The sequence below is a fragment of the Castellaniella denitrificans genome (assembly GCF_042653765.1).
GTDB lineage: Bacteria > Pseudomonadota > Gammaproteobacteria > Burkholderiales > Burkholderiaceae_B > Castellaniella > Castellaniella denitrificans.
Genome location: NZ_JBHSEZ010000004.1, coordinates 200,975 through 256,552 on the forward strand (window position 1 = coordinate 200,975; position 55,578 = coordinate 256,552).

The 55,578-nt window shown below is 65.0% G+C and carries 56 protein-coding genes and 1 tRNA gene (1 of these 57 running past the window's edge); 21 read left to right on the top strand and 36 right to left on the bottom strand.

What is annotated here, in order from left to right:
* The 3 genes from ACFO27_RS07060 to ACFO27_RS07070 all read right to left on the bottom strand — a co-directional run.
* A partial coding sequence (locus ACFO27_RS07060; protein WP_376816704.1) for an AAA family ATPase occupies positions 1 to 659 on the bottom strand: 659 nt, incomplete at its 3' end.
* The gene (locus ACFO27_RS07065) at positions 656 to 1,786 is read right to left on the bottom strand and encodes a metallophosphoesterase family protein (protein WP_376816705.1); all 1,131 of its coding nucleotides are present in this window, start codon (positions 1,784 to 1,786) and stop codon (positions 656 to 658) included. The genes ACFO27_RS07060 and ACFO27_RS07065, both read right to left, overlap by 4 nt.
* A gap of 107 nt (positions 1,787 to 1,893) precedes the next feature.
* The gene (locus ACFO27_RS07070; RefSeq protein WP_376816706.1) at positions 1,894 to 2,319 is read right to left on the bottom strand and encodes a VOC family protein; all 426 of its coding nucleotides are present in this window, start codon (positions 2,317 to 2,319) and stop codon (positions 1,894 to 1,896) included.
* Positions 2,320 to 2,570: 251 nt separating this feature from the next.
* On the opposite strand from ACFO27_RS07070, the gene ACFO27_RS07075 reads away from it, so the two are divergent.
* Positions 2,571 to 3,641, top strand: coding sequence for a permease (locus ACFO27_RS07075; RefSeq protein WP_376816707.1), 1,071 nt, complete (start codon positions 2,571 to 2,573; stop codon positions 3,639 to 3,641).
* Between the two features lie 63 nt (positions 3,642 to 3,704).
* Here the strand turns inward: ACFO27_RS07075 and ACFO27_RS07080 are convergent, their stop codons facing one another.
* Positions 3,705 to 4,352, bottom strand: a complete 648-nt coding sequence (locus ACFO27_RS07080) for an MAPEG family protein (RefSeq protein ID WP_376816708.1) — start codon at positions 4,350 to 4,352, stop codon at positions 3,705 to 3,707.
* Between the two features lie 330 nt (positions 4,353 to 4,682).
* Here ACFO27_RS07080 and ACFO27_RS07085 point away from each other — a divergent pair, with 330 nt between their 5' ends.
* The 3 genes from ACFO27_RS07085 to ACFO27_RS07095 are packed head-to-tail and all read left to right on the top strand — an operon-like array spanning position 4,683 to position 7,097.
* Positions 4,683 to 6,377 carry an FAD-dependent monooxygenase gene (locus ACFO27_RS07085; RefSeq protein WP_376816709.1) on the top strand — a complete coding sequence of 565 codons (1,695 nt, stop codon included), beginning with the start codon at positions 4,683 to 4,685 and terminating at the stop codon, positions 6,375 to 6,377.
* Between the two features lie 16 nt (positions 6,378 to 6,393).
* Positions 6,394 to 6,585, top strand: a complete 192-nt coding sequence (locus ACFO27_RS07090; RefSeq protein ID WP_376816710.1) for a DUF2783 domain-containing protein — start codon at positions 6,394 to 6,396, stop codon at positions 6,583 to 6,585.
* A gap of 11 nt (positions 6,586 to 6,596) precedes the next feature.
* Positions 6,597 to 7,097, top strand: a complete 501-nt coding sequence (locus ACFO27_RS07095) for a MarR family winged helix-turn-helix transcriptional regulator (protein ID WP_376816711.1) — start codon at positions 6,597 to 6,599, stop codon at positions 7,095 to 7,097.
* A gap of 103 nt (positions 7,098 to 7,200) precedes the next feature.
* Here the strand turns inward: ACFO27_RS07095 and ACFO27_RS07100 are convergent, their stop codons facing one another.
* The 4 genes from ACFO27_RS07100 to ACFO27_RS07115 form a co-directional block, all read right to left on the bottom strand.
* Positions 7,201 to 8,376: an ABC transporter substrate-binding protein gene (locus ACFO27_RS07100; protein WP_376816712.1), complete on the bottom strand. Its 1,176-nt coding sequence runs from the start codon at positions 8,374 to 8,376 to the stop codon at positions 7,201 to 7,203.
* A 119-nt stretch (positions 8,377 to 8,495) separates the two neighbouring features.
* The gene (locus ACFO27_RS07105; protein WP_376816713.1) at positions 8,496 to 9,566 is read right to left on the bottom strand and encodes an amidohydrolase family protein; all 1,071 of its coding nucleotides are present in this window, start codon (positions 9,564 to 9,566) and stop codon (positions 8,496 to 8,498) included.
* Positions 9,567 to 9,613: 47 nt separating this feature from the next.
* Positions 9,614 to 10,768 carry an NADH:flavin oxidoreductase/NADH oxidase gene (locus ACFO27_RS07110; protein ID WP_376816714.1) on the bottom strand — a complete coding sequence of 385 codons (1,155 nt, stop codon included), beginning with the start codon at positions 10,766 to 10,768 and terminating at the stop codon, positions 9,614 to 9,616.
* A 25-nt stretch (positions 10,769 to 10,793) separates the two neighbouring features.
* Positions 10,794 to 11,927 carry a zinc-binding dehydrogenase gene (locus ACFO27_RS07115; RefSeq protein WP_376816715.1) on the bottom strand — a complete coding sequence of 378 codons (1,134 nt, stop codon included), beginning with the start codon at positions 11,925 to 11,927 and terminating at the stop codon, positions 10,794 to 10,796.
* 307 nt (positions 11,928 to 12,234) lie between these two features.
* Here ACFO27_RS07115 and ACFO27_RS07120 point away from each other — a divergent pair, with 307 nt between their 5' ends.
* From ACFO27_RS07120 to ACFO27_RS07130, 3 genes are all read left to right on the top strand, one after another.
* On the top strand, positions 12,235 to 13,320 hold the full coding sequence (locus tag ACFO27_RS07120; protein ID WP_376816716.1) for an SDR family oxidoreductase: 1,086 nt from the start codon (positions 12,235 to 12,237) through the stop codon (positions 13,318 to 13,320).
* A 45-nt stretch (positions 13,321 to 13,365) separates the two neighbouring features.
* The gene (locus ACFO27_RS07125) at positions 13,366 to 14,787 is read left to right on the top strand and encodes an MmgE/PrpD family protein (RefSeq protein ID WP_376816717.1); all 1,422 of its coding nucleotides are present in this window, start codon (positions 13,366 to 13,368) and stop codon (positions 14,785 to 14,787) included.
* Positions 14,788 to 14,901: 114 nt separating this feature from the next.
* Positions 14,902 to 15,345: a nuclear transport factor 2 family protein gene (locus ACFO27_RS07130; protein WP_376816718.1), complete on the top strand. Its 444-nt coding sequence runs from the start codon at positions 14,902 to 14,904 to the stop codon at positions 15,343 to 15,345.
* A gap of 24 nt (positions 15,346 to 15,369) precedes the next feature.
* On the opposite strand, the gene gcvA is transcribed toward ACFO27_RS07130, so the two are convergent.
* From gcvA to ACFO27_RS07200, 14 genes are all read right to left on the bottom strand, one after another.
* Entirely contained in the window at positions 15,370 to 16,317 is a 948-nt protein-coding gene (gene gcvA, locus ACFO27_RS07135) for a transcriptional regulator GcvA (RefSeq protein WP_376816719.1), read from the bottom strand.
* Positions 16,318 to 16,331: 14 nt separating this feature from the next.
* Positions 16,332 to 17,036 (bottom strand): ABC transporter ATP-binding protein, encoded by a 705-nt coding sequence (locus tag ACFO27_RS07140; protein ID WP_376816720.1) that lies wholly within the window; start codon positions 17,034 to 17,036, stop codon positions 16,332 to 16,334.
* A complete protein-coding gene (locus ACFO27_RS07145) occupies positions 17,029 to 17,790 on the bottom strand; it encodes an ABC transporter ATP-binding protein (RefSeq protein ID WP_376816721.1) in 762 nt (253 codons plus the stop codon). The genes ACFO27_RS07140 and ACFO27_RS07145 overlap by 8 nt, the downstream gene beginning before the upstream one ends.
* Positions 17,783 to 18,703, bottom strand: a complete 921-nt coding sequence (locus tag ACFO27_RS07150) for a branched-chain amino acid ABC transporter permease (RefSeq protein WP_376816722.1) — start codon at positions 18,701 to 18,703, stop codon at positions 17,783 to 17,785. Before ACFO27_RS07150 ends, ACFO27_RS07145 begins: the two co-directional genes overlap by 8 nt.
* Positions 18,700 to 19,554, bottom strand: a complete 855-nt coding sequence (locus tag ACFO27_RS07155; RefSeq protein WP_376816723.1) for a branched-chain amino acid ABC transporter permease — start codon at positions 19,552 to 19,554, stop codon at positions 18,700 to 18,702. Before ACFO27_RS07155 ends, ACFO27_RS07150 begins: the two co-directional genes overlap by 4 nt.
* Before the next feature lie 262 nt (positions 19,555 to 19,816).
* Positions 19,817 to 21,022, bottom strand: a complete 1,206-nt coding sequence (locus tag ACFO27_RS07160) for a CaiB/BaiF CoA transferase family protein (RefSeq protein ID WP_376816724.1) — start codon at positions 21,020 to 21,022, stop codon at positions 19,817 to 19,819.
* A 26-nt stretch (positions 21,023 to 21,048) separates the two neighbouring features.
* A complete protein-coding gene (locus ACFO27_RS07165; RefSeq protein WP_376816725.1) occupies positions 21,049 to 21,909 on the bottom strand; it encodes an HpcH/HpaI aldolase/citrate lyase family protein in 861 nt (286 codons plus the stop codon).
* Between the two features lies 1 nt (position 21,910).
* A complete protein-coding gene (locus ACFO27_RS07170; protein ID WP_376816726.1) occupies positions 21,911 to 23,086 on the bottom strand; it encodes an acyl-CoA dehydrogenase family protein in 1,176 nt (391 codons plus the stop codon).
* A gap of 71 nt (positions 23,087 to 23,157) precedes the next feature.
* The gene (locus ACFO27_RS07175) at positions 23,158 to 23,940 is read right to left on the bottom strand and encodes an enoyl-CoA hydratase/isomerase family protein (RefSeq protein ID WP_376816727.1); all 783 of its coding nucleotides are present in this window, start codon (positions 23,938 to 23,940) and stop codon (positions 23,158 to 23,160) included.
* Positions 23,937 to 25,268 (bottom strand): acetyl-CoA hydrolase/transferase family protein, encoded by a 1,332-nt coding sequence (locus tag ACFO27_RS07180; protein WP_376816728.1) that lies wholly within the window; start codon positions 25,266 to 25,268, stop codon positions 23,937 to 23,939. Before ACFO27_RS07180 ends, ACFO27_RS07175 begins: the two co-directional genes overlap by 4 nt.
* A 207-nt stretch (positions 25,269 to 25,475) precedes the next feature.
* Positions 25,476 to 26,507 (bottom strand): TRAP transporter substrate-binding protein, encoded by a 1,032-nt coding sequence (locus tag ACFO27_RS07185; RefSeq protein ID WP_376816729.1) that lies wholly within the window; start codon positions 26,505 to 26,507, stop codon positions 25,476 to 25,478.
* Positions 26,504 to 26,995 (bottom strand): PaaI family thioesterase, encoded by a 492-nt coding sequence (locus ACFO27_RS07190; protein ID WP_376816730.1) that lies wholly within the window; start codon positions 26,993 to 26,995, stop codon positions 26,504 to 26,506. Before ACFO27_RS07190 ends, ACFO27_RS07185 begins: the two co-directional genes overlap by 4 nt.
* 31 nt (positions 26,996 to 27,026) lie before the next feature.
* Positions 27,027 to 28,304, bottom strand: coding sequence for a TRAP transporter large permease (locus ACFO27_RS07195; protein ID WP_376816731.1), 1,278 nt, complete (start codon positions 28,302 to 28,304; stop codon positions 27,027 to 27,029).
* Entirely contained in the window at positions 28,301 to 28,846 is a 546-nt protein-coding gene (locus ACFO27_RS07200; RefSeq protein ID WP_376816732.1) for a TRAP transporter small permease, read from the bottom strand. Before ACFO27_RS07200 ends, ACFO27_RS07195 begins: the two co-directional genes overlap by 4 nt.
* 209 nt (positions 28,847 to 29,055) lie before the next feature.
* Here ACFO27_RS07200 and ACFO27_RS07205 point away from each other — a divergent pair, with 209 nt between their 5' ends.
* Positions 29,056 to 29,967 (top strand): LysR family transcriptional regulator, encoded by a 912-nt coding sequence (locus ACFO27_RS07205; protein WP_376816882.1) that lies wholly within the window; start codon positions 29,056 to 29,058, stop codon positions 29,965 to 29,967.
* Between the two features lie 15 nt (positions 29,968 to 29,982).
* Here the strand turns inward: ACFO27_RS07205 and ACFO27_RS07210 are convergent, their stop codons facing one another.
* Positions 29,983 to 31,440 carry an MmgE/PrpD family protein gene (locus ACFO27_RS07210; RefSeq protein WP_376816733.1) on the bottom strand — a complete coding sequence of 486 codons (1,458 nt, stop codon included), beginning with the start codon at positions 31,438 to 31,440 and terminating at the stop codon, positions 29,983 to 29,985.
* Between the two features lie 330 nt (positions 31,441 to 31,770).
* On the opposite strand from ACFO27_RS07210, the gene ACFO27_RS07215 reads away from it, so the two are divergent.
* Positions 31,771 to 33,231: an aldehyde dehydrogenase family protein gene (locus tag ACFO27_RS07215; protein ID WP_376816734.1), complete on the top strand. Its 1,461-nt coding sequence runs from the start codon at positions 31,771 to 31,773 to the stop codon at positions 33,229 to 33,231.
* On the opposite strand, the gene ACFO27_RS07220 is transcribed toward ACFO27_RS07215, so the two are convergent.
* From ACFO27_RS07220 to ACFO27_RS07230, 3 genes are all read right to left on the bottom strand, one after another.
* The gene (locus ACFO27_RS07220; RefSeq protein WP_376816883.1) at positions 33,194 to 34,327 is read right to left on the bottom strand and encodes a DUF72 domain-containing protein; all 1,134 of its coding nucleotides are present in this window, start codon (positions 34,325 to 34,327) and stop codon (positions 33,194 to 33,196) included. The genes ACFO27_RS07215 and ACFO27_RS07220 overlap by 38 nt on opposite strands.
* A 71-nt stretch (positions 34,328 to 34,398) precedes the next feature.
* On the bottom strand, positions 34,399 to 35,610 hold the full coding sequence (locus tag ACFO27_RS07225) for an MFS transporter (protein ID WP_376816735.1): 1,212 nt from the start codon (positions 35,608 to 35,610) through the stop codon (positions 34,399 to 34,401).
* Positions 35,611 to 35,648: 38 nt separating this feature from the next.
* Positions 35,649 to 36,101, bottom strand: a complete 453-nt coding sequence (locus tag ACFO27_RS07230) for a VOC family protein (RefSeq protein WP_376816736.1) — start codon at positions 36,099 to 36,101, stop codon at positions 35,649 to 35,651.
* A gap of 156 nt (positions 36,102 to 36,257) precedes the next feature.
* Here ACFO27_RS07230 and ACFO27_RS07235 point away from each other — a divergent pair, with 156 nt between their 5' ends.
* On the top strand, positions 36,258 to 36,890 hold the full coding sequence (locus tag ACFO27_RS07235) for a TetR/AcrR family transcriptional regulator (protein ID WP_376816737.1): 633 nt from the start codon (positions 36,258 to 36,260) through the stop codon (positions 36,888 to 36,890).
* Between the two features lie 131 nt (positions 36,891 to 37,021).
* Here ACFO27_RS07235 and ACFO27_RS07240 read toward each other — a convergent pair.
* Positions 37,022 to 37,095, bottom strand: a tRNA-Gly gene (locus tag ACFO27_RS07240).
* A 115-nt stretch (positions 37,096 to 37,210) separates the two neighbouring features.
* Here ACFO27_RS07240 and trmB point away from each other — a divergent pair.
* From trmB to bfr, 4 genes are all read left to right on the top strand, one after another.
* The gene (gene trmB, locus ACFO27_RS07245) at positions 37,211 to 37,933 is read left to right on the top strand and encodes a tRNA (guanosine(46)-N7)-methyltransferase TrmB (RefSeq protein ID WP_376816738.1); all 723 of its coding nucleotides are present in this window, start codon (positions 37,211 to 37,213) and stop codon (positions 37,931 to 37,933) included.
* A complete protein-coding gene (gene pip / locus ACFO27_RS07250) occupies positions 37,930 to 38,871 on the top strand; it encodes a prolyl aminopeptidase (protein WP_376816884.1) in 942 nt (313 codons plus the stop codon). The genes trmB and pip overlap by 4 nt, the downstream gene beginning before the upstream one ends.
* Before the next feature lie 19 nt (positions 38,872 to 38,890).
* Positions 38,891 to 39,091, top strand: a complete 201-nt coding sequence (gene thiS / locus ACFO27_RS07255; protein WP_376816885.1) for a sulfur carrier protein ThiS — start codon at positions 38,891 to 38,893, stop codon at positions 39,089 to 39,091.
* A 150-nt stretch (positions 39,092 to 39,241) separates the two neighbouring features.
* Positions 39,242 to 39,706: a bacterioferritin gene (gene bfr, locus ACFO27_RS07260; protein WP_376816739.1), complete on the top strand. Its 465-nt coding sequence runs from the start codon at positions 39,242 to 39,244 to the stop codon at positions 39,704 to 39,706.
* A gap of 86 nt (positions 39,707 to 39,792) precedes the next feature.
* On the opposite strand, the gene ffh is transcribed toward bfr, so the two are convergent.
* Positions 39,793 to 41,208 carry a signal recognition particle protein gene (ffh, locus tag ACFO27_RS07265; RefSeq protein WP_323023301.1) on the bottom strand — a complete coding sequence of 472 codons (1,416 nt, stop codon included), beginning with the start codon at positions 41,206 to 41,208 and terminating at the stop codon, positions 39,793 to 39,795.
* Between the two features lie 94 nt (positions 41,209 to 41,302).
* On the opposite strand from ffh, the gene ACFO27_RS07270 reads away from it, so the two are divergent.
* The 5 genes from ACFO27_RS07270 (at position 41,303) to ACFO27_RS07290 (ending at position 45,762) form a co-directional block, all read left to right on the top strand.
* Complete coding sequence (locus tag ACFO27_RS07270) at positions 41,303 to 42,154, top strand: cytochrome C assembly family protein (RefSeq protein ID WP_376816740.1); 852 nt, start codon at positions 41,303 to 41,305, stop codon at positions 42,152 to 42,154.
* On the top strand, positions 42,147 to 42,395 hold the full coding sequence (locus tag ACFO27_RS07275; protein WP_323023303.1) for a PP0621 family protein: 249 nt from the start codon (positions 42,147 to 42,149) through the stop codon (positions 42,393 to 42,395). The genes ACFO27_RS07270 and ACFO27_RS07275 overlap by 8 nt, the downstream gene beginning before the upstream one ends.
* Positions 42,396 to 42,431: 36 nt before the next feature.
* The gene (gene ampD, locus ACFO27_RS07280; protein ID WP_376816886.1) at positions 42,432 to 42,983 is read left to right on the top strand and encodes a 1,6-anhydro-N-acetylmuramyl-L-alanine amidase AmpD; all 552 of its coding nucleotides are present in this window, start codon (positions 42,432 to 42,434) and stop codon (positions 42,981 to 42,983) included.
* A gap of 154 nt (positions 42,984 to 43,137) precedes the next feature.
* Positions 43,138 to 44,856 carry a GmrSD restriction endonuclease domain-containing protein gene (locus tag ACFO27_RS07285; protein ID WP_376816741.1) on the top strand — a complete coding sequence of 573 codons (1,719 nt, stop codon included), beginning with the start codon at positions 43,138 to 43,140 and terminating at the stop codon, positions 44,854 to 44,856.
* A gap of 72 nt (positions 44,857 to 44,928) precedes the next feature.
* Entirely contained in the window at positions 44,929 to 45,762 is an 834-nt protein-coding gene (locus tag ACFO27_RS07290) for an isocitrate lyase/PEP mutase family protein (protein WP_376816742.1), read from the top strand.
* A gap of 42 nt (positions 45,763 to 45,804) precedes the next feature.
* Here the strand turns inward: ACFO27_RS07290 and ACFO27_RS07295 are convergent, their stop codons facing one another.
* The 7 genes from ACFO27_RS07295 to ACFO27_RS07325 all read right to left on the bottom strand — a co-directional run bounded on the left by ACFO27_RS07295 (position 45,805) and on the right by ACFO27_RS07325 (position 52,835).
* Positions 45,805 to 45,984: a hypothetical protein gene (locus ACFO27_RS07295; protein ID WP_323023307.1), complete on the bottom strand. Its 180-nt coding sequence runs from the start codon at positions 45,982 to 45,984 to the stop codon at positions 45,805 to 45,807.
* Positions 45,985 to 46,009: 25 nt separating this feature from the next.
* The gene (locus ACFO27_RS07300; RefSeq protein ID WP_376816743.1) at positions 46,010 to 46,639 is read right to left on the bottom strand and encodes a Fic/DOC family protein; all 630 of its coding nucleotides are present in this window, start codon (positions 46,637 to 46,639) and stop codon (positions 46,010 to 46,012) included.
* A 4-nt stretch (positions 46,640 to 46,643) separates the two neighbouring features.
* Positions 46,644 to 47,519, bottom strand: coding sequence for a PhzF family phenazine biosynthesis protein (locus ACFO27_RS07305; protein WP_376816744.1), 876 nt, complete (start codon positions 47,517 to 47,519; stop codon positions 46,644 to 46,646).
* Between the two features lie 209 nt (positions 47,520 to 47,728).
* Positions 47,729 to 48,568, bottom strand: coding sequence for an S-formylglutathione hydrolase (gene fghA, locus ACFO27_RS07310; RefSeq protein WP_376816745.1), 840 nt, complete (start codon positions 48,566 to 48,568; stop codon positions 47,729 to 47,731).
* Positions 48,555 to 49,673 (bottom strand): S-(hydroxymethyl)glutathione dehydrogenase/class III alcohol dehydrogenase, encoded by a 1,119-nt coding sequence (locus tag ACFO27_RS07315; protein ID WP_376816746.1) that lies wholly within the window; start codon positions 49,671 to 49,673, stop codon positions 48,555 to 48,557. Before ACFO27_RS07315 ends, fghA begins: the two co-directional genes overlap by 14 nt.
* Positions 49,674 to 49,894: 221 nt before the next feature.
* The gene (gene htpG / locus ACFO27_RS07320) at positions 49,895 to 51,796 is read right to left on the bottom strand and encodes a molecular chaperone HtpG (protein WP_376816747.1); all 1,902 of its coding nucleotides are present in this window, start codon (positions 51,794 to 51,796) and stop codon (positions 49,895 to 49,897) included.
* A 124-nt stretch (positions 51,797 to 51,920) separates the two neighbouring features.
* A complete protein-coding gene (locus ACFO27_RS07325; RefSeq protein WP_323023317.1) occupies positions 51,921 to 52,835 on the bottom strand; it encodes a LysR family transcriptional regulator in 915 nt (304 codons plus the stop codon).
* A gap of 102 nt (positions 52,836 to 52,937) precedes the next feature.
* Between ACFO27_RS07325 and ACFO27_RS07330 the strand changes: the two genes are divergently transcribed.
* Together ACFO27_RS07330 and ACFO27_RS07335 are read left to right on the top strand one after the other, a co-directional pair.
* Complete coding sequence (locus ACFO27_RS07330) at positions 52,938 to 54,299, top strand: nucleobase:cation symporter-2 family protein (protein WP_376816748.1); 1,362 nt, start codon at positions 52,938 to 52,940, stop codon at positions 54,297 to 54,299.
* A gap of 65 nt (positions 54,300 to 54,364) precedes the next feature.
* Positions 54,365 to 54,892: a nucleoside deaminase gene (locus tag ACFO27_RS07335; RefSeq protein ID WP_376816749.1), complete on the top strand. Its 528-nt coding sequence runs from the start codon at positions 54,365 to 54,367 to the stop codon at positions 54,890 to 54,892.
* 39 nt (positions 54,893 to 54,931) lie between these two features.
* On the opposite strand, the gene ACFO27_RS07340 is transcribed toward ACFO27_RS07335, so the two are convergent.
* Positions 54,932 to 55,578: the 3' portion of a mechanosensitive ion channel family protein gene (locus tag ACFO27_RS07340; RefSeq protein ID WP_376816750.1), read on the bottom strand. 526 nt of this gene lie beyond the right edge of the window; 647 of the gene's 1,173 nt are visible here — the last part of the coding sequence; the start codon falls outside the window, past its right edge — the gene reads right to left on this strand; the stop codon is at positions 54,932 to 54,934.

Consider the following 55,578-nt stretch of genomic DNA (forward strand, 5'->3'; position numbering starts at 1 on the left):
CGGTCGAGCACCTCCAGGCGCGTCCGGGCGTCCTCGTGCTGCCTCAGGATCTCGGCGTATTCTCCGGTGGGGCGCCCCGTGGACGTCAGCAGCTTCGCCCGCTCGGCCTCGACCCGGGCGATCAGCGCGTCCCCCGCGCTGCTGGCGATGTCCCCCAGGCCCTCGCCCAGGGCGGATTTCAGGTAGTTGCCCGCATGGGCCACCGGACCGCGCAGTTCCTGTCCCTCGCCCTGCTCGATCCACAGCAGGCCGGGCACGCCCCAGTGCTGGGCCTTGCTGGCGCCCTTGCCGGGGAACTGGTAGCCCAGCAGCTCCGCCAGTTTCTCCTCGGCCTCGTCGCCATTGAAACGCCGGGCACCGACCTCCAGGTCGCAGCGTTTCTGCTTCAGGAAGCGCTTGCTGAGTTTCCAGCGTTCGCCCTGCCACTCGAATTCCAGCTCCACGCTGGGCGCGGCGGAGGTATCTCCCCAGGGCTGCAGGTCTTCCGCGCCGCTGGACTTGAAGCGCTCGAAGAACGCCGCCCGGATCGCCCGCACCAGCGTGCTCTTGCCGGATTCGTTGGGTCCGGAGAACAGATTCAGTCCGGGCTCCAGACCGCCGACTTCCACCGGATCTCGGAATTGCCGCAATTGCTCGACACGCAGGCGCAGCAGCTTCATGCGCCCGCTCCCGTCGGATGCTCTCCCAGGAGCCCGGCCAGGATCGCCAGCGCCTCGCGCGCCGTATCCGCCGGCTCGCCCGCGGCCGCGTCCTGCCGCTGGCGCAGCTGCGCGATCGCGTCGCCCACGTAGCCGTCGGCCCGCAGGGCGGCCATGTCCTCGTCGGTGGGCTCCAGCCGCAGAGCCGACCGATGGACCTGCAGGCTGCGGCAGCGCCCCTGGGCCACGGACAGCGCCTGGTCCAGGCGCCGCGCGTCCGCCAGGTCGATGGCCCCGGCCAGCGTCAGGTCCAGCACGGTTTCGGGCGGCAGGCCGTCCAGGCGCTCGATGAGCAGGTCCAGGTCGGACGCGACCGACAGGGTCTCGTCCCAGGCCAGCCAGCGGTACTGGCCGACCTCCAGGGGCTCCACCACCGGCGCCCGGCCGGGCCCCGGCACGTCCACCCGCGCGACCCGGCCCGAGCCATTGTCGCGGAAGCGTTCCGGCTCCGGCGTGCCGCTGTACACAGTGCGCTCGTCGACCTGCTTGAAGCCGTGCCAGTCGCCCAGCGCCAGATAGTCCAGCCGCGCGCGCCGCGCCCGGTCGGCGGCGATCGGATTGGGAGAATCGATGTCCTCGGCCAGGATGCCCTGGACGCTGCCGTGCGCCAGGCCGATGCGCGCCAGACCTTCGGCCGTCTCCGCCGCGTCGAACCATTCCGTCAGATCGCCGTGCGTCTGCCGCTGGGTCAGGGGCGCCGCCAGCACCGCGAACCCCAGTTCGGGGAACGCGCGCACGCCCGGCTCCAGCAGCAGGTGCGCGCCAGGCGGCACCGCGCCCAGCCGCTGCGCGCGGGTCCAGACGCTTTCCGCCAGGGCGGCGTCGTGATTGCCCGGGATCAGGATCCAGGGGCCCTCGTAGCCCCGCAGCGCATTGAACAGGCGCCGGATGGTGCGGTCCGACACCGCCTGGGCGTCGAACACGTCGCCCGCCACCAGGACGGCGTCGACGCGCTCCCGCGCCGCCAGCGCGGCGATGCGTTCGATCGCGGCGTAGCGGGCCTCGGCCAGGACGGCGGCGTCCTCGGGGGCGAAGCGGCCGTACTGGCGGCCGATCTGCCAATCAGCGGTGTGCAGGAATCTGGGCATGGCCGGGATATTGACACCGACCCCGGCCCCGAGTCAAAGCGCGGGCGCCCCGCGCGTGGCCGGATTGTCCGGGTCGCGCGCGCCCATGCGGCCACCCGGCCCGGTGCCTACTTGGCGAACAGCTGGCCGAGATCCTTGAACGCCTTGAATTCCAGCGCATTGCCACAGGGATCGAGCAGGAACATGGTGGCCTGCTCGCCCACCTGGCCCTTGAAGCGGACGTAGGGCTCGATGACGAACTTCGTGCCGAAGGACTTCAGGCGCTCCGCCAGGGCTTCCCACTGGTCCCATTCCAGGACGACGCCAAAGTGCGGCACCGGCACGTCGTGCCCGTCCACCGGATTGGTGTGGGCGCTTTCCTGGGACGCCGTCCGGGGATGCTCGTGGATCACCAACTGGTGGCCGTAGAAGTTGAAGTCCACCCACTGCGCGCTGGAGCGGCCTTCCTCCAGGCCGAAGACCTCGCCGTAGAAGCAGCGGGCGGCGGACAGGTCGTACACGGGGATGGCCAGGTGGAAAGGGGACAGGCTCATGGAGGGCTCCAGGGAACGAAGAGGTTGCTTGGTCTGAATGATTGCGGTTTCAACGATTGTAGAAGCGGATCCGGGAATGCACCATCCAGGCGCCATCGAGAAACGCCATCCAGGCCGGATGCCGTGGCGCATCCGCGATGGCCGGCGGCGACGGCCGATGGTTTATGATTCCAGCTTCGCACCGCCCCGACCCTCCCCATGATCCGCCTTTCCGCATCGCCCGTCCGCCCTCTTCCCACGCGGAGGCCGCGTTGAGCCCGTCCCGTCCCGCCCGCCACCCCGCCTGGGGCATCGCCCTGGTGGCGCTGATCGCCCTGGCCGGCCTGTTCTACGTGAAATGGTCGCCGTACTACGACCGCGCCTTCACGGCCGCCCAGACGCACTCCATCGGCGCATCCATCCTGACGGGCGGCCAGGACGCCCCGCCCGCGCCTTCCCTGCACGCCGCGCTCGACTACGCGAAGGCCTACGGCCTGGCCATCTGGAAGGCCCTGCTGCTGGGACTGCTGCTGGGGTCCGCCATCCAGACCCTGCTGCCGCCGCGTTGGATCGAGCGCTGGCTGGGCCGTCCGGACGCCGGCGGCGTGGTGACGGGCGGCCTGCTGTCCATCCCCAGCATGATGTGCACCTGCTGCGCCGCCCCCGTGATCGCCGGACTGCGCCACTGCCGCGCCGCGCCGGGCAACACGGCCGCCTACTGGCTGGGCAACACCATGCTCAACCCGGCCACCCTGGTCTTCATGGGCTTCGTCCTGGGCTGGCACTGGGCCGGCCTGCGCCTCGCGCTGGGGCTGGCGATGGTGCTGGGCCTGGGCTGGGCGCTGAACCGCATGAGCCGGGCGGACTGCGCGCCAGTCGACGATTCCGCGCCGGCCGCTTTCGACACCGACCCCGCGTATTTCCAGCCAGGCCAGGTGCTGCGGCGCTGGGCCCGGGCTTTCGCCGGCATGGCGCTGCGGCTGCTGCCCGAATACCTGGTCCTGGTGCTGCTGCTGGGCGCCGCCCGCGCCTGGCTGTTCCCCGTGCTGGACTTCAGCATCGACAACGGCCTGCTGTGGATCGTGGGCGCCGCGCTGGTCGGCACTCTGTTCGTCATCCCGACCGCGGGCGAAGTCCCCATCGTCCAGGCCCTGCTGGCGCTGGGCGTTGGGGTGGGGCCGGCGGCCGCGCTGCTGGTGACCCTGCCGCCGGTCAGCCTGCCGTCCCTGGCCATGGTCAGCCGCTCGTTCCGGCGGTCCGAGCTGGCCGTCCTGGCGCTGGGCGTGGTCGCCCTGGGCGTGATCGGCGGCGGACTGGCGATCGCGCTGGGATTCGGCGGATAAGGCCTGCCGGGTGCATGCCCGCGGACGCCGCGGGCACGGCAACGGCAGCAGTGCTCCCCGCCGTCAGCGGCCGGAAGGCTCTTGCGGCCGCGTCCCCCAGAACAGGACCGCCTCGGCCAGCAGGAATGCGGCGACCGGCGCCACAGCCCCCGCGACGCCCGCGATCTCGTGCCCGAACCGGGCCGCCACGTAGAGCAGCACGATCATGCTGAGCATCATGCCCGGCGCCCCGAGCCCGCGCAGCGCCACGCTGCGGTGGTAGCCCAGCCAGAACGCGACCCGGGCGACGATCCATACCACGGTCGTCGCCACCACCGCCCGCATCTCCGCGCCGTCGGCGCAATAGGCCGCCAACCCGAACAGCGACACGCCGAACACGAGGATCTGCTCGACGGTGTTCTGCAGGTACCTTTGATTGACACGGAGCCGCCTCGTCTCGAAACGCGCCAAGGGATCGAACGCGGGCGAGGTCAGCCGTTCGTGCGCCACGGCCTCGACGCCCGTCACCAGGCAGAACAACACGGCCACGCAGCAGCATTTGAGGGTGAACAGCATCCGGTCGGCAAGGCTGTCCATCCCCGGCAGCGGCGACATCAGGCGATCGACGCCGAGCCAGAGCCCCGCGGCGAGCAGCGAGGCGACCGCGATGGCGGCGATGCCGCCGGCGCGCTGCCTGCGGAAATCGGACGGGTCCGCAATGGATTCGCTCATGGTTTCTCCTGTTTCCCGGACGGCCGCGCCGGGCGCATGCCGTCTCCTTCCAGCCGGCCACCCTGATCCGGAGCCGGAGCCCGGCCGGAAAACCGACCAGCCGCGCGATATGGATTTATACAGCGCCATGCCCGTCCGGACAGCGAAAATGCACTGCATTTTGCGTCCATTCCTCTCATGCCTCTGATGGAAAACAAGTTGCGCACGCAACGATCTTCCCATATAGTTGCCAACGCAACCATACAGAACCGATATGTCCGGCATCGGCCGTCCGGCGGCGGAGCACCGCGCCCGCACCGCGTCCGATCCCCCACCGGAGGAGAACGCTCGATGCACCGTCCGACCACCGAACCGCGCCCGTCGATCTACTACGACTACCGGGTGTTCAAGCCCTGGCTGCCCTCCGCGCATCCACCCCAGCCGCACCAGAAAGTCGTCATCGTCGGCGCCGGACCGGCCGGCATGGTCGCCGCGCTCGAACTCGCCCGCCATGGCGTGCCCAGCGTGATCGCGACCGCGGAACTGCAGGTCTCGCAAGGCAGCCGCGCCATCGTCTTCACCCGCCGCTCGATGGAGATCCTGCAACAGGTCGGCGTGGCCGACCGCATGGCCGAGAACGGCCTGCCGTGGCGCTTCGGCAATTCCTACTACCGCGGCCGGCACGTCTTCCGCATGGAGGCGCCCCACGATCCGGACGACCGCTACTTCCCGATGCTCAACGTGCAGCAGCAGTACATGGAGGAATACCTGATCGACGCCTGCGCCGCCCATCCGCTGATCGACCTGCGCTGGGGCAACAAGGCGACGCGCGTCGAGCAGAAGGACGACGGCGCCACGGTCCACCTCGACACGCCGGAAGGGCCCTACACGCTCGACACCGACTGGGTGATCGCCGCCGACGGCGGCCGTTCCGACATCCGCACCGCTCTGGGACTGCAGATGGAGGGCGCCTCCTACGAGGGCTTCTTCGTCATCGCCGACATCCGCGTCGATCTGCCGCTGCCGACCGAGCGCCTGGCCTTCTTCGACCCCGACTGGAACCCGGGCAACACCATCCTCATGCACCGCGAGCCGCACGGCATCTGGCGCATCGACTACCAGTTGCCGGCCGGCGAGACGCCCGAGGAAGCACTGCGGCCCGAATCGCTGAAGCGGCGCATCGACGCCCAGCTCGCGATGATCGGCCACGCCGGCATCCCATGGGAAATGGACTGGAACTCGGTCTATTCGGCCCGCACGCTGACCCTGCCCGACTACGTCCACGGCCACATCCTCTTCACCGGCGACGCCGCCCACCTGCTGCCGATCTTCGGCGTGCGCGGCGCCAACACCGGCTTCCAGGACGCGCAATCGGCGGCCTGGCATCTGGCCTTTGTGATCAAGGGCCTCGCGGGCAGGAAACTGCTCGCCAACCACAGCGCCGAGCGCGTCGGCGCCGCCCGTGAAATCATCGACGAGGCGGGCAAGAGCACGCGCTTCATGACGCCGCCCACGCGCGGCTTCCGCCTGCTGCGCGACGCGGTCCTGTCGCTGTCGCTGACCGAGGCGTTCGTGCGCCCGCTGTACCACTGGCGCACCTCGCGTCCGCACGAATACACCCGCTCGATGCTCAATTGCACGGGCGACGACGACGCGCTGTTCGCCGCCGGTCCCGCCCACGGCGCGCCGCCGCGGAACATCCGCCTGGCGGCCGACGATTTCCTGCTCGATCACCTGGGCGGCGGCTTCGACCTGCTGTATTTCACCCAGGCGCCGGCCATCCCCGCGCCGCTGCGGGAGGTGGTCGCCGCCACGCGCGCCCGCGGCGTGCCGCTGAAGGTCATCGCCATCGGCACGGGGCAGCCGGTCGTCGAGGGCGCCGACCTGACGCTCGCCGACACCGACGGCCACTTCCGCGAGCGCTATGGGGTGCTGGCGGGCGGCGGCGCCTACCTGCTGCGCCCGGACCAGCACGTGTGCGCGCGCTGGCTCGCGCTCGACGCCATCCGCCTGCAAGCCGCACTGGACACCGCCCTGCCGCAATAAGGATCAGGAGAACACCATGACGCAACACCGCACGCTGGACATCGCCGGCCTGGAAAATGTCTACGACGCCCTGGCCACGGCCATCGACCAGGCCGGCCCCGACAAGGCCGAACTCTTCCTCGTCAAGCTGGCCCTGCTCAACGCCGACGCGCTGGGCGACGCCGAACGCTTCCAGCGACAGATCCAGGCGGCGCTGAAGGATCTGTAGAATCGCTCTCCATGACGCGCCCCGCCCGCCCCCGCCCCGTCCCGACGCCTCCGCTCGAGCGCAGCTTCACCTATCGCTTCAACGTCCTGCGCAAGGGCATCGATCGCCAGAGCGCCGCCGGCTACCTGAAAGAAGTCGGCGTGTCGCTCAGCGACGGGCGCTGCCTGGCCGCGATCGGCCGCTTCGCCCCCCTGTCGATCAAGGAACTGGCGAACCGTTCGCACCTGAACAAGAGCCAGGCCAGCCGCGCCGCCCAGTCGCTGGTCGACCGGGGGCTGGTGCGCAAGGACGGCAGCCCGGAGGACGGCCGCGGCGTCGTGCTCACGCTCACCGCGGCGGGCCGGGAAGCCTGGAACCGCACGATGCGGTTCGTGCACGAGCGCAACCAGGAAATCCTGGGCTGCCTGAGCGACGACGAATACGCGACCCTGAGCGCACTGCTCGACCGCCTCATCGCCCACACGCTCGCCCGGGACGGCGCGGCCGGCGAAGACACGGACGAATCACCGTGACGCGCCTCGGCGGCGATCACGGAGGCGTGGGCGGACCAGGCATGCCGGACGGCGGACACTTCCCGCGTACGAGGGGCCCCATCGGCTGCAAGCAAGCAGGCAGTCAATCGTTCGACGTCTTGCCAAGCACCACAGGCTCGCCGTTGCGGATCTCGCCGATATAGTTCACTGTCATGACCTGATGGTCGATCCCGTAGTGCTTCATGCCGCCCATCTCCAGATCCTCGCCCTGGACGGACTTGAACGGCATGGCGGCCTTGAAGGATTCGGCGACCTTTTCCGTATCATCGAGTGTGCCCGCCTTCTGGACCGCGTGCAGGATCGCGTTGGCCCCGTCATAGAACGACACGATGATCTCGTTGGCATCATGGCCGTTGCGCTTCTTGTATTCGGCGGCCAGATCCTGGTAGCCCTTGTTCGCCGGATCCGCATACAGCATGTTGATGGTGCCCTCCGCCGCCTTGGCGCCCGCGCCGGCGACGATTTCCTTCGGACCCGCGCCGCCCGTCTTGGTAAACAGCTTGTCATATCCCAACTCGCGGGCCTGTCGGATGATCAGGCCGGCCGTGGCGGGCGACGTTCCGCCCAGCTCGATCATGTCGGGCTTCATGGCGATGATGCGCGTCAGCATGGGCTGAAAGTCCTTCTGGGCACGCTCGAACAGCTCATGGCCAAGGACCTCGAAACCCTTTTCCTTGAAGATCGCCTCGCTCAAGCGCACCTGATCCCAGCCCGTTTCATCATTGGGATTGACCACCACCACGCGCCGGCCCTTCAGATTGTCCTTCATCCAGCCGATCATCGATGGCAGGTAATCCTCCGGCGCGCTGTACATACGGAACATGAAACGGGAATCCTTGTCCAGCGCCTTGCTGGTATAAGCCGAAGACATGCCGATGACTTTGTCGTCCTCGACATTCTGCTTCAACGCCATGGTGGCCGCGGACGACAGGATGATCACGTATTTGACGCCGTCCTGGTTGACCAGGCGGTTATAGGCGGCTACCGCTTCGGCGGCCTTGTACTGGTCGTCGTAGGCGATGACCTCGACCCTGACTTTCTTGCCTCCTACGTCGAGGCCACCGGCCGCATTGACCCGCTCGGCCAGGATTCTGGGCCCTTCCGCCGCAGCCATCCCCCAGGGGGCACCGCCCCCCGTCAACGCAGCGATCACACCGATCTTCAAGGTTTCGGCCCCGACCGCACCTGCGTATAGCAGGCCCGCAGCAGCCAAAGAGGCCATGACGGCCCGAGGATTGAAAATGTACTTCTGGTTCATGGCTCTGTCTCCGATAGATTAGTGGTATCGCTATGAAACCGGCATGACTCCAATGGAGCCCCGCCATTTGAAACGACGAGAAAGCCGGCGAATCTCGGAGCCCTCGTCGGACAATCCAATCAAGTGGCGATGCGGTATACCCGAGCCGCCGTGTCATGGAACAGGGCCCGGCGCTCATCGGGCGAAAAAGCCGCGCTGGCGATCTTGAAGGCATTCCAAAGCTCGGTGTAGCCGCAGGACTGCTTGTCCACAGGAAAATTGCTTTCAAACATGCAGCGCTCAGGGCCGAAGAGGTCCACGCAAACGTCGACATAGGGCTTCCATGCCCGGACCAGGGCCTCGGACCCGGCAGGCCGCTCGCCCCGCTCGAAGCCGAATCCGAAGACAGCCATGCCCATCCCGCCCACCTTGATGTGGACGTTGGGGTAAGCCACCAGAGCCTCGATGCCGGTACGCCATTCGTGGAATGCGTTCCTGTAGCCGGGATACTCGGGCACACCGATGACCCCACCCACGTGGTCGAGCACCATGGTCGTATCCGGAAAGCGGGCAGCAAGCTGCGCCCACTCATCGAGCTGCGTGTGATACAGCCAGCCATCGAAGCTGAGTCCAAAACGGGCCAATTGCGCAAACCCCTTCTGGAACCCGGGATCCAGCAGCAGATGCTGTGGAGCCCCATGCTTGATCGTGGCACCGATGGCGCCGGGATCGTACGCTGCTTGCTGGCGAATACCTGTCAGCCGCCCGCCACCGGCCTCGGCCATCGCCTCAAGCACGGGGACCACACGATCTCCAAGTGCAAGATCCGCAAATCCCACGATCGACGCCGCCACCCGGCACGAGCCATAGATGCCGCTGTCGGCCATGGCGCCTACGCCCCGGGCGAATTCGATTTCACCGACCGGTCGCATCGCCTCTTCACCCCGGGCACGCCACATCGAGTGGTAGGCTTCGACGAACACGGTCGCCTCGATGTTGTGCCCGCACGCCAGGTCGGCCAGCAAGTCCGGATACAGGTAGCGACTGCCCGTGGCGGGAGAGTCGTACAAATGGTGATGCGGATCGATGATGGGCAATTCGGGTTCCAGCGCCGCTTCGGAAGGCGAGCCGGCATGCCAGGCATCGAGCTGCGCCGTGCCCTTGGGCTGATTGCCTCGGAAGGACGTTCTTCCAGCGTTTTTCATCGTCATATCGTTAATCTCCTTGGATGCATGGCACCCGGCGCGCCCCATATCGGTCAGTCCCGCCGGGACGGCAGGCTCGCAAGCGTTCTATGGCGCCCATTGAGCCACCAGCCATACTGCACCGGCCAGGAGGCATAAGGATTCGCCGCATCTACGACACCCAGCCGGGCCTCGGCGTGCAAGGGCCAGTTCGGATCGAACAACGCCTGGCGGCCGATCGCCACCAGATCCGCCCGCCCTTGTACGATGGTCTCGTTGGCCAGTTCGGGCTCGGTGATCAGACCCACCGCCATCGTCGCGATTCCGGCTTCGCTGCGCACGGCCTCGGCATAGGGAATCTGGAAGCCGTAGCCCGGCGCATCGCGCGAAGTCGAGGCGGAATGCCCAGCCAGGCCGCCCGACGAACAATCGATCACGTCCACGCCCGCCGCCTTGAGGACCCGTGCGAAAGCGACCGTATCGGTCAGCGTGCGACCGCCCTCCACCCCGTCCTGGGCCGACACGCGCACGAACATCGGCCGCTCGCGGGGCCACGCCGCGCGCATGTCGCCAACAACTTCCAGGACATAGCGATGGCGGCCCTCGAACGAACCGGCATAGGCATCGGAACGCCGATTGGTCACCGGCGACATGAAGGAGTGCAGCAGGAAGCCATGCGCCGCATGCAGTTCGATGAGGTCGAACCCCGCTCGATCCGCACGCGCCACCGCGGCGACGAAGGCCTCGCGGATGTCGGTCATGTCGCGATAGGTCGCGGGCTCCGGCACCTGGTATCCGGCACCGAACGCCAGCGCACTGGGCGCCTTGAGCGGCCAGACGGCTTCGCCGCGCAGCGCCTGGTCCTCATTGCCCACCGGCCCGTTACCATGCCAGGGCCGCTGGCGATTGGCCTTGCGCCCGCCGTGGCACAACTGGATGCCCACAGTGGCGCCCTGCGCCTTCAGCATGCGCACGATGCGTGCCAGCGGTTCAATCTGCCGGTCCGACCAGAGGCCCAGATCCCCATGACTGATCCGCCCTTCAGGCAGGACCGCCGTGGCCTCGATCATGACCAGACCGGCGCCCCCCAGGCCGAAGCGGCCGTAGTGCGCCAGATGAAAGTCCGACGCCATGCCCTCGTCCGCGGAATACATGCACATGGCCGAAATGGCAATGCGGTTACGGATGCTCACGCCGCGCAATTGCAGGCTGGAGAACAGATTGGCCATGTCTCGTTTCCCGGCAAATGGCCGCTCAGGCAGCGTGCGGCATCAAGATCTGCCGCACGACCTCGCCGCGATCCAACTGATCCAGGCTCAGATTGAGTTCAGCGAACGAGATTTCGCTGCTCTTGAGACGGTCCACCGGCATTTTGCCCGCCTTGTATAGGCTGATGTAATGCGGAATGTCGCGTTCGGGCACCGTCGACCCCATGAACGAACCGCGCAATCCGCGCTCTTCGGTCACCAGCGCGGCATGCACGTACTGGAACAGCGTATCGGATGCGCCCAGGCCCACGCAGATCACGTCGCCGCCGCGTGCCGTGATGGCATTGCCCATGGCCACCGCCTGCGGATTGCCGGTCATGTCGAAGGTGAAATCGACGCCACCCTTGCTGAGATCGCGGATCTTCTGAACGATGTCCGGATCGGACGCCAGGACCGTTTCGGTCGCACCCAGATCGCGCGCCAGCGGAAACTTTCCGGCATTGATGTCAATGCCGAAGATCTGGGATGCACCGGCGATGCGCGCCGCCATCACGGCGTTCAGTCCGACGCCGCCCAGGCCGATCACGGCCACGCTGGCGCCTGCCGGCACCTGGGCGGTATTGAGCACGGCCCCCGCGCCAGTGACCACCGCGCAGCCGAACATGGCGGCGACGTCCAGCGGCACATCGTCGTCGATGCGGATCAGCGATTTGGGCACGGTAATGGCGTACTGGGCGAAGGCCGACACGCCGCTATAGTGATAGATCGGCTGACCATTGCGGCTCAGGCGGCTCACCCCGGTGGCCAGCAGGCCCTGCGTACGCGGCACGGTGACGCTCTGGCACAGCGCGGGCCGCTGGCGATTGCACGCACGGCAGCAGCCACAACCGGACACCACCGTCATGACGACATGGTCGCCCGGCTTCAATTCCGTGACGCCAGCGCCCACCTCACGGACGATCCCCGCGCCTTCATGCCCTCCCACGACCGGCAGCTTGCGCTTGCGCAGGCCCGCGACCTGCGACAGATCGGAATGGCAGAGGCCCGCAGCCACCACTTCCACCAGCACTTCGCCCTCGCCGGGTCCTTCCAGCTCCACGTCCTCGATCTGGAAAGGCAGGCTGTCCACATAAGGCTTCGGGCGCCCTTGTTCATACATCACCGCGGCGGTCATCTTCATGTTCCACGCTCCTCTCGATCATTTCATCGGATCATTATCGTGTCGTATGCCGCCGGCGATGCCCAGAGTTTCAGGCAACGGCCGCGGCGAGCGGATTTCTTGATCCAGTAAAAGGCCTTCCGGCAACCGCGGCAAGCCACAATTCCGCGTGCTGGTCATGACTATTGCTCATGGCCTGAATCATCCGGCCCGTGTTCGGATATTCGGGACTCAGTCATTCAATATTCAACATGGACGCAGGCTCCCACCGCCGATAAGCTGGACGGGAATTTTCTGACCTTCCACACGCAAAAAAGGGAGCAGGCACATGGCAAATGAAAGCGGCGGAACCCTGGTCGTGGCAGGCGCCACCAGCGTGGCGACTCAGCATCTGATCGACATCGTCAGCAGCACGCCGAACTGGAACGTGATCGGGCTGTGCAGGAATCCGCCGCCCAGCTCACGGCCGAACGTCCGCTACGCAGCCGCCGATTTTCTGGATCCGGAATCCTGCAAGCGCGCGGTGGAGGGCGTCGCGGTCACGCACCTGGTCTACGCGGCGCGGGCACGTCATACCCTGTATACCGCCATGATGCCGCACGCCAAGGTCGGGATCGAAAACGTGGAACCCAACCTGAACATGTTGCGCAACATCACGGCGGCATGCAGCGGCCCCACCCTGCGCCACGTGCACGCACTGGCCGGCACCAAATGGTACGGTCTGCATTTCGGTCCTTTTCCTACTCCGGCGCGGGAATCCGATCCAGGGCACATGCCGCCGAACTTCTATTTCGACCAGCAAAACTTCCTGATCGAGGAATCCGCGCGCGCCGGCTGGAGCTGGTCGACCAGCCGGCCTGGCATCATCAGCGGAGAGACCGCCGGCGGCGCCCCCAACATGCTGGCCTCCATCGGCGTTTATGCGGCTATCTGCCGGCATCTCGGCCTGCCGCTGGAATTCCCGGGCAAGCCGGGCGCTTACACCAGCCTGCTGGAACTGACCGAGGCCCGGCAACTGGCCGAAGCCATCTTCTGGATGTGCCGTACGCCCGAGGCAGCCAACCAGGCCTTCAACATCACCAACGGCGACCTGTTCCGATGGGAGCATGTCTGGTCGAGACTGGCGGACCACTTCGGCATGAAGGCTGGTCCGGTCCGGCATTTTTCGCTGGTGCAGTGGATGGCCGACAAGGGCCCGGTCTGGGATGAAATCGTCAAGCAGCATGGTCTGCAGCCGCTGGCCATCGATCAGGTCGCCTCGTGGGGCTTTGCCGACTTCACCCTGAACTACGACTATGACGTCATCTCCTCCATGACCAAGATCCGGCTGGCAGGATTCCACAGGACCGTGGACACCGAAGCCATGATGCTCGACCAGCTCTCCCAATATCGCCAGAAAAAATTTCTGCCCTGATCCGGGCCAGACGATTGCCTGCGCAGACTCAGCCCATCTCAGCCCATGCTCGATTCCACGACTGCCCCTCAGATCTTCGACGAAGAGTTCGGCACACACTACGCGGCCTTTGCCGCTGCCCTGCTGGTGAGTGACATCCCGGCCGCCGTCCTGGCCGCCGCCCGCGAAAACCTGTTCGACACCCTGGCCTGCGCCATCGCCGGATCGTCCGCACACGGGGTGGACACGGTCCGCGATCTGGTCGAAGGCTGGGGAGGACGGCCCGAAGCCGGCATCCTGTGCTCGTCGATCCGAGTGCCCGCGCATCACGCGGCCTGGGTCAATGGCATGATGTCCCACGCCCGGGATTACGACGACACGCACGATGCCGCCGTACTGCATGCCGGCGTCTCCATCATCCCCGCAGCGCTGGCCGCCGCCCAGTTGGCGCCTGCAGCCAGCGGCGCGGATCTGCTCGCCGGCATCGTCGCCGGCCTGGAGCTGATCTGCCGTCTGGGGGTCAGCACCCGGATCAGCATCATTGAAAGCGGCCTCATGTATACGTCGCTCTTCGGCTACTTCGGCGCAACGGCGGCAGCGGCGCGCGTCATGGGACTGGATGCCGCGCAGACGGCCAATGCTCTGGGCATTGCCTACAGCCAGGCCGCCGGCACGCACCAGGTCACCCGCGACGGCGCCAGCACCAAACGCATGCAGCCGGGCTTTGCCGCCAAGGCCGCCCTGCTCTCGGTCCAGATGTCCCTGCGCGGAGTGCAGGGCGTCGTGCGCACTTTCGAGGGCATCGACGGCCTGTTTCGGAGCTATCTGGACAACCGCGTCGATACCGGGCGCCTGCGTCAGGGACTGGGCCAGTCCTATGAAATGCTGGACCTGAGCTACAAACCCTATCCCTGCTGCCGCTTCAATCATCCGGCCATCGAGGCCGCCCTGGCGATCCGCCGGCACCCGGGCTTCGATCCGGCACGCGTGCGCAGCGCTGTGGTCCACCTCACGCACGATGCCTATCAGGCCGTCTGCACGCCCGAAGACATCCGGCACGCTCCAAGGACCATCGTCCAGGCGCAGTTCAGCATCCCGTACACCGTGGCCTGCGCGCTGCTCGACGGCGAGGTGGCCCTGCGGCATTTCACCGAAGAAGGCATCCGCAATCCCGACGTTCTGGCCCTGGCAGCCCGCATCGACGGCCGCGTCGACGCTGCCATCGATCAGGAATGGTCGCGCAACATTTCACCCGCCATCGTTACGGTGGACACGGAACTCGGCCGCTTCGAGCACCGCATCGACTACCCCAAAGGCCACCCGAAATCCCGCATGACGGCGGCGGATTTCGATGCCAAGCTGGCTGGCTGCATGGCTGCCAGCGGCCTGGCCTGGCCCGCCGATCTGCCGCGGCGCCTGCACGCGGCCATCGACGGCCTGCACGCCGCCCCCGATGCAAACACGCTCATCGGCCTGTTGACTCTTTGACCAGCGCCGCGAAACACGCTCCTCCGGCGCAGTGCGGATCGCGCAGGGCAGGTGAAAGAGCCACTGCATTGAACGATTCAAACCACCTCATGAGGAGCAACCATGTTTGGTCAAATGCTGGACGCCGAAGACGAACGCGAGATCCGTTTTCTGATGGGCCACTACGTCCACTATCTGGACGGTGAGCAGGGCAAGGAATGGGCCGGTCTCTTCGCAGAAGACGGCCAGTGGCTAGGCGGCAATGTGGCGCCGGCGGCCAAGGGCGGATCGGGACTCGACGCGGGGAACCCAAAAGGCCGTGCCGCCCTGGAAGCCCTGGTGTACCGGGCCATCACGCAGAACTTCCGCAGCCTGTCGCGGCACATGATCACCGATCTCGTGCTGTGGCGCGATGCATCGGATCACGACATCGCCCATGGGCGCGGCCGTATGTTCATCACGGACTGGCGCGACGGCCCCGGCAAGATCAGCATGTCGGGATCCTATGTCTTCCTGTTTGCCCGCACGCCCGAGGGCTGGCGGATTTCCACGCTGCGCGCCAGCTTTCTGCCGACCTGAACGCGTGAGCCTCGTGCTCCGGGGTCAATCCTCGAAGGAAGCCTCGTTCTCCTCGGGGCTGGCCTCCGGTTCATCCTGCCGGAGCTGGTCCTGGATCCATTGGCGGAATGCGGCGATCTTGGGCACTTCCATGCGATCCGGCAGGCACACGACGTAAAAGCCGTTGGCATGGAGCAGCGGCACGTCGAACGGGATCACGAGCCGGCCGGCGGCGATGTCGTCGAGGACATAGTGACGCTGGCTGAGCCCCACTCCCATGCCGGCCAGCACGCACTGATGCATGACGGCCTGATCCTCGGGGTAGATTTCGCGGAACGGCGTGAACGGCGCCGTGCTGACCTGGGACCACCAGGCCTGCCATTCATCGCGCCGTGCGTAGCCGTGGTACAGCGTGGTCTTCAGCAGATCTTCAGGGCGATGCAAGCCGACAGCGTCGGCCAGGCCGGGTGCGCAGACCGGCACCATTTCGACCTGGAACAACTGTTCCGACCAGATGCCGGGCCAGGGCGGCACTCCGTAGCGGATTGCCACGTCGATGTCGTCCACGGCGAAATCGACCTCGGTGCGTCCCGACGACAGCCGGATTTCGATATCGGGATATTGCGCCTGAAAGTCGGGCAGCTTGGGAATCAGCCAGCGAATCAGGAAATTCGTATAAGAATGCACGGTCAGCACCGTCCGCCGCTTGCCCTGGCGCAAGATCTGGGTCGCATGGCTGATGCCGTCGAAGGACTCGGTCAACGCGCGCGCGAACTCGCGGCTGGCCTGCGGAATCACGAGATTGTTATTGACCCGTTCAAACAGCTGGAAACCCAGATAACCCTCGAGGGAGCGAATGTGGCGGCTGATCGCCCCCTGCGTCACGTTCAGCTCGGCGGCAGCCTTGGTGAAGCTTTCATGGCGCACCGCCACCTCGAACGCCCTGAGGTGATTGAGCGGGGGCATCTGCCGTTTTTGCAATGGCGCGCTCATGGATCTCTCCCTGCTCAAGCGCCCAGATACGCGCTCAGGACGTCCTGGCTGCTCAGCAGTTCCTGGCTGGTACCCTGCAGGGTCAGCGATCCTGTCTCGAGCACGAAACCATAGTCCGATACCTTGAGCGCCAGCCGAGCGTTCTGCTCGACCATGACGACCGTAATGCCCTCGGCGTTGATGGTCCGCACCAGCTTCGCGACTTCCAGGATGAGCTTGGGCGCCAAACCCAGCGTGGGCTCATCCAGCATCAGGATTCTAGGCTCGCTGATCAAAGCCCGGGCAATGGCGACCATCTGCTGCTCACCGCCTGAAAGGCTGGACGCGATCTGCCTCCGGCGCTCGACGATCCGGGGGAAAATTGAATAGATAAACTCCAGGCGCTGCCGGTACTTTCGGGCATCCCGCATCCGATATGCGCCGATCCGGATGTTGTCGTACACGCTCATGTCGGGAAACAGGCGCCGGCCCTCGGGGCACAGGACGATGCCGCGCTCGAGCCTCTCGTGCGGCCTGAGCGTGCCTATCTCCTCGCCATCGAGCTTGATCGAGCCACCGCCCTGCCGGGTCTGGCCCGCCAGCGTCCTAAGGAGCGTGGACTTCCCCGCGCCATTGGCTCCAATGACCGCAGCCACCCCATGGTCGGGCACGGCAATGGATACATCCCGAAGGGCATGCACTCCGTGGTAATCGACCGAAAGATTCTGGATTTCAAGCAAAGTCGTAATCCTCCCCGAGATAGGCATCGATCACCGACGCATCCGCTTTGATCTCGGCGGGCGTACCCAACGCCAGCGGCTCGCCGCGATTGACGACCAGGATTCGATCGCATGAGCCCATCACCAGCGGCATGTCGTGTTCGACCAGCAGGATGGTCATCCCCAGTTCGTCACGCAAACGGCGGATCAGCCGTCCGGCTTCCTTTTTTTCCGACGAATTCAGCCCGGCGGCCGGCTCGTCCATCAGCAACAGCCGGGGGGCGACCATGATTGCCATGCCGACCCCGAGCATCTTCTGCAGGCCGTACGCGAGGCCCCCGGCCGGCAGATCCAGCACGCTCCCGATTCCGATGAACTCTGCCACTTCCGATAACCGAGCGCTGTCCGCCACCGCCTTGCGCGAAGAAAAATAGCCCCGCGGACTATGACGCCATCTCAGGACCTGCGCACGCCGCAGATTTTCACGCACCGTATGAGCGCCGAACACATGCACCGCCTGGAAGGTCCGGGCGATCCCCCGCCGCGCGATCTCGTCGCACGCATGCCCCGAGATGTCTTGTCCGCCCAGGGAAACCGTACCGCTCGTGGGTCGAAAATGTCCCGCAATGACATTGAACAGCGTGGTCTTGCCTGCGCCATTGGGGCCGATGATCCCGAAAATATCACCTTCGTCCACCGAAAAGGAGACACCGGACACCGCCGTCAGCCCACCGAACCGTTTGGTCAGATCACGGACCTCGAGTAGCTTAGGCATGGGCCTTCCCCCGCTGCAACAGGGCGACCAGCCCTTGCCTGAAGAAAATGAGGAAGACGACCAGGCAGCCGCCATAAATCAGCAACTGGTATTCACGCGCCTCGCGCAAGAGCTCGGGCAGAGGCACGATAAAAATCGCCCCGAGCACTGGTCCGAGCACGGTGCTGACACCACCGATCGCATTGATGACGATCAAATCGACGGACACAATGAAACCGAAGGCTTCGGGCGACAGGAAACTGATGTAGAAGGCGTACAGGCCGCCGCTCAGGCCGGCCACGAACGCACTGACCGCGAAAGTCCCGATGCGCCAGGACAGAGCATTCGATCCGAGGGCGCGGCTGAGCATCTCGTCCTCGTTCAGCGAATGGAAGATAGCTCCGATATCGGAGCGCTCAACCAGGCGCATCACGCCGTATACGATGACCGACAGCAACAGGCCGAAAACGAAATAATGCTGGGGTTGTGTCAGGCGCAGGGATCCTATCGCGAACTTGGGAATGCCGTACAGGCCGTTGTTGCCGCCGAAAAGCGACGTCCATTCCTGGAAGATCAGGTTGATGATTTCCCCGAAGGCGTAGGTCAGCAGGACGAAATAGACGCCCTTGATGCGCAGGAACAGCGGCCCGACCACAGCCGCCAGGACGCCGGCAAACAACGCCCCGCACAGTAGCGCCAGCGCCGGCGGAAAACCCAGCCGCATGGTCAGCAGCGCGGCGCCATAGGCGCCGATGCCCATGAACGCGGGCTGAGCGATGGACAGCTGGCCGATCTTCAGCATCAGATTCATGCTGAGCGCCAGCGGAATCATGATGGTGACCATGGCCGCCAGGTGAAAGACATAGCGGTTGTCCAGGAACCAAGGCAGCAACGCCAGGACGAAGATCAGGAGATAGATGGAGCGGGTTCTCATCGCACGCTTCCTCCCATCAGGCCACTGGGTCGAGCCACCACAATGAGCAGGACCATCACGAAGGACACAATCAGCGCCACTGTCGAATTGACCAAGGTCGTGACCACGGACTCGCTCAGTCCGATCAGGAAGCCGCCCAGCACGGCCCCCGGCAGGCTGCCCAGCCCTCCCAGAATGACGACCACGAATGCCTTGAGCATGGGGAGTTCTCCCATATAGGGACCGACGGTATAGATAGGCGCCATCAGAGCACCCGCCAGGCCGGCGAGCACACAGGCCAAGCCGAAGGCCGCCCTATAGACCAGTCCGGGCTCGATACCCATGAGGGTGGCCGTATCAGGGTCCTGCGCAACCGCCTGCATGGCCAATCCCAGCCGTGCGTATTTCAGGAACACATAGAACAGCACCAGAATCCCCAGCGCGCACAGACCCACGATGGTACGGTCCCATGGCACCGAGGCGCTCATCAGGCTCCAGGTGCCCGTGAACGGACGAGACACCGACTGCTCGGAAGGACCGAACAGCAGAAGGGCGACGGACTGCAGGATGACTCCGACGGCCAGCGACATGATCATGCCGGCCAGTTCGTCGCCAACCAGCGGCCGGAACAGCGTCCGCTCAACCACGACGCCCAGAATCCCGCTGAGCAGGCCACCCGCCACGACAGCCAGGAAAAAGGGCCAGCCCAACGCTCCGAATAGAAAAAGCACCGCCATGGCGCCAACCATGTAGAACTCGCCGTGCGCAAAATTGACGATCCGCATGATCCCGAAGATCAGCGTGAAGCCCAGCGCCATCAGCACATAGATCAGGCTGGACAGAAGCCCATTGACGACGACCTGTTCAACCATGGCCCACCCGCCATCTCGAGGTCCGGCAGACGCGGGCGCCGCATGGCACTACCAGCCCTCGCGCGTTCGGTCTCTGTTTCATATTTGTCTCCTGCTCATCGTCCAGGCTTGTCGCCGCCGCCGGATCGGCGCTTCATCGAAACGCACCCAAGTATAGGAACGCCGAACCGGGGCAGTCCATGCCATTTTTCGGGAAACGGTATCCGGTTCTCCCGAAGATGGCGTGGCCCGCGTTCCACCCTATTGCATGTGGTTCCATGGTTCAGATGACCCCTGCTTCACGCCAGCGTTCGAGCTCCTGCTCCGTATGACCCAGCCACTGGCCGAACACCCGATGATTGCTCGCACCCAGCGGCAGACTGGGTTCGATGGCCCGGCGTTCGGTACCCTCGAAGACCAGGGGGGAATGCGGCAGAATGACATCGCCCAGCTCGGGATGGTGCACGTGCTGCAGACTGCCGCGCGCCAGCATATTGCGGTCGTGCATCACCTCCTTGAGGCTGCGCACTGGCGCACACGGCACTTTGGCTTCCAGCATCCGCGTGGCGATGTCGTCCTTCGGCAGCTGACGGGTCCATGCTTCCAGCAAGGCATCGACTTCCGCCCAATGCTGCACACGCGCCGAACGGCTGACGAACCGGGGATCCTCCTTCAATTCCGGGCGGCCGATCACATCCAGGATCGCCTGAAAATGCCGATCTCCCGGGGCGTTCAGGACGACGTAGCCGTCCTGCGTCTGATAGACGTTATAAGGCGAAATGCCCAGACCGCCGTGCCGATTGCCCGTACGGGCGGGCGCCGCATCACCACGCGCGTGCAGCATGCCCAGGTTGGATGCCAGCGAAGCGAAGACGGCTTCCTGCATCGACACTTCGACCACGCGCCCCGCCCCCGTGCGCTCCCGTTCGTACAGAGCGGTCACGATGGCCGCATACAGATGGATGCCGGCCATGAAATCGCATATAGCGGCACCCGACTTCACCGGCGGCTGATCCGGGTACCCCGTGGAATCGATGATCCCGGACATGGCCTGCATCACCAGGTCCATGGCGGGATAATCCCGATAAGGGCCGGTCTTTCCGTAGCCGGAACTCGAGCCGTAGATCAGCCTGGGATTGAGGGCACGCAGATTGTCCGCACCCAGCCCCAGGCGATCCATCACGCCAGGGGCGAAGTTCTCCACCAGGACATCGGCATGTCCCACCATTTCACGCAGCAGATCGGCGCCACGAGGGTCCTTCAGATTCAGGGTGACCGGTTTCTTGTTCGAATTCAGCATGGCGAAGGGCAGCGCAGCGCCGCCCATGTCTCCCCGGCTCCTGAGGTGTTCCCCCTGCCTGGGCTCGACCTTGATGACCTCCGCCCCCGCCATGGCCATCAGAAAGGTGGCGTAGGGGCCGTTATAGACGTGCGAAAGGTCGATGACGACGAGCCCCTCCAGGGGCAAAGGCTTCAGCTGCGTATCCATGGTGCGGCTCTGGCTTCCGGATTGTTTCATGTTGTGCCGTCCAGCAGGCGTTGAGCGGCGACCCGATGCGGACGGTCCAGCATCTTCCCATCCAGGGCAATGGAACCCGCTCCGGGCGCGTGTGCAAAGGCCGCCACCACGCGCCTGGCCCATTCGAGCTCAGCCCCCGTCGGCTGGAAGACTTCGTTGATCACGGCCACCTGGTCAGGATGGATCGCGGCCTTGGCGGTGAATCCGTCGCGACGCGCATCCAGCGCCTCGGCCCTCAAGCCCTCGGGATTGCGGAAATCGACATAGACGGCATCGACGGCCGCCACCCGCGCGGCAGCGGAAGCCAGCAGGGTCATGGATCGTGCCAGCAGGAAGAGATCGCTGTACTGTCCCGGCGCCTGCCGGTTGGACCGGGCGCCGATATCGGTCGCGAGGTCTTCCCCACCCCATAACATGCCGCAGAGCCGGGCGTCCTGGATGCGCGCATAGTCGCCCATGCTCAGGACCGCACGGGCATGCTCGGTGACGATCGGCAGTACCCGGATCATGCCCGGCTCGATGCCTTCGCGCACTTCGAGCGCCTGCAGCCAGGCGCCGACCCGGGCCAGCGCATCGGCCCCCCCGCATTTCGGCAGCATGATGCCGTAGGGCCGCGCGCCGATCACTGCGGCCAGGTCCTGCAGGGCCATGCCGCTGTCCAGATCATTGATCCGGACGAACAGCCGGTGCCGGGACTGGTGCTGCGCGACGAAAGCCGCGGTGATCTCTCGCGCTTTCGTCTTGCCATCCGGCGGCACCGCATCCTCGAGATCGAGGATCAACGCGTCCGCCCCGCAGCTCAGGCCCTTCGCCAGCTTGCGCTCGTCATGGCCGGGGATGAAAAGCAGCGATCGCATGTCAGAATGCTCCGGTCGACAGGAACCCATCCACGGGATCGAAATCCTCGAGCAGCTTCCGGCCGACCAGATCCTTCAGGGTCTCCGTCGCCCCTCCGCCCAGGGTGCCGTAGCGCGCGCCCCGGTAGTAGCGCGACACGGGGTACTCGTCCGTGAAACCATAGCCGCCATGCACCTGCAAGGCCTCGCTGGTGATCCGGATGGCCATTTCATTGACGAAGATCTTGGCGATGGCCGCTTCGTGCGGATCGGGGAAGGGGTTGGCAGTCAGGCAGGCCCGATACAGCAGGCTGCGCCCCGCCTCGATGTCGCGGTACATCTCGGCGAACTTCCAGCGGATACCCTGAAAATCGCCGATGGCCTTGCCGAACACCGTCCGGTCGCGCACGTATTTGATCGCTTCTTCAAAAGCGCCCTCGGCCAAACCCAGCGACACGCTGGGGTTCAGGCAGCGCTGCGTGTTGAAGGCCGCCAGCAGCTTCTTGAAGCCGCCCTGGCGCAGGATCACGTTCTCCAGCGGAACCTCGACGTTCTCGAAGCGGATTTCCGCCAGGTTTTCGCCACCCATGGTGTGATAGCGCGCCGTGACTTCAAAACCCGGGGTATGGCGATTGACCAGCACGCAGCCGATGCCGTCGCGCCCCGGCGTACCGTCGATCCGGCTGAAGACCACGAACCATTCGGCCTCGTCGGCACGGCTGATCAGCGTCTTGACGCCATTGACGACCGCGCGGTCACCCTTGATGACGGTATTCGTCCGGTAGTTGGGCACGTCGGTGCCCGCATGAGGTTCGGTCATGCACACGGCCAGCATGGCATCGCCCGTGCAGACCTTGGGCAGGATGTCGCGCTTCATGCTTTCGGGCGCATAGGTCGAAATCACGCGGACCTGCACACCGACTTCGCCCATCAGGGCCATGGCGGTGGCGTAGCAGGACTTGGCGACCTCTTCGATCACCAGGGCGGTGTCGAACACGGGCAGATTCGAACCGCCGTATTCCTCGGGAATCGACATGCCCAGCACGCCGATCTCAGCCAGGTCGCGCAGATTGTCCCAGGGGAACGTGCCGTCGAGGTAATTCATGGCACGGCCACGGAACTTTTCCCGGCCCAGTTCACGCACCGTGCCCACCAGGGCACGCTGCTCGGAAGTCAATTGAAGTCGGGCATTGCTCATCTCGGATGTCCTTTGGATGTTTGAATCGAATGCATGGACGAACCGGCGGCACTCGCATGCCGCCGGGCGGCTTATTCAACGACCCCGGTAAACCGGGGCGCACGGCGTTCGGCAAAGGCGGCCAGCCCTTCGGCATAATCGGCCGACCCCAGGATGGACGGCAGGGCGGCGCGTTCCATGCGCAAGGCGTCCTCGAGCGGCTTTTCGATGCCGCGATACACCAGTCGCTTGATCTCGGCCATCGCCGGCGCGGAACGGCCGGCCAGCAAAGCCGCGAATTCATGCGTACGCGCCTCGAGCCGGTCGGCCGCGATCACCTCGTTGACCAGGCCGATCTGCAAGGCATATTCGCTGCTGACGGGCTCGCCGCCGAGCATCATCTGCAGAGCGCGGCTGACGCCGACCAAGCGCGGCAGGCGCTGGGTGCCGCCCGCCCCCGGAAAAGCGCCCACGCGGCTCTCGGTCAGGCCCAGAGAAATCCCTTCGGCGGCCAAGCGCAGGTCGCAGCCCATTGCCAGCTCCAGGCCGCCGCCCAGCGCCAGGCCGTTCAGGACGGCAATGCTGACGAACGAAGAATCGGCCACGGCGTTGATCGCCTCGTTGATGCCGGCGTTATGCGCAAGCCGCGCGGGCAGATCCATGCCGGCGCGCTCCTTGAGATCGGCACCGGCGCAGAACGCACGGCCGCTGCCGCGCAACAGCACCACCCGCGCGCGCTGGGCGCGCGCATCCAGCACCGCCTGCTTCAATTCCCGCACTGCGTTCACGCTCAAGGCATTCATCCGGTCAGGCCGGTTCAGCGTGATTTCGATGACCTGTTCGGCTATTGGCCGGACGATGACGTCCTGATTCATTGCAGCCCCTGTGCTTTCCTGATTTCGTGCGCCTGCTGCGCCAAGGCATCCCGGTGATCGGGATGCGCTACCTCGATGAGCCGCCGGATGCGTTCCTGCAGCGAACAGCCGCGAAGATGCGCCACGCCATATTCGGTCACGACGGCATCCACGTCGCCACGCGACGTCGTGACCGGACGCAACCCCAGTGACCCGACCAGCCGCGAATGCTTGCCGTCCGCCGTGGTCGAGGGAATGGCGATGATCGAACGGCCGCCGGGCGACAGGGTTCCGGCCCGCACGAAGTCGGCATGCCCGCCCAGGGCGCCCAGATAGCGGCCGGCCGCCACTTCGGCATTGACCTGCCCGGTCAGATCGATTTCGACGGCGGAGTTGATGGTGTGGAACATGCACAGCGATGCCGCCGTCGCCGGGCTATGGGTATAGTCGGCATTGCGCAGGTCTACCGATCCGCTGTCGCGCGCGAAGTCCCGCAGGCGGCCCGTGCCGAACAGGCCGCCCGTCACGGTCTGGCCTTCGTCGCAGCCTTTATGAGCATTGGTGACCACGCCGCGCTCGACCAGATCGACCAGGACATCGGACACCACACCACTGTGGACGCCCAGCCCCCGATGCCCCATCAGCGCCTGCGCCACGGCCGTGGGCAAGGTCCCGACGCCCAGTTGCACCGTGGCCCGATCCGGAATCAGGGACGCCACGTGGATGGCAACCGCACGCTCAATGTCGGACGGCACGGGATCCTGCATCTCGATGATGCGTTCATCACGCTCGACCAACACGTCGATGTCCTCGGCACGGACCAGCGCATCGCCCAGCAAGGCCGGCAAGGCCGGATTCACCAGCGCGATCACCACGCGGGCACGCTCGATCATGGCCTGGGTGAAGTCGGCAATCACGCCCAGGGAATATCGTCCGCCGCCGACGGGCCGCACCTGAATGAGCACCACATCGAGACGCAGGCGGCCGCTGCGCAGCAGCCCCGGAATCGCGCTGACGTGGCAGGGATAGACCTCGGCCAGGGCACTGACCCGGCGGCTGCTGCCGGCTCCGTTGAGCGCATGCAGACGAAAGGCATCGGTCAGGTCCGGCCGCAGGGTATCCGATTGGGTCAGGCCGAACAGCAGCGCGCAATTCTCCAGCGCATGACGTTGCGCGACCAGCGCCTCGGTCAGCGCCAGCGGTTCGCCCGGGCCCTGGGGCCAGCCCACCACATCACCGGGCTGCAGATGATCGGCGAAACGCAGCCGATCCAGAGGCACGGTACAGACGGTTGAAGAGGGTGACACGGTCATGTTGTCTCGCAGGATCCTGCCGCTGTCCGGCGGCATGTGCGGAGAAGTCCTGAACACCGGAAAACGGCTTCAAATCAGCGTTTCCTGACCCCTCTCGCATATTTTCGGTTAGTGTAGATTTGGGCGGATTGGAGGGTCCATCGGTATTTCTGGGACACCGCATCCTCGTTTTCCGAACTCCAGAAATCCCGGCCACACGTCCTCCGCCCCGGCCGCAATACCGGTGGCGCGTGGCGAACGCTTTTACTCTGCGACTGCCGGGGTTTCGGACAGAATTTTCTGGTAGCCTGTGAACACCGCCTCGGCCGGCAGACCCCGCGCGCCGAGACGGTCGACGAAGTCTTTGCCAACCCCTTTCATGCGCTCGTCGAGCTTCGCCAGCTCAGCATCGGAATAGGTGTAGATGGCGATGCCCTTCTCCCCGAATTCGTGCAGCAGGCTTTTCTGCTCATCATCCATCAGGCGGGCCACCGAATCCTCCACCTTCGCGGAGCAGTCATCAACCACCGCGCGCTGCGCGTCCGGCAGTTTCTGGTAGACGTCCAGATCCATGGCCAGCAAGGTCGAGAAGCTGCCGAACTGGCCGTTCGCACTGATCGACTTCAGAAGTTCCTGCAAGCTGTATGACTTAATGCTGGGCACGCCCAGCAGAGCGGCATCCACGGTGCCGCGTTCCAGCGCCACATAAATGTCCGCAGCGGGCATTTCTACCGGTGAAGCCCCCAACCCCTTGATCGTCAGGGTGTTGGCCGCCCCTGCCGAACGGATCAGACGCCCCTTGAACTGATCGGCCGTCTCGATGGGTTTGCCCACGCTCATGACCTGGTAGGGCGCAAACAGATTGATCACCAGCGGATGGATACGGTTCGCTTTCATTTCGGCGGCGAGCGCCGGAATCTCGGCCAGCGCCCTGCGACTGGTCGTCACCATCTGCCTTGAAGTCTGGCCCATGCCGGGCAGCATCGATACCCCATTGAGCGGCAGCTTGTTGGTCACATAACCCACTGAAACGGCGGCAACCTGCAGCAGTCCGGTATTCAGGGCGTCCAGCGTAGCGCCGGTCGCTGCGATCTGGCCCGAAGGAAAATACTGGAAGGAAATTTCCCCCCGGGTCCCCTCCTTCACACAAGCCATCCACGGTTCGGTAAGATCCTTGCCAAAGAAGTGTGTGGGCGAAAATCCGTTCCCCACCATCATGTTTTCGCCCCACGCCGCAGGGGTCGTCAATGCCACCGCAGCCACGACGGCCAGGCATTTCAAATCGATCTTTTTCATCTCTCGCTCCTTTTTCGCCCGTATCCGGTTTCACCGACGGGTATGCCGATAGGATCCTCGGTGGCTATCGCACGCCCGGCCACCATGAAGATCGCGTTTGCCGATCCAACCAGCCTGTCCGCCGCCCAGGCCTCCGCACGCATGAATACGGTATTGCGCCCCGATTTCATGACGACAGCCTCGAACCGGATGAACTCGCCGATCCGGCCGGAACGCAGAAAATCAGTCGTCATCGACGCTGTGGCAAACCGCTCGTCCGGACGCAACTGCCAGATCTGCACGCTCATGGCCCGGTCAAACATCGTCATCAGGATTCCGCCATGAACGGCGCCGCTGATGTTCCGGTGGATATCCCGGGTCAGGATGCCGAACTCGGGCACTGCACCCGTCTGGCGCACATAGACCGACGCCACATGGCCGATGAACGTGTCGTCCGCATAAGGCTCCCAACCCTGTTCATGGAGCGGGGGCATGGTGGTTTCCGTCATTGGCGACATCCTGCAGATACACCGGCACTCATCACGAGATGAAGTACAAGGTGATTTCGGGGAACGCCAGCAACAGCGCGAGAACGACGAGTTCGGTCACGACGAACGGCATCACGCCCCGGAAGCAGGCCCGCAGATCCACGCGCGACGCTGACGACGTGACGAAGACGTTCAGGCCCATGGGCGGGGACACCAGTCCGATTTCAGCAGTCTTGACGATGATGACGCCCCACCAGATAGGGTCATAGCCCAGGCTCGTCATCAGGGAGAACGTGATGGGCGCGGTCAGGATGATGATCGCGGCCTGGTCCATCACCATGCCCAGTAGCAGATACACGAACACCACCATCAGCATGACGGCGGCGGGCGACAACCCTGACTCCGCGATCCAGCCCAGCGCCGCCTGGGTGACCTGGGAAAAGGAAATGAAGTAGCCAAAGAGATGGGCGCCGAAAATGATTGTCACGATCATGGCCGTAATGCGCAGCGTATTGCCTACGGCATCCATAAAGGCCGGCCGGGTCATCCGGCGGGTCGCCAGCGCCACCAGCAGCGCGCCCAGCGCACCGACGGCGGCAATTTCCGTCGGCGTCGCGACGCCGCTATACAGTCCGCCCAGGACCACCATGATCAGCACAGCCATCGGCCAGACCGACGAGCCCTTCTGCTCTACCGCCAGCAGGGCTTCCATCTCGGGCTTTGGGCCCAGCCCAGGGCGCAGTTTCAACATCAGCATGATGGTGACCAGATAGCCCGCCGCGGTCACCAGGCCGGGAAACACCCCCGCCAGAAAGAGCTTGCCGATGGACGTTTCCGTCATCAGGCCATACAGCACGAATGCCGTGGAAGGCGGGATCATGATCGCCAACGTGCCGGCGATGGCGATGGTCCCCGCTGCGAAGCCCGGATCGTAGCCCGCCTTTTTCATGGCCGGCAGTGCCGCCCGAGTGATGGAGGCGGCCGAAGCCGTACTCGACCCCGAAGCCGCCGCCAGGATGACGCCGGAAAACACGCAGGCAATGGCCATGCCGCCGCGCACTTTGCGCAGCAGCCGATTGCAGGCGATCATCAGGTCCTGCGCGATGCCGCCGCAGCCCAGGAACTCCGCCATCAGGACGAACATCGGGATCGTCAGGATCAGATACGACGCCGACGTGGCATGAACAACCTTGGACATGAGTGCCAGGATGGTCTGCACCGGCACCAGCAGGGACAGCGATCCGATCCCCGCCAGGCCCAGGGCAAAGCCGATCGGAATCGCAGCCAGGATCGAACCAAGCAGAATCAGGGTTCCCCAGACGAAGATCATTCGTTCTCTCCCTCGTCCGCATGAACCGTATGCAACTGTCCGGCGGGGCCGCAAGACTGCAGTCCGAGCCGCAAGGCCAGCAAGCCGCAGCCGACAGGAATCGGCGCCCAGGACCAGGACACCGGCCAGTCGATCACACCCAGCTGATATTCGTCGTGGATCCAGGCCGCCCAGGCATACCGGGCGCCAAGCCAGGCCAGCACGGCCATGTAGCAGGCGCTGAGCAGAATACCGATGCGCAGCAGACAGGTACGGCCGCCCGGCGCCAGCCGGTCCATGAAGGCCCGTATGCGGATATAGCCGCCCGTCCGGTAGCCCCAAGGCAAGGCCAGACAGATCAGGCCGACCAGCAGATAGTTTTCGGTCAGGGCGTACTGGAACGAAAGCGGTGCGCCGAATGCATACCGCATCAGCACATCCACCGACACCAGCACCATGGCGGCCAGGAGCAGCGCGCCCGCCAGGATGGCGGCTGCCGTTTCAAGCCATGAAAGCAGATGATCCAGGGATGCCCTGGATCCGTACGCCCTGGTGTTATTCATGTTGTCTCGTCTCCGCCCACGTTGACCGGCCGGCTGTGTTCCGGGAATCCAAGACCGCCGGAAACCCGCATGAAATCAGCTTCTTCGCCTGCTCGGCACATATTTTCGGCTAGTGTAGAATTGGGCGGATTGTGAGGTCCATCGGTATTTCTGGGACACCGCATCCTCGTTTTCCGAACTCCAGAAACCACCAAGGGGAACCGCCCGTGATGATCGATCTGGTGCAGTTGCGCACCTTCGTCTGCGTCGCCGAAGAACAGCATCTGACTCGTGCCGCCGAACGCCTGCACATCAGCCAGTCGGCGGCCAGCGCACACGTCCGGGCCATCGAAGACCACTTCGACACCCAGCTCTTCATTCGTACCAACCGCAATCTGAAACTCACCCACACCGGCGAACTGCTGCTCGACGAAGCCCGCAACCTGCTGAACAACGCCAGCGTCTTCACGTCCTTCGCCCGCAAACTGCGCGGCAAAATGGAAGGCCAGCTCATCATCGGCACCAGCAGCGACCCTTCCAGCCGCGCCGCCGAAACGGTCGCCACCTTGTTGCGCACCCATCCGCTGATCAGCGTGGATCTGCGCGCGCGGCCTTCCGCAGGCACGCGACAGGACCTCAAGACCGGCGAACTGGACGCCGGCATCCTGCTGGGCCCCTCCAACGATCCGGACATCAGCCACTACGAACTCACGCACTTCGACTTCCGCATCGTGGGGCCGATCGCCCTGAAGGACCAGATCGAATCCGCCGACTGGGAAGCCCTGGCGGCCATGCCCTGGCTCACGCCGCTGGACACCAGCATGGCGTACTCGTCGCTGCTGAATGATCTGTTCGCCACCCGGGGCCTCACCCCGCGCGCCGTGGCGCGATTCGACAATGCGTCGCTGGCCCGGGCCATGTCGAAGGCCGGCGTGGGACTGACGCTCATGCGGGCGGACCACGCCCAGGAAGACGCCGCCGCCGGACGCCTGGCCATCGCCCCCATCGCCAAGGCGCAATTGCCGCTCTACGTCGTCCACTTGGCCAGCCGCAAGTCGGACCCGCTGATCGAGGCCTTCGTCGACGCCGCGCTCAGCGTATGGCCCGATGCGCCCTGCCATGCAGGGGACGCCGCTCCCTGACGGCGCTCCGGACAGTCATGCCGCCATCGGGAAAATGCGGCCCAGATCCTGGCCGAAATCGGCCGACTGCTCGATTTTCATGATCAGGTCCAGCAAGTCATGCAGCCGGTCGTCCTGCAGCACGAGCTTGCCCTGATCCAGGTATTTCTGCACCAGCACTTCGTCGCTGAGCGAAATATTCGAGGCATCCGCGCCGCGACCATCCAGCACGATGGGCGGCTTGCCCCGGACATGGATCGTGATCACGCAGTCGGTCACCGGCAAGCTGTCATCGGTCACCAGCGTGATTTTCCGGCGCAACGCAGCCACGGCGGGCTTGTCGATGATCTCCTGATACAGCCCCTCGATACCCAGGGACTCGCCCAGCAGGGCCAGCGCGATCCAGTGCTGGCCGCTGACGATGGCGGGAAAAATGTCCTTGGGCGCGGGATTGTCCACCAGCGCCCGGGTCTTACCGTTCACACGGACCTCGACCCGCTCGACATCCCCTTCGGTCAACGGCTTCAGCTTGCTCTTCCGGATCGTATTGAGCAGCGGATGAATCACGACCCCACACGGATATGGCTTGTAGGACACGCGCTCCAGTTCATAGACCTCGCCCAGTTTGGCAAAAGCGGCAGCCCAATCAGCATCCGGCGTATAGGCCGCAAACAGCCCGCGCTTGCCGCTGAGGACCTCATCGGTGCTCGTGAAGCCTGACTGCGCCAACAGCGCGGCATGCAGGCCGTCCCGAGCCGCAAAAGCCGGTACGACCATGCCCGACATGGCCCCATGGGTGGCCCGCAACCCCGCCGCCTGCGTGGCGGCATGGCCAATGGCCCAGCCGGTCGCCTGACGATCCAGGTCCAATGCCACGGCGCCCGCTACGGCGGCGCCGATCGGCCCCGTCACCCCGGTCAGGTACAGGCCGAAATTGGGCGCAGCGGAATGCAGGATGAACGCATTGGCCAGCGCGCAAGACAGCTCCAGCCCGGCGATGAGGGCTTCCATGACACGCGGGCCCGATACCGGATGGCCGCTCTGCGCCACGGACAGGATTGCGGCGGCCACCGGGCCGGTGGGATGCGTGATCGTGGGCACGTGCGTGTCGTCGAACGCATACACGGCCGAGCTCAGGCAGTTCAGGAACGCCGCATCGATGGGCGCCTTGTGCAGATCCGTCCCATACACGGGCACGGAGCCGGGGCTGGCCGATTCCGCAGCACGCCGCAAGGCATCCGATTGCGAGGCGCCCAGCGCGCACCCGAACCAGTTGATCAGGGCGCGTTTGGCCTCGTGGGTGATCTTGTCCGGCGGCGCCGCAAAATGACCGCTGTCCAGCGCATCGAGCATCATGCCCGTGGCCGATCCGGCCGGCCTGGTCCCTGCCGGCACGGCCGCCGCGTCTTTCGAAACCGTACCGGCCCGGGCCAGCGTGCCTGCCAGAGGCAGCGCACCGGCGGCCAGCAGCATCGTTCTGCGATGGATGTTCATGAGGTGTCTCCTTTCTGTGCCAGTACCATGGATGCCCGCGCTGCAGGCAAGACCACTCCCCACAGTGCGGACGCAGCTTGAATGATTTTTGCGGGCCAGTATGGAATCTGGCCAGACCACGGTCCATGTGGAATTCCGGGACACGGCGTCCTCGATTTCCAAAGACCATTCACCCCAGCAGAGCGCAGATCCATGTTCACGAATCCGGGACGCGGTCAACGGAAAATCGCCATGGTCCGTCCGCGCAGGCGATTCTTATACTGATGCGGTCCGAATACACAGACGGGCGTCTGTAGACCCGTCCCCCAACCCAGCAGGAGACTCACGCACATGTCCAGTCACGCCCAACCGGCCACCGACAACACCTTTCATACCGCGCTCTACATCAATGACGAGGACTGCGCCGGAGAAGGCGATTTCATCGACGTCATCAACCCCGTGACGGAAGAATGCATCGCGCATTTCCGCGGCGCATCCCAGGCACAGGTCGATCACGCCGTCGCCAGCGCAGCGGCCGCCTTCGACAGCGGGGTCTGGGACGATCCGGAACTGCGCAAATCCGTCTTGCACAAATTCGCCGACCTGCTCCTGGAACACCGCGACGCGCTCATGGAGACGCTGATTACCGAAATCGGCACGCCGGCCAACCTGAAAGCCAATCACATCGACACCCCGGCGCGTTTCCTGCACTGGCAAGCCGATGCCGCCGCCGTAGACCGCACGCGCAACCTGGGCTTCAACAACACCCGCACGGCCACCAGCGTGGTGGCCTACCGGCCGGTGGGCGTGGTGGCTGCCATCACGGCATTCAACTATCCACTCCTGATCGGCGGCACCAAAATCGGCGCCGCCCTGGCCGCGGGCTGCACGGCCGTCCTGCTGTCTTCCCCCCAAGCGCCGCTGACGGTACTGATGCTGGGCGAACTGGCGCGCCGCGCAGGCTTTCCGGCCGGCGTTGTGAACTTCATCGCCGGCGGCGCCGACACCGGACGCGTCCTGACCGGGCATCCGGACGTCGCCAAGGTCAGTTTCACCGGCTCGGTCAACGTCGGACGCCAGGTCATGAAGCAATGTTCCGACGGTTTGCGCGGCCTGGTGCTGGAACTGGGCGGCAAATCGGCAGCCATCATGCTGCCGGGGGTGGACTTCAACAAATACGCCTTCTCACTGCACGCCCGCTACGCCCGCAATGCCGGCCAGGGCTGCGGCTCGCCCACTCGGATCCTGATCGAAGAATCCCGCTACGCAGAATTCGTGAAGATCAGCCGCGAGGTCTATCCCAGACTGAAGGTCGGCGATCCACACGATGCCGACACGATTCTGGGGCCTGTCGTCAGTTCGGCCCAGCGCGACCGCATCGAAGCCATGCTGGCGCGCGCCGTAGCCGCAGGCGGCGAGATCATCGCGGGCGGCGGCCGTCCCGACATCCAGAAGGGCTGGTACCTGAATCCCGCCCTGGTCGGCGAGGTGGACAATCAGTCGGAAATCGCGCGGGAAGAAATCTTCGGTCCGGTTTCGGTCGTGCTCACCTACCGCACGGTAGACGAAGCCATTGCCATCGCCAACGACTCGCCCCTGGGCCTGAAAGCCTATGTCTTCGGCAAAACGGACGAATGCCTGAAGTTGATCCCCAGGCTGCGCGTCGGCACGGTCCAGATCAACGGCGGCAGCCCCCTGCGGCCCGATGCGCCCATGACGGGATACAAGCACAGCGGATTCGGCAGCGAGTGGGGCGAGGACGGCCTGCGCGAATTCATGCGCCCCCAGCATATCGACTGCCCGGTCGCCTGAGCCAGGCCCCCGCGCTATGTGCGGAAGGATCCTGCTCCGCAACGGTCTGGGCGAGCTTCTGAATCGACAGCGGCGCGCAGCCCTCGGCATCGTTGCTGACGGTCACATAGGCCGGCTGGCCCGCGCCCGTGATGCCGTGGATGGTACGCGCGAGCACGGCGCGCGTGTGGAGGTCTTCGCTGAGAATGGCATTGAACGGACCATGCTTCTTCTGCGCATCGGCGTAGCCATACGGGCCGAAGATGCGATTCAGGCTCCACCGGCAGACCAGCGGACCCGGCCATAGCGCGCGCAGCATCGGCAGCTGCGCCTCGATCGGCGGCATCTTGCCATGCAGGCCCAGGCAGAACGTCGCGCCATGCGCCTGGAGCGTGTCGACCAGCGCCTGTCCCAGAAGTTCGGGGTCCCTGACTTCCACGGCGACGATCACGGAGGCGTGGGCGGACAAGGCCTGCCGGACGGCGGCCAGCATCCGGTCCAGCCGCTCCAGCAGCGCACCGGGACGGCCGAGCCAGTTCCAGGGTAGCGGGCTCAGCTGGAAGACGAGCACGCCGAGCTTGGCGCCCAGGCCCGCGAGCGTCGGCCGCACGAAATGCTCGACGGCCAGGCGCGGATCGAGAAAATCTGGATTGGGCTTGAGCGCCTTGCCCTCGTCGCCGCGGATCTGGGCGTCGGTGACGCCGGCCGGGCATTTGACGACGAAGCGGAAGTCCTCGTCGACCTGGGCCGCATAAGCGGCATACTGGCCGGCCGTCAGCGGGCGCCAGAAGGTGCGGTCCACGCACACCGTACGCAACAGCGGATGCCGATGGTAGGCGCCCAGCCCGTGTTTCGACAGCGTGCCGGGATCGTACTCACCGTCCCAGACCAGGCCGTCCCAGCCCGGGTAGGACCAGGTGGAGACCCCGAAACGCAGTCGCGGCGGAAGCCGCGACGCCAGTTCGCGCCAGGCCTCGACGGAGGGCGCGGGACGTACTTTGGCCGTGCGCCGGCGGGCGGAGGATGTCGAATCCGCCGGAGACGCCGCATCGGCCAGCGGCGCGGCCGGCTTGACCGGAAGCCGGGAAACAGCTTCCCCGAAAAGATCGCCTTGCATGTTCGTCATACCGGCATTGTGACAGGCGAAAGGGTACTTCAATGCCGCAAGAACCGGGACACGGCGAACGTTCAGCCGGTGCGCGCCATGGCGTCTCCTCCACCGGGAAACGGCCGGAAGGCCATCAGGACCAGCATCGCCACCAGCCCCAGGACGCCCGAGCCCACGTACATCAGCGCATAGCTGTCCAGGCGATCGTAGATCCAGCCGCCCAGCAGAGGCCCCGTGGACATGCCAAGGCTGCCCGCCATCGCCGATGCGCCGATCAGCGTCCCCATCATGCCCAGCGGGAAATTCTCGCGGATGAGCACGGCATAGAGCGGCATCGTCCCGGCATAGATGAAACCGGTCACCGCCGCCACGGTATAAAAGCCGCCAAGCCGGCTGACGGACACGTAGGCCAGCACGGCCAGGGCCTGCGCCAGCAGGCCGAGGACCAGCACCCGATGCGCGCCGAAGCGGTCGCCCGCCAAGCCGAAACCGAGGCGGCCGAACATGCCGGCCAGCCCCTCGACGCTGTAGATCGACACCGCCGCGATCGTCGAAATGCCGCACGTCATGGCATAGCTCACCGTATGGAAGATCGGTCCCGAGTGCGTCGCGCAACAGAAAAAGTTCGCCGTCATCAACAGGATGAACGGCCGCGAATGCACGGCCTGCCCGACCGACATGTCCGGCGGTCCGTGCCCCTCCGCCCCGGCGGCGGGCCGGTCCTCCAGCGCCGGCGGCCGGCGCACCAGCAGCGCGGCCGGGATCATCAGCGCCGCCACAATCCCGGCGATCGACAGCATAGCGCTCCGCCAGCCGTGCGCCTCGACCAGCCAGCCCGCGAGCGGGGCCATCGTCATGGGGGCCATGCCCATGCCGGCGGAGACCAGCGAGACCGCCAGGCTCCGCTGCGTATCGAACCACCCGGTGACGCACGCCATCATCGGCGCAAAGATCGCCGCCGTCGCGCCCCCCACCAACAGACCGAACAGGCACTGGAATTCGCCCAGCGTCGACGCCCGGCTGGCGAGCGCCAGGCTGGCCGCCAGCACCACCGATCCTCCCAGCACGACCGGCCGCGTGCCGTAGCGATCGGACAAACCACCCCACCCCAGGCTTGCCACGCCCATGGCGAGAAAGGCAATGGTCATCGCGACGGAGATACCTGTGACGGACCAGCCCGTATCCCGCGACATCGGCAGCAGGAAAACCGGAAGCGAGAACATGGCGCCCATGGCGACACAGCCCAACAGGCCCCCGGCCGCGACGATGATCCAGCGATAGGAACGGCTCATGCGCTTTCTCCGAAGGTGAAAAACAGGCGCCTTCGCCTTCAGGCTTCGCCGGGGACGTTGACCATCCAGGGCGTGCCGAAGCGGTCGGTCACCATCCCGAAGCCGGCCGACCAGAACGTGGCCTGGAACGGCATGGCCACCTGGCCGTCCCGGGCCAGGCCATCGAACACGCGCCGCCCCTCATCCGCGCTGTCCACCTGGATGGCGACCCACATGCCCTGCGGCTTCCGGTAGCCGCCCGCGCAGGCTTCATCCGCCTGCCCGGACATCCCCGGCATCGTGTCCGAGGCCATGATGGACTGCGCCCCCACTTGCAGATGAGCGTGCATGAGACGCCCCTTGGCGGCCTCCGGCAGCGGCGGCATCCCCTCCTGAGGCGGCATCTCGCCGAAGGTGGACTGGTGCACGATGCGGCCGCCGAACAGTTCCGCATAGAATGCCATGGCCTCGGCGGCATCGCCGTCGAAGTTCAGATAGGGCACGAATTGCATGGATGTCTCCTGATGTGGGTAAATAATTCGATGCTCTGGCGCCACTCATTGTGGACACCGTTCACATATATTGAAGCTTAAAATGAACAGCGTCCACATTCAAAATGTGCATGTTTGTAAACGATGCCCCCGAAAACCGATCGTCCGTCCCCGTCCATGACGCCCAGGCCGCGCAAGACGTATCGCCATGGCGACCTGCGCGCCGCCTTGATCGAGGCGGGCCTGGCGCTGGCGCGCGAAGGCGGCCCCCAGGCGGTGGTCTTGCGCGAAGCCACACGGCGAGCCGGCGTGGCGCCGAATGCGGCGTACCGTCATTTCGCCAATCATCAGGCGCTGTTCGAGGCCGTGCGCGCCGCGTCCCTGGGCGCGCTGGCCCGTGCCATCGAAGCGGAATTGCGCCCGGCCGAGGCCTTGCCGGATCCCGTCGAGCGCGCCCGGGCCATGCTGGCCGCCGTGGGGCGCGGCTACCTGGGTTTCGCGCAGGCGGAAACCGGGTGGTTCCGCACCGCCTTCGCGTTCGGCGCCTTCGATGTCGAGGTGCCGCCGGATCCCGCGCATACCGCCGACAAGGGATTGAATCCGTTCGAGCTATTGAGCTATGCGCTCGACACCCTGGCGCAGGCCGGCGTGTTGCCCGCGGACAGGCGGCCGGGCGCCGAGTTCCTGGCCTGGTCCTCGGTCCATGGCCTGGCGCTGCTCATCATCGACGGCCCGTTGCGCCACGCGCCGCCGGACGTGCGCACGGCGCTCGGCCTGCGGCTGCTGCGGATGGTGGAGAACGGGTTGTGAATCGCGACGGATCCGGACTGCGCCGAGTTCATGAGAATGCCGGCGCAAAATCCGCCAGATCACGGGACGGAGCCCCGGCGACAAAGAGGATCTGGAAATGAGCGATACGCTCGTCCGGCAGGAAGCAGGACTGGAGCGGGTGATGGGAATCGAACCCACGCTTGAGGCTTGGGAAGCCGCCGTTCTACCATTGAACTACACCCGCATCGAGGAGGATCGATGACGGCAAGGATTCATTGGTAAAATCGAGGTTCACCAAGCCCCTTGCAGCCCGACATTTTACCAGCATTTTGAACCTGCCCAAATCCCCCCCGCCCGTCGTGACGGCTCAGACTCCGTCGGGCAGCACGCACATCCGCAGCTTCGTCCACCGCCGCGCCCACATCACCCCAAGCCAGGAACAGGCGATCGCCGAATGGCTGCCGCGCTGGTCGATCCGCTACCAGGACGCGCCCATCGACCTGTCGGCGGCCTTCGGGCGGACGGCACCGACGATCCTGGAGATCGGCTTCGGCATGGGCGAGACCACCCAGAAGATCGCCCAGGCCCGGCCCGGCGACAACTTCCTGGGCGTGGAGGTCTTCAATGCCGGCGTGGGCGCGCTGCTCAAGCGCATCCACGAAAACGGACTGGACAACATCCGCATCATCCAGCACGACGCGGTCGAGGTGCTGCGCGACATGATCGCGCCGGGCTCGCTGGCCGGCGTGCACATCTACTTTCCCGACCCCTGGCCGAAGAAACGCCACCACAAGCGCCGCCTGATCCAGCCCGCGTTCGTCGAACTGTTGAGCAGCCGCATGGCACCGGGCGCGTACCTGCACTGCGCCACGGACTGGGAACACTACGCCCAGCAGATGCTGGAAGTCCTGTCGGCGGAACCGACGCTGCGGAACACCTGCGCGGACTACGCGCCGCGCCCCGACTACCGCCCGCTGACCAAGTTCGAGAACCGCGGCCTGCGCCTGGGCCACGGGGTCTGGGACCTGATCTTCACGCGGCGCGCTCAGGCGGACGCCGCGCCCGCACCGGAGGCCACCTGATGTATCCCGAGATCGAACCCTATGCGCAAGGCTTCATGGACGCCGGCCACGGCCACCGCGTCTACTGGGAACTGTGCGGCAACCCCCAGGGGCGGCCGGTGGTGTTCCTGCACGGCGGACCGGGCGCGGGCTGTTCGCCCGCCCATCGCCGCCTGTTCGACCCCGAGCGCTACAACATCCTGCTGTTCGACCAGCGCGGCTGCGGCCGCTCCACGCCGTCGGCCGACATCGAACGCAACACGACCTGGGACCTGATCGCCGACATCGAGCGTCTGCGCGCCGAGGTCCTGCACGCCGAGCGGATGGTGGTGTTCGGCGGCTCCTGGGGCTCGACCCTGGCGCTGGCCTACGCCGAGACCCATCCGGAACGCGTGCACGCCCTGATCGTGCGCGGCATCTTCCTGCTGCGCCAGGCGGAACTGCGCTGGTTCTACCAGGAAGGCGCGTCCTGGCTGTTTCCCGACCTGTGGGAAGACTACCTGGCCCCGATCCCCGAGGCCGAGCGCGACGACCTGATGGCCGCCTACCGCCGCCGCCTGACGGGCGACGACCCCCAGGAACAATTGCGGGCGGCGCACGCCTGGACCCAGTGGGAAAGCCACACCATCAGCCTGCTGCCCAATCCGGCGCACCATCGCGCGCACGCCGCCGACCAGGCGGCGCTGGCCTTCGCCCGCATCGAGAATCACTACTTCGTGAACCGGGGCTTCATGGAAGAGGGCCAGCTGCTGCGCGACGCGCACAAACTGGCCGACATCCCCGGCGTAATCGTGCAGGGCCGCTACGACGCCTGCACGCCGGCGAAATCAGCCTGGGACCTGCACCTGGCCTGGCCTCGGGCGGAATTCCACATCGTTCCGGACGCCGGCCACGCTTTCGACGAACCCGGCATCCTGACGCGGCTGCTGGCCGCCACCGACCGCTACGCCGGCGATTGAGGAGACCGACGCCATGAGCCTGAACATCCTGCTGAACGGCGCCGACACCGCCCTGGAAGGCGTGCGCACCGTCCACGACCTGGTGGTCCGCCTGGGCTACGAGGGCAAGCGCATCGCGGTGGAACTCAACGGCGACATCGTGCCCCGCAGCCAGCATGCCCAGGCCCCGCTGTCCGAAGGCGACCAGGTCGAGATCGTGGTGGCGGTGGGGGGGGGATGAGGCGGGACATGGGACAGTCCCCGCGGACTGTCCCATGCCAGACGAATCCGAGCGGCATGCAGGCCGCGAGGTGGAGAGATGCCTCAATCCTAGATCCTCCCCAGGCATGGCATACTTCAACCACCAGCAACACGCACCCAAAGGCGCACCATGCAAGGCCACCCCGAAGTCATCGCCTATCTCACGAAACAGCTGCGCGGCGAACTGGCCGCACGCGACCAGTATTTCCTGCATTCGCGCCGCTACCAGGACATGGGCCTGACCAAGCTCCACGCCCGCAGCGACCACGAAATGCAGGAAGAAACCCAGCACGCCGACAGCCTGCTGCAGCGCCTGCTGATGCTCGAAGGCGAGCCCGACATGCGCCCCGATGCCTTCACGGCGGGCACGGACGTGCCCGGCATGCTGCGCGCCGACCTGGAACTGGAATACGAAGTGCGCGCGTCCCTGCGCGAAGGCATCGCGATCTGCGAAACCCATGGGGACTACGTCACGCGCGACCTGCTGTTGCAACAGCTGCACGACACCGAGTCCGACCACGCCTACTGGCTGGAAAAGCAGCTGGGCCTGATCGAGAAGATCGGCCTGAAGAACTATCTGCAGTCGCAGACCTGATCCGCCAGCCGCCGCCCCCCCCCAATCCGGTCCGCCCCGCCTGACCGGCCGGGACAGGGCCGGACACGCCAGTGCGGGGGGACTGGTCAGCGGAAGCCGCCCCGGCCGAATCCGCCCAGGCCCTTCATCCCGCCCATGGCGCGCATCATCTTCGCCATGCCGCCCTTTTTCATCTGCTTCATCATGCCCTGCATCTGCTCGAACTGCTTGAGCAGGCGGTTGACTTCCTGGACCGGGACACCCGAGCCCGTGGCGATGCGGCGCTTGCGCGAAGCCTTGATGAGTTCGGGCTTGGCGCGTTCCAGCGGCGTCATGGAATTCAGGATGCCTTCCGTGCGGGCGAGCTGCTTTTCCGCCTGACCGCCCTGCACCTGGGACGCCGCCTGGGCGAACTGCGCCGGCAGCTTTTCCAGCAGCGAGCCCATGTCGCCCAGCTTCTTCACCTGCTGCAACTGGTCGCGGAAATCGTTCAGGTCGAAGCGGTCGCCGGACTTCATGCGCGCGGCGAGTTTCTGCGCCTCGGCGATGTCGATGTTCTTCTGGGCCTGTTCGACCAGCGACACGATGTCGCCCATGCCCAGGATGCGCTGGGCCATGCGTTCCGGGTGGAAGGGCTCCAGCCCGTCGAGCTTTTCCGACACGCCGACGAACTTCAGCGGCTTGCCTGTGACCTGGCGCACCGACAGCGCCGCGCCGCCGCGCGCGTCGCCGTCCAGCTTGGTCATCACCACGCCCGTCAGCGGCAGCGCGTCGGAGAAGGCGCGCGCCACGTTGACCGCGTCCTGGCCCTGCATGGCGTCCACCACGAACAGCGTCTCGATCGGCGAGAGCAGCGCGTGCAAATCGCGGATCTCGTCCATCATCGCCTGGTCGATGCCCAGGCGGCCCGCCGTGTCGACGATCAGCACGTCGTAGTGATGGCGCCTGGCGTGGTCCAGGGCTTCGCGGGCGATGTCCCGCGGCTTCTGCGTGGACTCGGTCGGCAGGAAATCGACCCCCACCTGGGCGGCCACGGTCTTCAACTGGTCGATGGCGGCCGGACGGTAGACGTCGGCGCTGACCACCAGGACCTTCTTGCGGCCGGTCTTGCGGCCGTACTGGACATGATTGCCCTCGGACAGCCACTTCGCCAGCTTGCCGACGGTGGTGGTCTTGCCCGCGCCCTGCAGGCCGGCCATCAGGATCACGGCCGGCGGCTGGGCCGCCAGCGACAGTTCGCCCGCCGCGGCGCCCAGGTCGCCCCCCATCAGGGCGGTCAGTTCCTTGTGCACCACCCCGACCAGCGCCTGGCCCGGATTCAGGCTGCCGACGACCTCCTGCCCCAGGGCGGATTCCTTGACCCGCGCCACGAAATCACGCACCACCGGAAGCGCCACGTCGGCCTCCAGCAGCGCCATGCGGACCTCGCGCAGCATCTCCTGGGTGTTGGCCTCGGTCAGGCGGGCCTCGCCGCGCATGGTCTTGACGACGCGCGACAGGCGGGATGTCAGGTTATCGAGCATGATGCCGTATCCGTAAAACTGGTTGATCCGTCGGCCAGCGCATAAAATGGATGCTTTTGGGGCGCGGCCCTGCGCGCCGGACACCGATAGGACTATGTCAGTCAGCATTGTATTTCACTTGCTCGCCGCACTGGCCTACGCCATACTGGGCGTCGCCCTGTGGCGCCCCATCGCGCGGGCGAGCGACGTCCGTCCCACCGGTACCATCGGCCGCAGCTGCCTGCTGGGCGCCATCGCCCTGCACGGCGTCGGCCTCGCGACCGCCGTGCTCGCGTCCGACGGCCTGTACCTCAGCTGGGCGCTGGCCCTGTCCACCGCCATGTGGCTGGGCATGATCGTCTTCTGGATCGAGAATTTCCTGCTGCGCCTGGACAGCCTGCTGCTCCTGCTGCTGCCCATCGCGGCATTGGTCAGCCTGCTGGCCGCCGCGTTCCCGCAAGGCTACCTGGTGCCCCACGCCAGCAACGACTGGCTGCGCGTGCACCTGCTGATCGCCATGACGGCCTACGGCCTGATCACCGTGGCCGCGCTGCACGCCATGCTGATGACCGTGCTGGACCGCCACCTGCACCGCCCCATCGAATCCGCCGGCGAACAGGGATCCATCGGCCGCGCCATGAGCGCCATGCCGCCGCTGCTGACCCTGGAACAGCTGCTGTTTCGCCTGATCTGGATCGGCTTCGGCGTGCTGACGCTGACCGTCCTGACCGGCATCGTCGTGTCCCTGCGCCTGGGCGGCCACGCCCTGCCCATGGACCACAAGACCGTCTTCACCCTGCTGTCCTGGGCCACCTTCGGCGTGCTGCTGGCGGGGCGCCACATCCAGGGCTGGCGCGGCCGCGTCGCCCTGCGCTGGACGCTCGCCGGCTTCGCCTTCCTGCTGCTGTCCTACACGGGCAGCCGGTTCGTCCTGGAAGTCATCCTGCAACGAGGCACTCTTGGGTAAATTCCTGCTCTGGGCGGTCATCATCCTGGCCGTCCTGTTCGTCTCCCGCGTCCTGAGCCACCAGAAGGCCAATGCCCGCCAGGCCGCCGCCCGCCGCCAGGCCGACGACGCGCGCGCCGCGTCCGAAACCATGGTCCGCTGCGCCCACTGCCGCATCTACCTGCCCCGGTCCGAGGCCTACCAGAGCCAGGGCAAGACCTGGTGCTGCGCGGAACACGCCCGGCTGGGCCTGGGGAAATAAGTGGCGGCGGGGGCGTCCTCCAAGCCCGCGCCGGGACTGCCCCTGTCCATCGGGCCGGATGGCTGGCTGGTTGACGAGCCCGGCATCCTGCGCCGCCCCTCCCCCAATCACGACCAGCGCCCCGACGGCGAGGATCCCTACCTGCTGGTGATCCACAACATCAGCCTGCCGCCCGGCGTGTTCACGGGCGACGCCATCATCGATTTCTTCCAGAACCGCCTGGACATCTCATCCCACCCCTGGTTCGAAAACATCCGCGACATGCGGGTCTCCGCCCATTTCCTCATCCGCCGCGACGGGACGATCGTGCAATTCGTGCCCACGGTTTTGCGGGCGTGGCATGCCGGCGTCTCGTCCTTTGAAGGCCGGGAGCGCTGCAACGATTTTTCCATCGGCATCGAACTGGAAGGCACGGATACGCTGGCCTATACGGATGCGCAGTACGAACGGCTGGCCGCACTGGCGGCGGCGATCCGGATCCGGCATCCGATCCGTGCGGTGCGGGGGCACGAGCATATCGCGCCGGGACGGAAGACGGATCCGGGGAGGGCTTTTGATTGGGAGAGATTTAACATTTATCCCCTATAAACCACCAAAAACAAAAATTAATCACAACCTTCCTCAAGCCAAGAATCAATAACTTAAGAACCAATCACACCAGTTTCTACAACAAAATTCTGAAGATAGATATCATATGTTAGAGTTGACTTCTCAGCCCACATCAATTCAGTCCATATACACCATGTACCGCGAAGATAAGTTATTCGTAAATCGCCGGTATCAACGCAAATTGGTTTGGACACTAGAAGAAAAACAACGGCTCATAGAGTCGATCATGAAACGATACCCAATCCCAGCAATTTTGATTGCTGAGAGAAAGTCCGGGGATGGCTACGAAATCATAGATGGACTCCAAAGATTGCATGCCATCGTTTCGTTTATTGAAACAGGATTCTCTACCCTAGATGGAGAATATTTTGATATAAAACATTTTCCAACTGCACAGGCTAGTGCTGATGCCGGTCTCTTCTATATCGGCCATATCCAAGATTGGATAAAACAAAAGGATGTCAGCGCAGTTCTTGATTACTCACTTGCATTCTCAGTCATGAGAAACGCTACAGATGAGGAAATTAATGACGTATTTGGTCGAATTAATACATATGGACACCGTCTAAGTGATCAAGAGCGTCGACAAGCAGGAGTAGAAAACGAATTCTCACAGATGATTCGATTAATCGCCTGTGATGTACGCGGGGATGCATCTGCAGATATACTTCCTCTCAAATCAATGCCAGCCATTAGCATTGACCTTCCCATGGCAAAACATGGCTACGAAGTTAAAGCTGATGAAGTAGTCTGGGTGGAGCAAGGAGTTCTTCGCTCGACAGACTTACGAGACAGTATGGACGAACAGTGTATTGCCGATATAGCATCATGCATTGTCGGCGGACAATTGATTGAGCGATCAAAAGACGCCCTTGATGCAATATATGATTCCACAACATCTGAAAGCGAAAGGGTAAATAACGCTTTAGAAGTATACGGTGTTAGCAAATTCTCACAGGAATTCAAATTCTGTCTTGATCAAATTCTCATCGCCTGCAACACAAACAGCCCGGATAAGCTTAGAAACATTATTTTCAAAAAAAGAACAACCAATGCGTTTCCAGCAGTATTCGCGGTTATTCTTATTGCCTTTCACGAGCTAATTATAAAAGAAGGAATGGTTATATCAGATAGCTTAGCAGTAAAAAAGGGGATTACCGGACTATCTAACCGCATTGACACAAGCCGCGGAGCAACATCTCCGACTGAGCGCCGTAGAAACATAGATACCATTAAGGGGCTTATATCTTGCGGTTTCATTAAATCAAAAGAACCACACAAAATATATGGAAATCACGCAATTGTAGATATTGAAACAGCAATCCGCCGTTCGGAAGCAGAACTTCCTGACTATGAGCTAAAGCAAGGCCTATTAACACTAAATCAAATCAGAAAAATAGATACAAAACTTATAGAAAAAGTTCTCAAGACACTATGTGCAATAGCAAATAATGGCCCTCATCGCACAGGAAAAATCATCATTGGAGTAACCGATAAGGATACTGACACCACAAAAATAAAACAATTAGATAAAATTGAACCGAAAAAAATTGGGAAACGTTACGTTGTCGGTATAGCTAGAGAGGCTAAAGCTCTCGGTATTTCTGTTGAGGAATACTACGCAAAATGGAAGGACGCAATCAAGTCATCTCCGCTATCTCAAAATCTTCGCGACTCTATTCTTTCACATATCGATTACAATTCTTTTTATGGTTTAGGAGTAATAATAATTACCATACCACCCCAGAAAGATCTTTCATACTATGGGGATAACGTATACTGGCGTAATGGAGATTCAACAGAAATAGCTAAGGCCGCCAAGCAGATTGCCGGACTAGCACAAAGATTTTAATTTTGATTCTTTAATGTTCTAGGGCGAAAACCCGGCACTAGCATAGAAATATCTTTCCATTAAAGATAACCGATGGATCCTCTACTCCCCCAAAAATCCCACCTCTTCCACACCCTCCACCACGCCCCCCGCGCCTTCATCATCCCCAACCCCTGGGATATCGGCACGGCGAAGCTACTGGCGGGCATGGGTTTCCAGGCGCTGGCGACCACCAGCGCGGGCTACGCCTATACCCGGGGCTTGTCCGACTACCAGGTCACCCGGGACCAGATGCTGGCGCACGTCAAGGAACTTACGGCGGCCACCGACCTGCCCATCAGCGCGGACATGGAAAGCGGCTACGCGGACACGCTGGAAGAGGTCGCGGAAACCTACCGCCTGACGGCACAGGCGGGCGCCGTGGGGGCCTCCATCGAGGACGCCACGGGTCGGCCGGATGATCCGATCTACGAACTGGCCAAGGCGGTGGATCGTGTGACGGCGGCGGTCGAGACGGTGCGGGCGCTGCCCTACCCGTTCATGCTGACGGCGCGGGCGGAAAACCACTTGCACGGCCGCACGGACTTGAAGGACACGATCCGCCGCCTGCAGGCCTACCAGGAGGCCGGCGCCGACGTGCTCTACGCGCCGGGGCTGCGCACGCGCGAGGACATCCTCGCCGTGGTGCGTTCGGTGGACCGGCCGGTGAACGTGCTGATGGGATCGCCCGGAATGCATTTCACGCTGGACGAGCTATCGGACATGGGAGTGAAGCGCATCAGCGTGGGCAGCGCGCTCAGCCGCGCGGCGTTCGGCGCATTCCTGCACGCCGGCCGCGAAATGGCGGAGCACGGCACGTTCACGTTCAGTGAAGAGGCGGTCAGTTATGCGGACATGGCCCGGCTTTTCGGCCCCGGCAGTCCATAGCGCGGGGAGCGTAGGATAGGCACCACAGCAAGATGGCCGCTTTCAGGCCCAGGCAGTAAAATGGAACATTCCTTCTGAATCAGGCATTTCATGTCCAGTCAGCGCATGCATCAACCTCCAAGCCAGGAAGCCATCCTGCGTGCCGTGGCCAGTTCCACGGCCATCGAAACGGGCCAACGCATCGCTGATATCGAAGCAAAATTGCGCAGCGGGGATAGTCATCTTCCCCAGGTTTCCCTGGCGGCGCTCAGCCGCCCTGCCCAGCCAGCGCAACGCTGACCAATGCGCGCATGGGCGCATAGTCCATGCCCACGCCGTGTTGGATCGCGGAGAAGTACGTGGTCCTGTCCGCATCCCACTGGCTGTAGTCCAAGAGGCCGCGACCGGCCTGCACCGCCATCACATCGGCCAGCAAACGGGACAGACGTCCGTTGCCTTCGCGGAACGGATGAATGAGGATGAGTTCGACATGGCAGACGGCGATGGCCTCGGCCAAGGCGCTGTCGTCGATATCATGGCAGGGCGTGTAGCGATGCAGGTATTTCCGCTCGAACTCGTCCAGCAATCGGGGAATCTGCATGGCGGCGGCGAAATGGAAGCCGTCCTTGCTCATGTTGACAGACCGGGGCCGCCCGGCCCAGTCGTACAGATTGCCCAGCCACTGATAGTGCCATCCCATCAGGTCGGCCACGTCCAGCCGCCGATTGGGAAACTGCTCCCGCATCATCCGTTCATAGAGCCGCAGCAACAGCCTCGTCTCGAGTTCGACCATCACGGCCGGATCCGTGATGCCTTGCCGATTCCGCAGCACCTGCGCGTTTGATCCGGGCTGGTATTCAGCCTGCGAACCGGTTGCTTGGTAACGGTTGGAGGTCATGCCATCATGATCCGCCCAACGCCCGCACCGTCCCCGAAATCCGGATGCTGGCGCCAATTTCCGGCGGGATTTCCGCATGGATCCGGCTGGGCGAACCCATGTCCTCGCCCTGGAGGATGTCGATGGCGCCACCGTGCGGCCAGCCCGCATCCCGCAGATAGCCGGCCAGCGCCGCGGCCGCGGCACCCGTGGCCGGATCTTCGTACACGCCGCCCGACGCGAAAGGGTTGCGGGCATGGAAAAACGTCGGCCGTTCCGGGTAGACCAAGGCGATGGTGGCAAAGCCGTGCGCCAGCATCAAAGTGCGGCCAGCGGCCTGGTCGTAGCGCATCTCGGCCAGCCGCTGCCGGCTGGACAGCGGCAGGATGAGATGCCGCGCGCCGCCTTCGGCGACGGCCGGAGCCAGGGACGGATGCAGATCCGCGGTCGTCAGGCCGAACAGCATCAAGCTGTCTCGCAGCAGATCCGACGAGGCCGGCTCGCTGCGCGTTGGCGGCGACTGCAGGATGGCCATCAGGCGGGTCCCCTTCCGCCGTCCTTCGACGGTGATCCGGGCCTTGTTGAGCTGCAGCGTGAACACGCCCTCGCCATGGCGCATGGCCAATGCCGCGCCCAGGGCAATGGTGGCATGCCCGCAGAAAGGCACTTCGATTTCCGGGGCGAAGTACCGCACGCGCCAGCCTTCGTCGGCGAGCGCCGCGAACGCCGTTTCGGAATAGCCGACCTCGGCGGCAATGGCCTGCATGGTGACGGCGTCCGGCAAGGCATCGCAAATGACGACACCGGCCGGATTGCCGCCGCTGTCGCCATCCGAAAACGCGGCCAGCCGGTCCACGGGATAGCCGTTGATTTGCTGGCTGGCGGTGGCATTCAAGGTCATGTGAGGCTCACTTTTTCAGTTGATCCCCAGTTTACTTGAGGCTCATCCAGCGGCATCAAAAGCGCGCCGGCCAGCCATGCCGATGAGCGTCAACGACGCGGAGACGGCCCGGCCGCCGCAAAGGCAAGTCCGTCCCCCCCTGTTCCGGCATATTGAAGTATTGAATGAAACTCGGATACCGGCTCCCGGAGAGCTGTCTGGTCCGAGCCCTACCCCTTCAACTCCGCCGCATGAAAGGCGATGTGCTCACCGATGAAGCTGGCGATAAAGTAGTAGCTGTGGTCGTACCCGGCATGCCGGCGCACGGTCGACAGATACCCCGCTTCGAGGCAGGCTTCTTCCAGCAGTCCGGGCCGCAGCTGTTCGTCCAGGAACTCGTCGTCCAGGCCCTGGTCCACCAGCATCGGCAGGTGCTCCGAGGGCGAGGCCGCATGGATCAACGCCACCGCGTCCCACTGCGCCCACGCCTCGCGATCCTCGCCCAGGTAGGCGGTGAAGGCCTTTTGCCCCCAGGGCACCCGCGAAGGCGCGACGATGGGCGAGAAGGCCGACACGCTGCGGTAACGCCCGGGATGGCGCAAGGCGGTGACCAGCGCGCCATGTCCGCCCATGGAATGGCCGGCGATCGACCGCGCCGACGAAGCGGGGAAATGCTGTTCGATCAGGGCGGGCAGTTCCTCGGCCACGTAGTCCTGCATGCGGTAATGGGCGGCCCAGGGCGCCCGGGAGGCGTTCAGGTAGAAGCCCGCGCCCTGGCCCAGGTCGTAGGCCGGGTCGTCGGCCACGCCCTCGCCGCGCGGGCTGGTGTCGGGCGCGACCAGGATCAGGCCGTGGCGTTCGGCGTGCGCCTGGGCGCCCGCTTTGGTGATGAAGTTCTGTTCCGTGCAGGTCAGGCCGGACAGCCAGTACAGCACGGGGCACGATTCGCCGCGCAGGGCGGCCGACGGCAGGAAGACGCCGATACGCATGTCGCATCCCAGCACGGCCGAGGCATGCCGCCAGACTTCCTGGCGGCCGCCGAAGCAGGCGTGTCGCTCAATGCGTTCCATAGTGCACCACCGAACGGATGGATTTGCCTGCGTGCATCAGATCGAAGGCCTCGTTGATGCCGTCCAGACCCATGGTGTGGGTGACGAAGGGCGCCAGGTCGATGTCGCCGCGCATGGCTTCCTGGACCATGCCGGGCAGCTGCGAGCGGCCCTTGACGCCGCCGAAGGCGGTGCCGCGCCAGGAGCGCCCGGTGACCAGCTGGAACGGCCGGGTGGAGATTTCCTGGCCGGCGCCCGCGACGCCGATGATGATGGACTGGCCCCAGCCCCGGTGGGCGCATTCCAGCGCGGCGCGCATGACGTTGACGTTGCCGATGCACTCGAAGCTGTGGTCCACGCCCCAGCCGGTCATGCCGACGATGACCTGCTGGACGGGTTCGGCGTGGTCCTTGGGGTTGACGCAGTCGGTGGCGCCGAAGACCTTCGCCAGCGCGAACTTGTCGGGGTTGGTGTCCACGGCGATGATGCGCCCGGCCCCCGCCTGACGCGCGCTCTGGACCACGGCCAGGCCGATGCCGCCCAGGCCGAAGACGGCCACCGTGTCGCCGGGCTGGACCTTGGCGGTATTGCGCACGGCGCCGATGCCGGTGGTCACGCCGCAGCCCAGCAGGCAGACCTGCTCGGGGTTGGCCCGCGGGTCGATCTTCGCCAGCGAGACTTCGGCGACGACGGTGTATTCGCTGAAGGTCGAGCAGCCCATGTAGTGGTAGATGGGCTTGCCCTGGTAGGAGAAGCGCGTGGTGCCGTCGGGCATGACGCCCTTGCCCTGGGTGGCGCGCACGGCCACGCACAGATTGGTCTTGCCCGATTTGCAGAACAGGCATTCGCCGCATTCGGCGGTGTACAGGGGGATGACGTGGTCGCCCGGCGCGACGCTGGTGACGCCCTCGCCGACTTCGACGACGATGCCCGCGCCCTCATGGCCGAGCACGGCGGGAAATACCCCCTCGGGGTCGTCGCCGCTCAGGGTGAAGGCGTCGGTGTGGCAGACACCGGTATGCGTGATCCGGACCAGGACTTCGCCCTTGCGGGGCGGTTCGACGTCGATCTCGACGATCTGCAGGGGTTTGCCGGCCTCGAAGGCCACGGCGGCGCGGGATTTCATCGGTCTGTCTCCAATTCCGCCCCGCCCGGCGCAGGCGGGGTTCAGGCCGATTATGGCCAGAAGCCGGCGGGAAGACAAACCGGGAGCGCCGCGATCCACGACGCTCCCGGTTCTCAGGGTCCTGATGCGCAGGGCGGCCCGGCTGCCCCACCTCGCGGCCTGCATGCCGCTCGGATTCGCCAGGCGTAGGACAGCCCGCAGGGGCTGCCCTACGTCCCGGCTCATCCCAGCAACAGCGCGTTCACCCGCTTCACGAAGGCGGCGGGGTCCTTCAGCGCCGCGCCTTCGGCCAGCATGGCCTGGTCCAGCAGCAGTTCGGCCCAGTCGCCGAACGACTCGTCGGGCTGCGCCTCCAGGCGCTTGACCAGAGCATGCTGCGGGTTCACTTCCAGGATGGGCTTGACCTCGGGGGCGTCCTGGCCGGCGGCCTTGAGCATGCGCAGCAGGTGCGGGCTGAGCTCGTGCTCATCGACGACCACGCAGGCGGGCGAATCCACCAGGCGCGCGGTGACGCGGACTTCCTTGACGCGCTCGCCCAGGGCTTTCTTCAGGCGCTCGATGGTGGGCTTGAAGGCCTCGGCGGCCTCGGCCTGCTGCTTCTTTTCTTCCTCGTCGGCCAAGGCGTCCAGATCCAGGCCGCCCTTGGCGACCGAGGCCAGAGCCTTGCCCTCGAATTCACGCAGGTAGGACAGCATCCATTCGTCCACGCGGTCGGACAGCAGCAGGACTTCCAGGCCCTTGCGGCGGAAGACTTCCAGGTGCGGGCTGTGTGCGGCGGCGGCGTAGGAGTCGGCGCTCAGGTAGTAGATCTTGTCCTGGCCTTCCTTCATGCGGCCGACATAGTCGGCCAGGGACACGGTCTGCGCGGGACTGTCGGACTGAGTGGACGCGAAGCGCAGCAGGCCGGCGATGCGTTCCTTGTTGGCGGGGTCCTCGCCCACGCCTTCCTTCAGCACCTGGCCGAACTGGGTCCAGAATTCGGCGTATTCCTCGGGCTTGTCCTTGGCCAGGTCTTCGAGCAGGCCCAGGATGCGCTTGGCGGAACCTTCGCGGATGGCGCGCACGTCGCGGCTTTCCTGCAGGATCTCGCGCGAGACGTTCAGCGGCAGATCGGCGGAATCGACCACGCCGCGCACGAAACGCAGGTAGGCCGGCAGCAGCTGGTCGGCGTCGTCCATGATGAAGACGCGCTTGACGTACAGCTTCACGCCCCGGCGCGCGTCGCGGTCCCACAGGTCGAAGGGCGCGCGCTTCGGGACGTACAGCAGCTGGGTGTATTCGCTGCGGCCCTCGACGCGGTTGTGCGTCCAGGCCAGCGGGTCCTCGTAGTCGTGGGCGACGTGCTTGTAGAACTCCTTGTACTGCTCGTCGGTGATGTCGGACTTGGACCGGGTCCACAGGGCGTTGGCCTGGTTGACGGTTTCCCACTCATCCTTGGTCACCTGCTCGGATTTCTCCGCGTCCCACTCTTCCTTCTTCATCTGGATGGGCAGGGAGATGTGGTCGGAATAGCGACGCAGGATCTCGCGCAGCTTCCAGCCCGACAGGAATTCGTCCTCGTCGGCGCGCAGCGTCAGGGTGACGGAGGTGCCGCGCTCTTCCCTATCGATGGCGGACACGGAGAATTCGCCCTGGCCGTCGGATTCCCACAGGACGCCTTCGGACGCGGACAGGCCGGCGCGGCGGCTGCGCACGGCGACCTTTTCGGCGACGATGAAGGACGAATAGAAGCCCACGCCGAACTGGCCAATCAGTTGCGCGTCCTTCTGCTTGTCGCCCGTCAGCTGGGAAAAGAATTCGCGCGTGCCGGACCGGGCGATGGTGCCCAGGTTGGCGACGGCCTCGTCGCGCGACAGGCCGATACCGTTGTCGGTGATGGTGACGGTGCGGGCGGCCTTGTCGAACTCGACGCGGATGCACAGGTCGGAATCGCCCTCGAGCAGTTCCGGATGGTCGATGGCCTCGAAGCGCAGCTTGTCGCAGGCGTCGGAAGCGTTGGACACGAGTTCGCGCAGGAAGATTTCCTTGTTGCTGTACAGGGAATGGATCATCAGGTGCAGCAACTGCTTGACTTCGGCCTGGAAGCCCAGGGTTTCAGCCGTCTTGGTGTCGGTTTCGCTCATGATTCGGATGGGTTCGAAGGTTCTTGCGGGATTGCATGGCACCCCGCGGACGGCCGAACGGCGGACGGCGGGGCGGGCTGCCTGTTCATATGGGGCCGGCGGACCGGGTTTTCAAGACCCGTGCTTACCACGTCGTCGGGTGCCCCATGCGGTCCGTCTCGTAGATCTTGTGCTCGCGCAGGCGCCGCAGCAGCCAAACGCCGGCCCGGCCCAAGGTGTGGGCTTTCTGCCAGACCAGGTCGATGCCGACCACCCAGTCGGTGTGCGGGTAGGCCGTCAGGGGCAGCTCCACCAGTTCGCCCGCCTCCAGCTCGCGCAGGATGAGCTGGCGCGGCAGCGTGGTCCAACCCAGGCCAGCGCGCGCCATTTCCAGCAGGGCCAGGTAGTTTTCCGCCCGCCAGCACTGGGTGGACTCCAGGTATTCGGTCGAAGGCAGGCGCTCGTTGTGCGCCAGGAACATCAGGCGCCGGTGCCCGCGCAGTTCCGCGAAGTCGATCTTCGGCAGCTTCGCCAGGGGATGATCATGGCGCACGACGTGCAGCAGGATCAGCTTGCCCATCTGCGCGAAGGCCAGTTCCCGGGGATAGTCCCGCTGCGCGAAGGCGATGCCCAGGGCCACTTCGCCCCGCAGCACCAGGCCGGACACGTCGCCGTCGAAGGCGTGGCGGATGTCCAGGTCCACGTACGGAAAGCGCGCGGCGAAATCCGCCAGCGGCGCCGTCAGCGTGTTGTGGGGTGCTTCGATCGCCAGGCGCAGGCGGGTTTCGGTGGCCTCGGACAGGTCCCGCGCATGGGCCTCCAGGTCCAGGCAGCGTTCCAGCACCAGTTCCGCCTGGCGCAGCAGCTTGGCGCCGGCCCCGGTCGGCACCGGCCACTTGCGGCTGCGGTCGAACAGCTCGACGCCCAGGTCGATCTCCAGGTTGGAGATCGCCGCGCTGACGGTGGACTGGGTCTTGCCCAGGCGCCGGGCGGCGGCGGAAAACGAACCCGCGCGGACCACGGCGGCGAAGGTCTCCAGTTGATCGAGCGTGTAGCGCATGCGACCTCGATATATCGTTTAAACCGATGGATGATGACTTGTTGTCTATGGTAATTCAAGTAGATCATGGCGCCACGATTTAAAAAAACCAAGGAGACACACATGGCCCGGCCAGAATCCGTCCACCCTGTGGATGAAATACTTCCCCTGAAACAGCTCTTCACCTTCGGCCTGCAGCACGTCCTGGTCATGTACGCGGGCGCCGTCGCCGTGCCGCTGATCCTGGGCAGCGCCCTGGGGCTAAGCCAGCGCGACATGGTGCTGCTGATCAACGCCAACCTGCTGACCTCGGGCATCGCCACGCTGATCCAGACCATCGGCTGCTGGAAATTCGGGGCGCGCCTGCCGCTGATCCAGGGCTGCTCGTTCATCGCCATCGCGCCGATGATCATGATCGGCAAGCAATACGGCATCAGCCACCTGTTCGGCTCGGTCATCGCCTGCGGCTTCATCACCATCCTGATCGCTCCGGTCTTCAGCCGCCTGCTGAAGTTCTTCCCGCCGGTGGTGATCGGCAGCCTGATCACCATCATCGGCGTCTCCCTGATGCCGGCCGCCGCCATCTGGCTGGGCGGGGGCAACCCGGACGCGGCCGACTTCGGCTCGGTGCCCAACCTGCTGCTGGGCCTGGCGACCATCGCCATCACCCTGTTCATCTACGCCCGCTACAAGGGCTTCGTGGGCAATCTGTCGGTCCTGATCGGCCTAATCGCGGGCACAGCCATCGCCGCCGCCTTCGGCATGACGAGCTTCGGCCACATGGACGAGGCCGCCTGGTTCGAGATCAGCCCGCCCTTCGCCTTCGGCATGCCCGAATTCTCAGTGGCGCCGATCCTGATCATGACCCTGGCCATGCTGGTCATCATGGCCGAGACCACCGGCAACGTGCTGGCGATCGGCACCATCGTCGGCCGTCCCTCGTCCCAGGAAACCCTGGGCAACGCCTTCCGTTCGGACGGCCTGTCGACCATGCTCGGCGGCATGTTCAACAGCTTCCCCTACAACGCCTTCACCCAGAACACCGGCCTGATCGCCCTGTCGAACGTCAAGAGCCGCTACGTCGTGGCCGCCTCGGGCGTGATCATGATGCTGATGGGCATGTTTCCCGCGCTGGGCGCGGTCATCGCCTCGATCCCGCGCCCGGTGCTGGGCGGCTGCGCCATCGTGATGTTCGGCATGACCACCGTGGCCGGCATCCAGGAACTGTCCCGCGTGCAATTCGAAGGCACCCGCAACGGCATCATCGTCGCGGTCTCGGTCAGCATCGGCGTCCTGCCCATGTCCTTTCCCGCCCTATTCGGCCACGTCGAAGGCCCGCTGCGCCTGATCCTCGACAGCGGCATCTTCCTGGGCGCCATCACGGCCGTCCTGCTGAACGTCCTGCTCAACGGCACGGGCGGGCAGCCGCGCACCGAGGACCGCGGCCAGCCGGCCGAGGCCCCGCGAAGCGCCCTGGAAACCTGAGGATCCACGATTCCCCCTTTCGGCCGCCGGGAACGCGGCGGCCCCACTCCACAAAAGGAAACACCATGAACACCGCCACCCGCCCCGGATCGTCCGGCCTCTCGAAGCTCGACATGGACCTGCTGCAGGAAGCCATCGCCCTGGCCGACCGGTCCCGGGCCAACGGGCACCATCCCTTCGCCGCCCTGGTGGCGGACCGCGAGGGCAACATCATCGCCATCGCGGAAAACAATTCCCTGCCGCCGTCGGGCGACCCGACCCAGCACGCGGAGCTCGCGGCGGCGGCCGCGGCGGCCCGCAAGCTGCCGCCCGAGGCGCTGCTGGATTGCACGCTCTACACCAGCGCCGAACCCTGCTGCATGTGCGCCGGGGCGATCTACTGGTGCAACATCGGCCGGGTCGTCTACGCCCTGTCGGAACACCGGCTGCTGGCGTTGACGGGCGACCATCCGGAAAACCCGACCTTCTCGCTGCCCTGCCGCGAGGTGTTCCTGCGCGGGCAGCGCCGCATCGAGGTCCACGGCCCCCTGATGGAGGACGAGGCGGCCGAGTCCCATCGCGGTTTCTGGAACGCGGAACCCGAGCACGTCTGATCGGTCTGCACACCGGGCCTGATCCGGCCCGGAACCACCTCAGCCCGCCGACGGCAGGGGCGGCGGCATCGGCGGCAGGGTGCCGCCCGCCTCCGGTCCGTCCGGCGCGCGGGCCGGCGCCTGCAGCTGCGGCATCTCGACCGTGGACACCGGACCGGTCATGCGCGCGCCGTGGCGCCGGATGATGTCGGCGATCTTCAGCAGCACGTCCTCCTGGGTGTCCATGTAGTCGTTGTAGTCGGTGCTGACCGTGAAGGCGTACAGGGACAGCTTCAGGGAAAAAGTCCCGCAGCTGCTGAAGTTGAAGGCGAAGAAATCGTGCTTCACCCCGGGATGCCGGCGCAGCATGTCGCGGACGTCGGCGACGATGGCCGGCACGGCGTCGATGTCGGCGTAGCGGATGTGGATGTCCTCCATGATGCGGCGGCTGGTCATGCGGGTGTGGTTGATGACCGGCTGGGTGTTGAACATCGCGTTGGGCACGTAGAAGGGCTTGCAGTCGAAGCCGATCAGGCGCGTGGCGCGCCAGCCGATGTGCTCGACCCCGCCCATCAGGTCGGTGCCGGGGATGATGATGTATTCGCCGACCTTGAACGGGCGGCTGGCGAAGATCGTCAGCCCGCCCAGCAGGTTGGCCACCAGGCTCTGCGCGGCGAAGCCCACGGCGATGCCGCCCATGCCGCCGA

Excerpts from the sequence above, each read along its gene's own strand:
- ACFO27_RS07065 (WP_376816705.1), bottom strand. The coding sequence starts at position 1,786 with ATGCCCAGATTCCTGCACACCGCTGATTGGCAGATCGGCCGCCAGTAC.
- ACFO27_RS07070 (WP_376816706.1), bottom strand. The coding sequence starts at position 2,319 with ATGAGCCTGTCCCCTTTCCACCTGGCCATCCCCGTGTACGACCTGTCC.
- ACFO27_RS07080 (WP_376816708.1), bottom strand. The coding sequence starts at position 4,352 with ATGAGCGAATCCATTGCGGACCCGTCCGATTTCCGCAGGCAGCGCGCC.
- ACFO27_RS07085 (WP_376816709.1), top strand. The coding sequence starts at position 4,683 with ATGCACCGTCCGACCACCGAACCGCGCCCGTCGATCTACTACGACTAC.
- ACFO27_RS07090 (WP_376816710.1), top strand. The coding sequence starts at position 6,394 with ATGACGCAACACCGCACGCTGGACATCGCCGGCCTGGAAAATGTCTAC.
- ACFO27_RS07095 (WP_376816711.1), top strand. The coding sequence starts at position 6,597 with ATGACGCGCCCCGCCCGCCCCCGCCCCGTCCCGACGCCTCCGCTCGAG.
- ACFO27_RS07100 (WP_376816712.1), bottom strand. The coding sequence starts at position 8,376 with ATGAACCAGAAGTACATTTTCAATCCTCGGGCCGTCATGGCCTCTTTG.
- ACFO27_RS07105 (WP_376816713.1), bottom strand. The coding sequence starts at position 9,566 with ATGACGATGAAAAACGCTGGAAGAACGTCCTTCCGAGGCAATCAGCCC.
- ACFO27_RS07110 (WP_376816714.1), bottom strand. The coding sequence starts at position 10,768 with ATGGCCAATCTGTTCTCCAGCCTGCAATTGCGCGGCGTGAGCATCCGT.
- ACFO27_RS07115 (WP_376816715.1), bottom strand. The coding sequence starts at position 11,927 with ATGAAGATGACCGCCGCGGTGATGTATGAACAAGGGCGCCCGAAGCCT.
- ACFO27_RS07120 (WP_376816716.1), top strand. The coding sequence starts at position 12,235 with ATGGCAAATGAAAGCGGCGGAACCCTGGTCGTGGCAGGCGCCACCAGC.
- ACFO27_RS07125 (WP_376816717.1), top strand. The coding sequence starts at position 13,366 with ATGCTCGATTCCACGACTGCCCCTCAGATCTTCGACGAAGAGTTCGGC.
- ACFO27_RS07130 (WP_376816718.1), top strand. The coding sequence starts at position 14,902 with ATGCTGGACGCCGAAGACGAACGCGAGATCCGTTTTCTGATGGGCCAC.
- gcvA (WP_376816719.1), bottom strand. The coding sequence starts at position 16,317 with ATGAGCGCGCCATTGCAAAAACGGCAGATGCCCCCGCTCAATCACCTC.
- ACFO27_RS07145 (WP_376816721.1), bottom strand. The coding sequence starts at position 17,790 with ATGCCTAAGCTACTCGAGGTCCGTGATCTGACCAAACGGTTCGGTGGG.
- ACFO27_RS07150 (WP_376816722.1), bottom strand. The coding sequence starts at position 18,703 with ATGAGAACCCGCTCCATCTATCTCCTGATCTTCGTCCTGGCGTTGCTG.
- ACFO27_RS07155 (WP_376816723.1), bottom strand. The coding sequence starts at position 19,554 with ATGGTTGAACAGGTCGTCGTCAATGGGCTTCTGTCCAGCCTGATCTAT.
- ACFO27_RS07160 (WP_376816724.1), bottom strand. The coding sequence starts at position 21,022 with ATGGATACGCAGCTGAAGCCTTTGCCCCTGGAGGGGCTCGTCGTCATC.
- ACFO27_RS07165 (WP_376816725.1), bottom strand. The coding sequence starts at position 21,909 with ATGCGATCGCTGCTTTTCATCCCCGGCCATGACGAGCGCAAGCTGGCG.
- ACFO27_RS07170 (WP_376816726.1), bottom strand. The coding sequence starts at position 23,086 with ATGAGCAATGCCCGACTTCAATTGACTTCCGAGCAGCGTGCCCTGGTG.
- ACFO27_RS07175 (WP_376816727.1), bottom strand. The coding sequence starts at position 23,940 with ATGAATCAGGACGTCATCGTCCGGCCAATAGCCGAACAGGTCATCGAA.
- ACFO27_RS07180 (WP_376816728.1), bottom strand. The coding sequence starts at position 25,268 with ATGCCGCCGGACAGCGGCAGGATCCTGCGAGACAACATGACCGTGTCA.
- ACFO27_RS07185 (WP_376816729.1), bottom strand. The coding sequence starts at position 26,507 with ATGAAAAAGATCGATTTGAAATGCCTGGCCGTCGTGGCTGCGGTGGCA.
- ACFO27_RS07190 (WP_376816730.1), bottom strand. The coding sequence starts at position 26,995 with ATGACGGAAACCACCATGCCCCCGCTCCATGAACAGGGTTGGGAGCCT.
- ACFO27_RS07195 (WP_376816731.1), bottom strand. The coding sequence starts at position 28,304 with ATGATCTTCGTCTGGGGAACCCTGATTCTGCTTGGTTCGATCCTGGCT.
- ACFO27_RS07200 (WP_376816732.1), bottom strand. The coding sequence starts at position 28,846 with ATGAATAACACCAGGGCGTACGGATCCAGGGCATCCCTGGATCATCTG.
- ACFO27_RS07205 (WP_376816882.1), top strand. The coding sequence starts at position 29,056 with ATGATCGATCTGGTGCAGTTGCGCACCTTCGTCTGCGTCGCCGAAGAA.
- ACFO27_RS07210 (WP_376816733.1), bottom strand. The coding sequence starts at position 31,440 with ATGAACATCCATCGCAGAACGATGCTGCTGGCCGCCGGTGCGCTGCCT.
- ACFO27_RS07215 (WP_376816734.1), top strand. The coding sequence starts at position 31,771 with ATGTCCAGTCACGCCCAACCGGCCACCGACAACACCTTTCATACCGCG.
- ACFO27_RS07220 (WP_376816883.1), bottom strand. The coding sequence starts at position 34,327 with ATGCAAGGCGATCTTTTCGGGGAAGCTGTTTCCCGGCTTCCGGTCAAG.
- ACFO27_RS07225 (WP_376816735.1), bottom strand. The coding sequence starts at position 35,610 with ATGAGCCGTTCCTATCGCTGGATCATCGTCGCGGCCGGGGGCCTGTTG.
- ACFO27_RS07230 (WP_376816736.1), bottom strand. The coding sequence starts at position 36,101 with ATGCAATTCGTGCCCTATCTGAACTTCGACGGCGATGCCGCCGAGGCC.
- ACFO27_RS07235 (WP_376816737.1), top strand. The coding sequence starts at position 36,258 with ATGACGCCCAGGCCGCGCAAGACGTATCGCCATGGCGACCTGCGCGCC.
- bfr (WP_376816739.1), top strand. The coding sequence starts at position 39,242 with ATGCAAGGCCACCCCGAAGTCATCGCCTATCTCACGAAACAGCTGCGC.
- ffh (WP_323023301.1), bottom strand. The coding sequence starts at position 41,208 with ATGCTCGATAACCTGACATCCCGCCTGTCGCGCGTCGTCAAGACCATG.
- ACFO27_RS07270 (WP_376816740.1), top strand. The coding sequence starts at position 41,303 with ATGTCAGTCAGCATTGTATTTCACTTGCTCGCCGCACTGGCCTACGCC.
- ACFO27_RS07285 (WP_376816741.1), top strand. The coding sequence starts at position 43,138 with ATGTACCGCGAAGATAAGTTATTCGTAAATCGCCGGTATCAACGCAAA.
- ACFO27_RS07290 (WP_376816742.1), top strand. The coding sequence starts at position 44,929 with ATGGATCCTCTACTCCCCCAAAAATCCCACCTCTTCCACACCCTCCAC.
- ACFO27_RS07295 (WP_323023307.1), bottom strand. The coding sequence starts at position 45,984 with ATGACTATCCCCGCTGCGCAATTTTGCTTCGATATCAGCGATGCGTTG.
- ACFO27_RS07300 (WP_376816743.1), bottom strand. The coding sequence starts at position 46,639 with ATGACCTCCAACCGTTACCAAGCAACCGGTTCGCAGGCTGAATACCAG.
- ACFO27_RS07305 (WP_376816744.1), bottom strand. The coding sequence starts at position 47,519 with ATGACCTTGAATGCCACCGCCAGCCAGCAAATCAACGGCTATCCCGTG.
- fghA (WP_376816745.1), bottom strand. The coding sequence starts at position 48,568 with ATGGAACGCATTGAGCGACACGCCTGCTTCGGCGGCCGCCAGGAAGTC.
- ACFO27_RS07315 (WP_376816746.1), bottom strand. The coding sequence starts at position 49,673 with ATGAAATCCCGCGCCGCCGTGGCCTTCGAGGCCGGCAAACCCCTGCAG.
- htpG (WP_376816747.1), bottom strand. The coding sequence starts at position 51,796 with ATGAGCGAAACCGACACCAAGACGGCTGAAACCCTGGGCTTCCAGGCC.
- ACFO27_RS07325 (WP_323023317.1), bottom strand. The coding sequence starts at position 52,835 with ATGCGCTACACGCTCGATCAACTGGAGACCTTCGCCGCCGTGGTCCGC.
- ACFO27_RS07330 (WP_376816748.1), top strand. The coding sequence starts at position 52,938 with ATGGCCCGGCCAGAATCCGTCCACCCTGTGGATGAAATACTTCCCCTG.
- ACFO27_RS07335 (WP_376816749.1), top strand. The coding sequence starts at position 54,365 with ATGAACACCGCCACCCGCCCCGGATCGTCCGGCCTCTCGAAGCTCGAC.